This is a genomic window from Mycobacterium sp. ITM-2016-00316 (genome assembly GCF_002968335.2).
Classification (GTDB): Bacteria; Actinomycetota; Actinomycetes; order Mycobacteriales; family Mycobacteriaceae; genus Mycobacterium.
This window is the reverse complement of record NZ_CP134398.1, coordinates 3,705,358-3,763,028: the sequence shown is the minus strand read 5'-3', so window position 1 is coordinate 3,763,028 and position 57,671 is coordinate 3,705,358. Positions and strand designations below refer to the sequence as shown.

General features: G+C 67.6%; 49 protein-coding genes, 1 tRNA gene and 1 pseudogene (2 of these 51 only partly in view). 21 read left to right on the top strand and 30 right to left on the bottom strand.

The window, feature by feature from the left end:
* On the top strand, positions 1-949 hold the 3' portion of the coding sequence (locus C6A86_RS18110; protein ID WP_105365424.1) for a metallopeptidase TldD-related protein. It extends 422 nt beyond the left edge of the window; the window shows 949 of its 1,371 coding nt (coding positions 423-1,371); its start codon lies beyond the left edge, outside the window; the stop codon is at positions 947-949.
* Positions 950-966: 17 nt separating this feature from the next.
* On the opposite strand, the gene C6A86_RS18105 is transcribed toward C6A86_RS18110, so the two are convergent.
* Entirely contained in the window at positions 967-2,085 is a 1,119-nt protein-coding gene (locus C6A86_RS18105) for a N(5)-(carboxyethyl)ornithine synthase (protein WP_396833811.1), read from the bottom strand.
* Between the two features lie 240 nt (positions 2,086-2,325).
* Between C6A86_RS18105 and C6A86_RS18100 the strand changes: the two genes are divergently transcribed.
* Positions 2,326-3,138: a carboxymuconolactone decarboxylase family protein gene (locus C6A86_RS18100; RefSeq protein ID WP_105365426.1), complete on the top strand. Its 813-nt coding sequence runs from the start codon at positions 2,326-2,328 to the stop codon at positions 3,136-3,138.
* Between the two features lie 37 nt (positions 3,139-3,175).
* On the top strand, positions 3,176-4,063 hold the full coding sequence (locus C6A86_RS18095; protein WP_105365427.1) for an LLM class F420-dependent oxidoreductase: 888 nt from the start codon (positions 3,176-3,178) through the stop codon (positions 4,061-4,063).
* Positions 4,064-4,282: 219 nt separating this feature from the next.
* On the opposite strand, the gene C6A86_RS18090 is transcribed toward C6A86_RS18095, so the two are convergent.
* On the bottom strand, positions 4,283-4,663 hold the full coding sequence (locus tag C6A86_RS18090) for a phage holin family protein (protein WP_105365428.1): 381 nt from the start codon (positions 4,661-4,663) through the stop codon (positions 4,283-4,285).
* A gap of 69 nt (positions 4,664-4,732) precedes the next feature.
* Between C6A86_RS18090 and C6A86_RS18085 the strand changes: the two genes are divergently transcribed.
* Positions 4,733-4,806 (top strand) — tRNA-Ile (locus tag C6A86_RS18085).
* 44 nt (positions 4,807-4,850) lie between these two features.
* Here the strand turns inward: C6A86_RS18085 and C6A86_RS18080 are convergent.
* Together C6A86_RS18080 and C6A86_RS18075 are read right to left on the bottom strand one after the other, a co-directional pair.
* Positions 4,851-5,627: a nucleotidyl transferase AbiEii/AbiGii toxin family protein gene (locus C6A86_RS18080; protein ID WP_105365455.1), complete on the bottom strand. Its 777-nt coding sequence runs from the start codon at positions 5,625-5,627 to the stop codon at positions 4,851-4,853.
* A complete protein-coding gene (locus C6A86_RS18075) occupies positions 5,617-6,270 on the bottom strand; it encodes a type IV toxin-antitoxin system AbiEi family antitoxin (protein ID WP_105365456.1) in 654 nt (217 codons plus the stop codon). Before C6A86_RS18075 ends, C6A86_RS18080 begins: the two co-directional genes overlap by 11 nt.
* A gap of 263 nt (positions 6,271-6,533) precedes the next feature.
* Between C6A86_RS18075 and C6A86_RS18070 the strand changes: the two genes are divergently transcribed.
* The 3 genes from C6A86_RS18070 to C6A86_RS18060 all read left to right on the top strand — a co-directional run bounded on the left by C6A86_RS18070 (position 6,534) and on the right by C6A86_RS18060 (position 9,798).
* Positions 6,534-7,862, top strand: coding sequence for a PE-PPE domain-containing protein (locus C6A86_RS18070; RefSeq protein WP_142407065.1), 1,329 nt, complete (start codon positions 6,534-6,536; stop codon positions 7,860-7,862).
* Between the two features lie 419 nt (positions 7,863-8,281).
* Complete coding sequence (locus C6A86_RS18065; protein ID WP_105365430.1) at positions 8,282-9,070, top strand: maleylpyruvate isomerase family mycothiol-dependent enzyme; 789 nt, start codon at positions 8,282-8,284, stop codon at positions 9,068-9,070.
* Entirely contained in the window at positions 9,067-9,798 is a 732-nt protein-coding gene (locus C6A86_RS18060) for a DsbA family protein (protein ID WP_105365431.1), read from the top strand. Before C6A86_RS18065 ends, C6A86_RS18060 begins: the two co-directional genes overlap by 4 nt.
* On the opposite strand, the gene C6A86_RS18055 is transcribed toward C6A86_RS18060, so the two are convergent.
* From C6A86_RS18055 to C6A86_RS18045, 3 genes are all read right to left on the bottom strand, one after another.
* Positions 9,771-12,518 carry a cytochrome P450 gene (locus C6A86_RS18055; RefSeq protein WP_311100816.1) on the bottom strand — a complete coding sequence of 916 codons (2,748 nt, stop codon included), beginning with the start codon at positions 12,516-12,518 and terminating at the stop codon, positions 9,771-9,773. The genes C6A86_RS18060 and C6A86_RS18055 overlap by 28 nt on opposite strands.
* 495 nt (positions 12,519-13,013) lie before the next feature.
* Positions 13,014-14,147, bottom strand: a complete 1,134-nt coding sequence (locus C6A86_RS18050; protein ID WP_105365433.1) for a cellulase family glycosylhydrolase — start codon at positions 14,145-14,147, stop codon at positions 13,014-13,016.
* A gap of 81 nt (positions 14,148-14,228) precedes the next feature.
* Positions 14,229-15,077 carry an SDR family oxidoreductase gene (locus C6A86_RS18045; RefSeq protein WP_158263324.1) on the bottom strand — a complete coding sequence of 283 codons (849 nt, stop codon included), beginning with the start codon at positions 15,075-15,077 and terminating at the stop codon, positions 14,229-14,231.
* Positions 15,078-15,146: 69 nt separating this feature from the next.
* Here C6A86_RS18045 and C6A86_RS18040 point away from each other — a divergent pair, with 69 nt between their 5' ends.
* Positions 15,147-16,460 (top strand): HNH endonuclease signature motif containing protein, encoded by a 1,314-nt coding sequence (locus C6A86_RS18040; RefSeq protein WP_105365435.1) that lies wholly within the window; start codon positions 15,147-15,149, stop codon positions 16,458-16,460.
* Between the two features lie 32 nt (positions 16,461-16,492).
* On the opposite strand, the gene C6A86_RS18035 is transcribed toward C6A86_RS18040, so the two are convergent.
* Entirely contained in the window at positions 16,493-16,798 is a 306-nt protein-coding gene (locus tag C6A86_RS18035; protein ID WP_396833807.1) for an excalibur domain-containing protein, read from the bottom strand.
* Between the two features lie 13 nt (positions 16,799-16,811).
* On the opposite strand from C6A86_RS18035, the gene C6A86_RS18030 reads away from it, so the two are divergent.
* Positions 16,812-17,714: an alpha/beta fold hydrolase gene (locus C6A86_RS18030; RefSeq protein WP_105365436.1), complete on the top strand. Its 903-nt coding sequence runs from the start codon at positions 16,812-16,814 to the stop codon at positions 17,712-17,714.
* On the opposite strand, the gene C6A86_RS18025 is transcribed toward C6A86_RS18030, so the two are convergent.
* The 5 genes from C6A86_RS18025 to C6A86_RS18005 all read right to left on the bottom strand — a co-directional run bounded on the left by C6A86_RS18025 (position 17,711) and on the right by C6A86_RS18005 (position 26,156).
* A complete protein-coding gene (locus tag C6A86_RS18025) occupies positions 17,711-20,590 on the bottom strand; it encodes an RND family transporter (protein WP_105365437.1) in 2,880 nt (959 codons plus the stop codon). The two genes, C6A86_RS18030 and C6A86_RS18025, sit on opposite strands and share 4 nt — an antisense overlap.
* Before the next feature lie 93 nt (positions 20,591-20,683).
* The gene (locus C6A86_RS18020) at positions 20,684-21,487 is read right to left on the bottom strand and encodes a transglutaminase family protein (RefSeq protein ID WP_105365438.1); all 804 of its coding nucleotides are present in this window, start codon (positions 21,485-21,487) and stop codon (positions 20,684-20,686) included.
* A 55-nt stretch (positions 21,488-21,542) separates the two neighbouring features.
* Positions 21,543-22,238: a TVP38/TMEM64 family protein gene (locus C6A86_RS18015; RefSeq protein WP_105365439.1), complete on the bottom strand. Its 696-nt coding sequence runs from the start codon at positions 22,236-22,238 to the stop codon at positions 21,543-21,545.
* Complete coding sequence (locus tag C6A86_RS18010) at positions 22,235-23,647, bottom strand: NCS2 family permease (protein ID WP_105365440.1); 1,413 nt, start codon at positions 23,645-23,647, stop codon at positions 22,235-22,237. Before C6A86_RS18010 ends, C6A86_RS18015 begins: the two co-directional genes overlap by 4 nt.
* A 187-nt stretch (positions 23,648-23,834) precedes the next feature.
* Positions 23,835-26,156, bottom strand: a complete 2,322-nt coding sequence (locus C6A86_RS18005) for an AAA family ATPase (RefSeq protein WP_105365458.1) — start codon at positions 26,154-26,156, stop codon at positions 23,835-23,837.
* 239 nt (positions 26,157-26,395) lie between these two features.
* Here C6A86_RS18005 and C6A86_RS18000 point away from each other — a divergent pair, with 239 nt between their 5' ends.
* Positions 26,396-28,036, top strand: coding sequence for a hypothetical protein (locus tag C6A86_RS18000; protein WP_311100815.1), 1,641 nt, complete (start codon positions 26,396-26,398; stop codon positions 28,034-28,036).
* Positions 28,037-28,137: 101 nt separating this feature from the next.
* Here the strand turns inward: C6A86_RS18000 and C6A86_RS17995 are convergent, their stop codons facing one another.
* Positions 28,138-28,560, bottom strand: a complete 423-nt coding sequence (locus C6A86_RS17995) for a hypothetical protein (protein WP_105365442.1) — start codon at positions 28,558-28,560, stop codon at positions 28,138-28,140.
* Positions 28,560-29,300 carry an SDR family NAD(P)-dependent oxidoreductase gene (locus tag C6A86_RS17990; protein ID WP_105365443.1) on the bottom strand — a complete coding sequence of 247 codons (741 nt, stop codon included), beginning with the start codon at positions 29,298-29,300 and terminating at the stop codon, positions 28,560-28,562. Before C6A86_RS17990 ends, C6A86_RS17995 begins: the two co-directional genes overlap by 1 nt.
* A 64-nt stretch (positions 29,301-29,364) precedes the next feature.
* Here C6A86_RS17990 and C6A86_RS17985 point away from each other — a divergent pair, with 64 nt between their 5' ends.
* From C6A86_RS17985 to C6A86_RS17975, 3 genes are all read left to right on the top strand, one after another.
* Positions 29,365-29,901 carry a hypothetical protein gene (locus C6A86_RS17985; protein ID WP_105365444.1) on the top strand — a complete coding sequence of 179 codons (537 nt, stop codon included), beginning with the start codon at positions 29,365-29,367 and terminating at the stop codon, positions 29,899-29,901.
* A gap of 73 nt (positions 29,902-29,974) precedes the next feature.
* Positions 29,975-31,003, top strand: coding sequence for a dihydrodipicolinate reductase (locus C6A86_RS17980; protein WP_233213186.1), 1,029 nt, complete (start codon positions 29,975-29,977; stop codon positions 31,001-31,003).
* Entirely contained in the window at positions 31,003-32,544 is a 1,542-nt protein-coding gene (locus tag C6A86_RS17975) for an acetolactate synthase large subunit (protein WP_105365445.1), read from the top strand. Before C6A86_RS17980 ends, C6A86_RS17975 begins: the two co-directional genes overlap by 1 nt.
* Here C6A86_RS17975 and C6A86_RS17970 read toward each other — a convergent pair.
* Positions 32,541-33,620: an SAM-dependent methyltransferase gene (locus C6A86_RS17970; protein WP_105365446.1), complete on the bottom strand. Its 1,080-nt coding sequence runs from the start codon at positions 33,618-33,620 to the stop codon at positions 32,541-32,543. The two genes, C6A86_RS17975 and C6A86_RS17970, sit on opposite strands and share 4 nt — an antisense overlap.
* A 66-nt stretch (positions 33,621-33,686) precedes the next feature.
* Between C6A86_RS17970 and C6A86_RS17965 the strand changes: the two genes are divergently transcribed.
* On the top strand, positions 33,687-34,427 hold the full coding sequence (locus C6A86_RS17965) for an SHOCT domain-containing protein (RefSeq protein WP_105365447.1): 741 nt from the start codon (positions 33,687-33,689) through the stop codon (positions 34,425-34,427).
* Positions 34,428-34,440: 13 nt separating this feature from the next.
* Here the strand turns inward: C6A86_RS17965 and C6A86_RS17960 are convergent, their stop codons facing one another.
* The 4 genes and pseudogenes from C6A86_RS17960 to C6A86_RS17945 form a co-directional block, all read right to left on the bottom strand.
* Positions 34,441-35,571, bottom strand: a complete 1,131-nt coding sequence (locus C6A86_RS17960) for a beta-mannosidase (RefSeq protein ID WP_105365448.1) — start codon at positions 35,569-35,571, stop codon at positions 34,441-34,443.
* Positions 35,572-35,596: 25 nt separating this feature from the next.
* Entirely contained in the window at positions 35,597-36,460 is an 864-nt protein-coding gene (locus tag C6A86_RS17955; protein ID WP_105365449.1) for a hypothetical protein, read from the bottom strand.
* Positions 36,461-36,462: 2 nt separating this feature from the next.
* Positions 36,463-37,083: an MBL fold metallo-hydrolase gene (locus tag C6A86_RS17950; protein WP_105365450.1), complete on the bottom strand. Its 621-nt coding sequence runs from the start codon at positions 37,081-37,083 to the stop codon at positions 36,463-36,465.
* Positions 37,080-38,164, bottom strand: a pseudogene (locus tag C6A86_RS17945) (S-(hydroxymethyl)mycothiol dehydrogenase). Before C6A86_RS17945 ends, C6A86_RS17950 begins: the two are co-directional and overlap by 4 nt.
* A 113-nt stretch (positions 38,165-38,277) precedes the next feature.
* Between C6A86_RS17945 and C6A86_RS17940 the strand changes: the two are divergent.
* The 4 genes from C6A86_RS17940 (at position 38,278) to C6A86_RS17925 (ending at position 42,588) form a co-directional block, all read left to right on the top strand.
* On the top strand, positions 38,278-39,900 hold the full coding sequence (locus tag C6A86_RS17940) for a LuxR C-terminal-related transcriptional regulator (RefSeq protein ID WP_105365452.1): 1,623 nt from the start codon (positions 38,278-38,280) through the stop codon (positions 39,898-39,900).
* 87 nt (positions 39,901-39,987) lie between these two features.
* Entirely contained in the window at positions 39,988-41,070 is a 1,083-nt protein-coding gene (locus C6A86_RS17935) for a class I SAM-dependent methyltransferase (protein WP_311100814.1), read from the top strand.
* Between the two features lie 10 nt (positions 41,071-41,080).
* Positions 41,081-41,965, top strand: a complete 885-nt coding sequence (locus tag C6A86_RS17930; RefSeq protein ID WP_199196022.1) for a serine hydrolase — start codon at positions 41,081-41,083, stop codon at positions 41,963-41,965.
* 110 nt (positions 41,966-42,075) lie between these two features.
* On the top strand, positions 42,076-42,588 hold the full coding sequence (locus C6A86_RS17925) for a DUF3145 domain-containing protein (RefSeq protein WP_311100813.1): 513 nt from the start codon (positions 42,076-42,078) through the stop codon (positions 42,586-42,588).
* Here the strand turns inward: C6A86_RS17925 and C6A86_RS17920 are convergent.
* Genes C6A86_RS17920 through C6A86_RS17910 form a run of 3 tightly spaced genes read right to left on the bottom strand, consistent with a single transcriptional unit; the run spans position 42,531 to position 45,340 of the window.
* The gene (locus C6A86_RS17920; protein ID WP_105364320.1) at positions 42,531-42,872 is read right to left on the bottom strand and encodes a DUF1905 domain-containing protein; all 342 of its coding nucleotides are present in this window, start codon (positions 42,870-42,872) and stop codon (positions 42,531-42,533) included. The genes C6A86_RS17925 and C6A86_RS17920 overlap by 58 nt on opposite strands.
* Positions 42,873-42,881: 9 nt before the next feature.
* On the bottom strand, positions 42,882-43,772 hold the full coding sequence (locus tag C6A86_RS17915; RefSeq protein WP_105364345.1) for a diacylglycerol kinase: 891 nt from the start codon (positions 43,770-43,772) through the stop codon (positions 42,882-42,884).
* Positions 43,772-45,340, bottom strand: a complete 1,569-nt coding sequence (locus C6A86_RS17910; RefSeq protein WP_105364346.1) for an FAD-binding oxidoreductase — start codon at positions 45,338-45,340, stop codon at positions 43,772-43,774. Before C6A86_RS17910 ends, C6A86_RS17915 begins: the two co-directional genes overlap by 1 nt.
* Before the next feature lie 50 nt (positions 45,341-45,390).
* On the opposite strand from C6A86_RS17910, the gene C6A86_RS17905 reads away from it, so the two are divergent.
* Positions 45,391-45,975 carry a TetR/AcrR family transcriptional regulator gene (locus C6A86_RS17905; RefSeq protein WP_105364321.1) on the top strand — a complete coding sequence of 195 codons (585 nt, stop codon included), beginning with the start codon at positions 45,391-45,393 and terminating at the stop codon, positions 45,973-45,975.
* A complete protein-coding gene (locus C6A86_RS17900; RefSeq protein WP_105364322.1) occupies positions 45,972-47,507 on the top strand; it encodes a glycerol-3-phosphate dehydrogenase/oxidase in 1,536 nt (511 codons plus the stop codon). The genes C6A86_RS17905 and C6A86_RS17900 overlap by 4 nt, the downstream gene beginning before the upstream one ends.
* A gap of 86 nt (positions 47,508-47,593) precedes the next feature.
* On the opposite strand, the gene C6A86_RS17895 is transcribed toward C6A86_RS17900, so the two are convergent.
* From C6A86_RS17895 to aceE, 7 genes are all read right to left on the bottom strand, one after another.
* Positions 47,594-49,015 carry an acyl-CoA carboxylase subunit beta gene (locus C6A86_RS17895; protein ID WP_105364323.1) on the bottom strand — a complete coding sequence of 474 codons (1,422 nt, stop codon included), beginning with the start codon at positions 49,013-49,015 and terminating at the stop codon, positions 47,594-47,596.
* 53 nt (positions 49,016-49,068) lie between these two features.
* On the bottom strand, positions 49,069-50,322 hold the full coding sequence (gene kasB / locus C6A86_RS17890; protein ID WP_105364324.1) for a 3-oxoacyl-ACP synthase KasB: 1,254 nt from the start codon (positions 50,320-50,322) through the stop codon (positions 49,069-49,071).
* A gap of 54 nt (positions 50,323-50,376) precedes the next feature.
* Positions 50,377-51,627 (bottom strand): 3-oxoacyl-ACP synthase KasA, encoded by a 1,251-nt coding sequence (gene kasA / locus C6A86_RS17885; protein ID WP_105364325.1) that lies wholly within the window; start codon positions 51,625-51,627, stop codon positions 50,377-50,379.
* Positions 51,624-51,917 (bottom strand): meromycolate extension acyl carrier protein AcpM, encoded by a 294-nt coding sequence (acpM, locus tag C6A86_RS17880; protein ID WP_057169783.1) that lies wholly within the window; start codon positions 51,915-51,917, stop codon positions 51,624-51,626. Before acpM ends, kasA begins: the two co-directional genes overlap by 4 nt.
* A gap of 70 nt (positions 51,918-51,987) precedes the next feature.
* Entirely contained in the window at positions 51,988-52,896 is a 909-nt protein-coding gene (locus tag C6A86_RS17875) for an ACP S-malonyltransferase (protein WP_105364326.1), read from the bottom strand.
* 145 nt (positions 52,897-53,041) lie between these two features.
* A complete protein-coding gene (locus C6A86_RS17870; RefSeq protein WP_105364327.1) occupies positions 53,042-54,328 on the bottom strand; it encodes a CdaR family transcriptional regulator in 1,287 nt (428 codons plus the stop codon).
* Positions 54,329-54,407: 79 nt separating this feature from the next.
* Positions 54,408-57,197 (bottom strand): pyruvate dehydrogenase (acetyl-transferring), homodimeric type, encoded by a 2,790-nt coding sequence (aceE, locus tag C6A86_RS17865; RefSeq protein ID WP_105364328.1) that lies wholly within the window; start codon positions 57,195-57,197, stop codon positions 54,408-54,410.
* Between the two features lie 152 nt (positions 57,198-57,349).
* Between aceE and C6A86_RS17860 the strand changes: the two genes are divergently transcribed.
* Positions 57,350-57,671: the 5' portion of a hypothetical protein gene (locus tag C6A86_RS17860; RefSeq protein ID WP_199196265.1), read on the top strand. Its footprint extends 260 nt past the window's final position; the window shows 322 of its 582 coding nt (coding positions 1-322); its start codon is at positions 57,350-57,352; its stop codon lies beyond the right edge, outside the window.

Here is a 57,671-nt window from a genome sequence, read left to right as displayed (position 1 = left end):
CCGGCTCTACGGGTACGCCCGGCACATCCTGGAGACCACGTTCGTGGCCACCTCGGGCGGGCTGCGCCGGCGTTTCACCCAGCCGACCGGCTCGGTGGAGATCAACGCCAAACGTGGCGGTGCCAGCGCGTGGGCCGGCGTCGGCACACCCGATTTCGTCAACGTGCCCACCGACGGTCTGCTCGACGAGTTGTCGACCCGGCTGGGCTGGGCGGCGCGCACGGTCGAGCTGCCCGCCGGTCGATACGAGACGCTGATGCCGCCGTCGACCGTCGCCGACATGCTCATCTACCTGGGCTGGAGCATGGATGGCCGCGGTGCGCAGGAGGGTCGCACCGCGCTGTCGGCACCCGGCGGCACCCGGGTGGGGGAGAAGCTCACCGATCTGGGCCTGACGCTGTATTCGGATCCGGCCGCGCCGGGGCAGGAGTGCACGCCGTTCGTGGTGGCGTCGCGTTCCTCGGAGCAGTCCTCGATCTTCGACAACGGCATGGACATCGGCCGGGTCGACTGGCTGCGCGATGGCACCATCAACGCGCTGGCCTACCCGCGGGCCGCGGCCGCGGAATTCGGTGCGCCGGTGACGGTTCCGGCCGACAACCTGCTGATGACGGGCGGGACCAGATCGCTGGCGGACATGATCGCCGGCACCGAACGCGGGCTGCTGCTGACCACGCTCTGGTACATCCGCACGGTGGACCCGGCGGTGTTGCTGCTGACCGGGCTGACCCGCGACGGGGTCTACCTGATCGAGGACGGGGCGGTGACCGCTGCGGTCAACAACTTCCGGTTCAACGAGAGCCCGCTGGATCTGCTGCGCCGCGCCACCGAGGCCGGCATCAGCGAGCCGACCCTGCCGCGGGAATGGGGCGACTGGGCGACCCGGGCGACCATGCCGTCCTTGCGGATTCCCGACTTTCACATGTCCTCGGTCAGTCAGGCGCAGTAGGCGCCTCTCCGAGGCCGCTAGGTCAGGTGGGGGTAGGCCTCTTCGCGGCGCTGGAATTTGAGGATCTCGGGATTGATGATCGTGCCGTCCCGAATCTCGATGGCGCGCGAAATCGTCGCGCTGGCATCCCACGCGGCAGGTCCGTTGAGGACCGTTTCGATATGCGGAAGCAGCGCCTCGCTGATTTCCCACGTGGCCGAGTTCCACAGGTAGGACGGGCTGTGATCCACCGCGTAATAGTGGATGCCATTGGCCTTCTCGATGACCGGGTCGGTGAACGAGGTGGGGCGCGCCCAGCTGAAACCCATTCCGGCATCACAGGACACGTCGATGAGCAGGCTGTCCGGTGTGAATGCCGCGAGATCGTCCTCGGTGACGAAGATCAGGGGAGCGTTGGGATCCTGGAGCACACAGTTGACGACGATGTCGTTCTCGGCCAGCAGGCGTGCCACCGGTACGGCGCCGTCGTCCGGTGTGTCGGCCAGTATCTGCTCGGGGTTGTCGTCATCGGGCCGCATCTGGATGATCTGAGTCGACGGGATCGGTGACCCGACCGCGGCCACGTCGCGGTTGGTGAGCACCCGGACGTCGTCGACACCGTGTGCGTTCAGGGCGGTGACCGCGCCGCGGGCCGTCGCGCCGAAGCCCAGGACAGCGGCCCGCAGTCGGCGACCGTAACTGCCGGTCACGCCGGCGAGCTGCATGGCGTGCAGCACGGAGCAGTAGCCCGCGAGTTCGTTGTTCTTGTGGAAGACGTGCAAGCCGAAGCCCCCGTCCGCCTGCCAGTGGTTCATCGCCTCAAACGCGATCAGCGTCTGCCGCCGGTCGATGGCGACCTGGGTCTGGGTGAAATCCTGCACGCAGTGCGGCCACCCCCAGACGACCTGCCCCACTCTCAGCGCCGCGAGGTCCTCGGCCTGCACCTTGGGCAACACGATGACGTCACACTCGGCGATCAGCTCCGCCCGGGACCTCATTCCGCCGACGAGTTCCGCCAGCCCCTCGTCGGTGGCGCCGAAGTCCTCGCCGTAGCCGTGCTCCAGGAAGATCCGCTGCCGAAGTTCGGGTTCGATCCTGCTGAAGTGCGCCGGGTGAATCGGCAGCCGCTGCTCGTTCGGTTTCCGCGAGCGGGCCATGACGCCGAGTGAAAGTAGTTCCGCCTCAGTGGTTGTCATGCGCAGCCAGCCGAACGCGATGGGACGGAGCGTCGGGTCATAGTTTTTCGATCAGATTTATCAGACATAGCGAGCCCTTTACTATGAGGCCTGAGCGGCCCCTATGCCCGCAACATTACCTCGCCCACCACATCGCACTTTCACACCTGAAGTTTCGAGGTTTCCGCCGACTCAGGTGCGTTGTGGGGGAGGATCAAGGCCGTGCTGGACCTACTGACCGATCTGGTGGCGCTCTCCCCGGACGGGCTCACCCGCGAAAACATGCTGATGCGCACGGTGTGCGCCCAGGCGGTGGGGCTGGCGCCGCTGCCGTTTGAGGCGGTGACGGCATCCCCGGAGGCGGATCCGGTGCTGGCCGAGTTCGCCGAGCAGTTCAGCGTCGACGTCGCCGGGGTGTCTGCCGAGCAGCGGGCCGCTCTGATGGCCGCGTACGGGGCCGAGGTGCTCGGGGTGGCGGCGCTGATGTACGTCGCCGATTTCGTGCCCCGGGTGCGCGCCGGGCTGAGCGCGCTGGGCCTGACGTTTCCGGACCCGGACGGCTGGGATCACGCCACCCATCCGGCGGATGCGCTGTTGAACCGCTTCACCTCCGCGGTCGGCGCGATGCGCGGGCTGGACCCGTTGACCACCGAGATCATCCGGCTGCGCGGGGCCACCCAGCACAACTGCAGGCTCTGTAAGTCGCTGCGCGAGACGACCGCCCTGGATGCGGGCGGCACCGAGTCGCTGTATGACGACATCGGGGCCTATGGAGAGTCCGAGCAGCTGACGCCGGCGCACAAGGCGGCGCTGCGCTATGTCGATGCGCTGATCTGGACACCGTCATCGGTCGACGAGGCGGCCGCCGTTGTGCTCGAACACTTCTCGGCCGAGCAGGCCCTGGAGATCACGCTGGATGTGATGCGCAACGGCACCAACAAGATCGCGGTCGCGCTCGGTGGCGATACGCCACGGGTGGCCGACGGGGTGGAGCACTACCTGCTGGGTGTCGACGGGCAGCCCGTGTTCAGCTGACGGCACACCCGGGATCGCCACGTGAGACGATCATCCGATGCGGATCGGCCTGCACGCACTGGGCATCGGCAACGGGGCCAATCGTCTGATTCTTGACGCCGTCGCGGTCGCCGCTGAGCGCTGCGGTTTCGCCACCCTGTGGTCGGGTGAACACGTCGTGATGGTGGACAGTTCGCAGTCCCGCTACCCGTATTCCGACGACGGGCAGATCGCCGTGCCGTCGACCGCCGACTGGATCGACCCGCTGATCGGTTTGAGCTTCGCCGCCGCGGCGACCTCGACGATCGGTATCGCGACCGGCGTGTTGTTGCTGCCCGAACACAATCCGGTGGTGATGGCCAAGCAGGCGGCGACCCTGGACACGCTGTCCGGGGGGCGCTTCACCCTCGGGGTCGGTGTCGGCTGGTCTCGTGAGGAGTTCGACGCGCTGGGTGTCCCGTTCGAACGGCGTACTGCGCGCACGGCGGAGTATGCCGCGGCGATGCGGATGCTGTGGCGCGAGGACGTGGCTTCGTTCGACGGCGATTTCGTCCGTTTCGATTCGATCCGGGTCAATCCGAAACCCGTCGCAGGAAGCATCCCGATCGTGCTGGGCGGCAACAGTGATGCTGCCCTGGGCCGGGTGGCCGCGTGGGGTGATGGCTGGTACGGCTTCAACCTGGCCGACGTGCCGACGGTGGCCGAGCGCATCGCGTTTCTGCGCCGCAGGTGTGCGGAGAGCGGTCGCGATCCACGTGAACTGCGGCTGGCCGTGGCCCTTCGTGAACCGCGCATCGCAGATGTCGGTCCGCTGGCCGATCTCGGCGTGGACGAGTTGGTGCTGGTCGAGGGTCCGCCTGCCGACCCTCATACAGTGCACGACTGGGTGTCGGCGCTGGCCGACCGCTGGTCCATCAGCCCGACAGGAACTCTCTCCCTCGGGTGACCGGTCGTCCCATCGCGCCGGCGTCTGCGGGCTCGCTGCGGCGGAACAGATAGTCGTTGGTCTGCGGCTCGGTCTTTTTCTCTAGGCGCTCGACATGGTCGGTCAAACGCCAGATCTCTTACACCTTCGACGATTTGAAGAGCTCGACGGTGCGCAGGATCTTGACGACGGTCCACGCCGCGGGCGCGTCTGTGCACACGATTTTCGCAGCACTTGACTTCAGCTGGTGGCGGTCTTCTTCTTGATCACCAGCATCGGCAGCACCAACGTGGCCACCGCGGTGACCAGCCAGACGAGCACGGTGGCGGCGACCCAGGAACCGATGCCGCGGATGCTGATACCGCTGGAGAACAGCGAGGCCAGGATCAGTGCGGCCAGAGTGGAGACCAGGCCGATCCCGCCGAGGAAGGCCGAGGCGTAGCGGCTGGCCATCTTGAGGAAGAACGGCGACAGGATGCCCTGCGCGACGGTGAAAATGACCACCGCGGTGAGGAATCCGAGCGGGCGCAGTGTCACGCCGGGCACGATCAGCGAGGCGACCAGCAGCCCGATGGCCGAGGACCCCAGGAACACGGCGATGCGCAGCAGGAATCTGATCACCCGGTGAGCGTAACCGGGGTGCGGGCCGGTCGGGGGCGCTGTGCGAACATAGGTGCCGCTATACGCGTCGGGGCGGTAGCTCAGTTGGTCAGAGCCGGGGACTCATAATCCCTTGGTCGCGGGTTCGAGCCCCGCCCGCCCCACTTCAGAGGGTGTTTCTCAAGATCAACTCTTGGGAACTCATCGTTTATTCACCGTTCATGACCGTCTTCGCAGCTCGTAATGCCTGCCGCCACGCCTCGCGTACGGCGGCGAGCGCTTCGGCTGCCGTCACGGTCAGGCGGGTCTGTCCGGCCAGCTGCGCCTGCCACTCGGCGTCCGTCGGGGTTCGGTCGAACATGCGCAGCGTCGGCGCCTTGTTGGTTGGTCCGTACCGCCGAAACAGCGCCGCAGCGTCTGCGTCAATAGCGCCGACTCGGCTAAGTGCCCAAAGGTCCCAGAGATCGCGGGCTGCGTGCCGGTCCGTCCATGTCGCCGTCTTCGACGCCGCGAACGCGGGGAGAGTTGGCACAAGCAGTTCAGCAGCGGGTGCTTCCGCATAGCGCTGTAATAGATCGCGGCGTTCCGTCGGCCACACGACCCGGTCGCGTGCGGATAGCAATTGGAGGCGCACTGGGCGTCGGTCCGAAGGGCGCAGTAGCACCGGCAGGGTATCTGCTGTAACGCTTAGGGCGGGTTCGACGGTCAGCTTGCCGTGGGTGCGCGCGACGGCGCGGGGGAGTGTGGCGTCGAGCTCGTTGGCCACCGCTTTGCGGCTGCCGATGGCGATGAGGTCGATGTCCTCACTCAGCCGTCCGTCGGGAAGGTGGGTACGGGCCAGGGCGGTGCCGCCTATGAAGTGGAGGCGGTCACCGAACTCACGGCTGAGGAACGCGAGGATGTGGGAAATAAGGTGGTCGCGCTCGACTTGTTCGGTGGACACACCGAACTGCGTTGCGACCGAGTCGCGTTCGTCAGGGTCGATGATCAACTTCCGCCCAGTCTTCTGCCCGGCGCAGGGATGCCAGGCGGCGTTGTTCGGTGGCGAGGCGCTGGAGGCGTTTCTTGTCGCTGCGTGAGTACAGGGCGGCGACAGTGTCAGGAACGTCGGATTCGTTATCGCCGAGGGTTGGGCGGTGGGCGAGGTCGAGGACTGTCTGTTCAGGCGTGGTCACTAATGCCGGCCCCAGTTCGGTAGGGATGCGTTCGGCGTCGAGACTGCGGGTGTCGCGCTGTACGAACCGCACGACCGCGGGACGATCGGTCAGTGCGATGGGATGGTGTCGGCGTGGCACTGCCACGACTGCGGTTGCCACGGCGCGCGGAAGGACTCCGTGCAGACGTGCGGCACTGAGTCCCATGACGACGATGTCGTCATGGCCGTAGATCGTTGTGGCGATTCCCGCGGCGGCGGCCTCCAGGTCGGGGATCCACCGACGTCCCACCATGTCCTGGGGAACGACAACGTAGTAGCCGTCGGCGAGGCGGTGGAGCAGACCATGATCGGCCAGTCGGACCAGCTGGGTCCTGGGATGGGCATACACAGCGCCGGCATCGCGGGGCCGGATCGTCCGCAGCGGAGCCTGTGCCAGGGCGGCAGGAATCGGCGTGCTGCGGGTTGGCGCCACGTTCACTCCTCAAGTACGCATTTCGTACTCTTAAAGAGTACGAAATGCGTACTCACATGCGCAACCTCGATTTGTGCTGGTCTGACTCAACGCGGCTATGGAGAGCGTCTTCAGTTTTCTGCAAGCGTGGGCGTTGAGGTATTGAGGAAGTTGCTCCTGCACTCCCTCCTGGACCCTGTTTCCGCAAAGTTCCCAACAACTCAGCGCTGGGCGGGAGCCGTGTTATAGGTTGCGATTCATCCGCCCTCACCTGGTAGGTGACCATGCTAGGACCCGTCCGTGCGGCAGCCGCCCTCTTCTGCGCCGCCGCGCTGGTATCGGGTGTGGGGGCGCACACCGCCCCTGTGCAGACCGCCGCGCGCGAGGTGGGGCTCACAGCCAACACCTACGGAATCCAGCCGCTGCTCCTGGGCCGCGGCGACGCGGTCACGCCCGTGCTTTCGGGACGCCCGTGCGGACAGGGGCAGTGCACCGTCATCGAGCATCCCGCCGACCTGAGCGCGGGCTCTATTCCCACCGGTATCGCCAACCTGCATCAGACCCTGATCGAGGATCAGAGCACGGGCATCACCGTCTTCGGTCTCAGCCAGGGCGGGCAGGTCATCACCGGATGGCTGGACATCCACGGTGCCACGGCCGCTCGTCAGGGCGACGTCACCTTTGTGACGGTGGGAAGCCCAGAATCCCCAGGCGGGTTCCGTGACTTTTTCGGGTTCACCGACCCGTCCACCCCTGAGGACAGCGGGTATGCGGTCATCACCATCGTCCAGCAATACGACGGCTGGGGGAACTGGCCCACCAGACTAGGGCTGCTCTCCGCCCTCAACGCAACGATGGGCATGTTCACCATCCACAACGAGTACGACGAGGTGGACGACGCTCCCTACACCGAGGAGGGGATTCTCGAAGCCCTCGCCGCCGACCCAAACGGCGAGGTGAACCGCATTTGGAAGTCCGGCGGCACCTACTACGTGGTGAACCACACCGACCTGATTCCGCTCGCCGTCCCGCTGACGTGGATCGGTCTCAACGGCGTCGCGCGATGGGTCGACGACATCTTGCGTCCGATCATCGACGCGGACTACCGCCTTCCCGCCCACGGCAGCGGGATCACCGTTCCCGCTCCCACTGCCGAACCGGAAGCGCGTACCCAACGGGTCTCCCTGTCCACCGAAGACACCGCTGAGACGGTCGTCGAGTCCCTGCGGGCTGCGTTGCCATCGGGTGAGGTGGACACCGCATCGCCGATGGCCAGTACCGAACCTGTGAAGGTGGCCACCGCGTCGCCGATGGTCAGTACCGAATCCGTGAAGGTGGCCACCGCGTCTCCGACCGACATCGCCAGCGCATCGTTGGAGACACCTACCGAGAAGCGCGACGCCAAGAAGGCCGAGCGTGCCGCCGCGGAGGCGGAGAAGCAAGCGGAACGCGAAGCCAAGAAGGCCGAACGTGCGGCCGCGGAGGCGGAGAAGCAAGCGGAACGCGACGCCAAGAAGGCCGAACGTGCCGCCGCGAGGGCGGAGAAGGAAGCGGAACTCGACGCCAAGAAGGCGGACGCTCCGGCAGCCGATCCAGGTGACGCCGCCGAGTAATCTGTACGTATGTAGAGACGGTGTCGGTAAAGGGTCTGTTGCACGATCCGGTGAGAGATCCCCCTATTCACTTATGAATTCTCTTGTCAGCATGTATTTCTGTGTGAAGACGGAATTGGTTTCAATCGTGAAATGTGCAGCGGCTGTGGACACTCGGACTAGAGACATGCGTCGAGCGACTCCAGATCTGCTTGATCTTTCCGCACCTGACGCTGGCACCTTTCGTGCGCCGCCCGGATTCGATCTTCGGGCTTGACGATCCCACGCCCGAGCAGCCGGCACTGGCGCAGTACGGTCGTAGCAGTACTGGCAACACCATCAGCCCCGAACCTGATCTGAGGAGGTCAAAAGTCCATGACACGAACACGATTCGGCTCACGTGCAACAGACGCACCCAACCGGTGCGCGGAGGTCGCACAATGAGGAGCCTCGGCGAGATCCGTACCGCCACCGAACGGTCCTTTCAGGCCACGGAGACCATCTGCGCCGGACTCGACGACGCCGACTGGCAGGCGCAGTCGCTCTGCCCGGACTGGAATGTCCGAGCCGTCGTCAGCCATGTCACCAGCATTGAAGCGGTGCTGTCTGACTGGCTACCCGAGGACGCCGCGGCGCTTCCGCCGCTGGAGAAGATGACGGAGTGCGAACGCGACACCGCCGGTCTGGACAACGCGGCCTTCCTCGAAAAGGTCTGCGCCATCTACGATCACCGCCGGCGCAATCTCGCCTCCTTGACCGAGGTGGATCTGCAACGACCTTCCTGGACGCCGGTCGGCCCGAAAACCTACGGGCGATTCCTGGAGATCCGGGTCTTCGACTTCTGGGTCCATGAACGCGATATCGCGACCCCGCTGGGCATCGAGACCGACGACACCGGCGTCGACGCCGAGATCGCACTCGGCGAGGTGGAGGGTTCGCTGGGCTACATCGTCGGCAAGAAGATCGGACTGCCCGACGGCAAGAGCATCGCCTTCCACCTCACCGGGCCGATCGTTCGCGATCTCAACATCGCCGTCGACGGCAAGGCCACCATGGTCGACCACCTGCCGCATCCGGACGTCGAGATCATGGCCGAATCAACCACATTCATCCAGCTCGCCTGCGGACGCATCGATCCTCAACAGGCGATCGACTCCGGTGCGATCAGGTGGAACGGCGACGCGGAACTCGGCGAGCGGGCCGCCCGCAACCTCAGGTTCACGATGTGACGAACCCACCCGCATCCGTCGATTTCCACTTCGACATCATGTGCCCCTACGCATATCAGACCTCGCTGTGGATCCGCGAGGTGCGCGCGCAGACCGGCCTCACCGTGAATTGGCGCTTCTTCAGCCTCGAAGAGATCAACCGTCAGGAAGGCAAAAAGCACCCGTGGGAACGGGACTGGTCCTACGGCTGGTCGATGATGCGCATCGGCGCCCTGCTGCGCCGCAACTCGATGGAAGACCTGGACGCCTGGTACAGCCGAGCCGGAAAGGCCCTGCACGTCGACGGGCACAAGCCACATGAAAAGGCGGTCGCCGAACACCTCCTTGCGGAACTCGGCTTCGACTCCGGGCTCGTCGAGGCGGCGATCGCCGACCCCACCACCAACGACGAGGTGCTGGCCGAACACCGGCGGGTGGTCGATGCCGACGGTTACGGCGTACCGACGATGTTCTTCCCCGACGGGCAGTGCCTCTTCGGGCCGGTGCTCCTCGATCCGCCGACCGGGCAGGCCGCCGTCCGACTCTGGGATGCCGTCCTGGCCTGGACCGAGTTCCCACACCTCTACGAGCTTCAGCGGCCCAAGACCGGCGCCGACGAGCGGCTGATCGCCGAGACCTTCCGCCCCTATCTGGAGGCTCGTGACTGGGTCTCGATCAACCGCGGCGAGGTGATCAGCTTCGGTGGCCCCGGGGCTCCCGATCAGCCCGCCCAGACGTCCTCGACGTAGTGGTCGGACGCGACCAGGCCCTCCAGCCAGTCGCGGGCCGCGTCCTCGTCGGCGCCGGTACGCGCCCGGTAGATGTCCCGGAACGCCGTGCGCACCGCCGGGGCCATCCGGCCGCCGTCCCCGCAGATGAACACATGGGTGTCCTTGGCCGGATTCCCGATGAGCTCCCAGACAAGGTCGGCGTCGGCGGCGATCCGGTCCTGCACGTAGCGCACACCGTTCTGCGGCGCCCGGGAGAACGCGGGTCGCATCACGACGATGCCCTGGCGCTCAGCGTCCTCGAATTCTTCCCGGAAGATGTAGTCGACGTCGGGGTCGCGCACCCCGAAGAAGCACAGTGCCGGTGCGAACGGTGCCCCGGCTTGTTTGGCCGCCAGCCGATCACCGAGGAACCCGCAGAACGGCGCCACACCGGTGCCCGCGCTGACCAGGATCACGTTCTTCTCCGGTTCCGCGCCCGCGCGGAACGCCTGGCGGGCCGGGTCCACCCTGGCGCGGATGTGCGCCCCGGGGGCGATGTCCGCCAGATGGTTGGACGCGACTCCCTTGAACAGTCCCTTGCCCGACCGCGCCGTGGTGTCCAGCACGCTGACGATCAGCGCCACCTCCTTCGGTGAGAGCCGGGACGACGAGGCGATCGAATAGTGGCGCGGGGTCATGGGTTCGAGCAGCTCGAGGAGTTCGGCGCCGGTCAGTGCGCAGGCCGGGAATTCTTGCAGACACTCCAACGGGCTGAGCGCGCACTGCTCCTCGGACGCGGCGAGTTCTTCGAGGCGCTGCTTCTCGGGGACACAAGGGTTGGTGGCGGCAAGCCGGCGAAGCTGACTCTGGGTCGCGGGTTTGCGGAGCTCGACGAAGTGGGTGAGGAGTTCGCGGACGCTGACCTCGCGGTCGAGTGCGATGAGCCGCCGTGATGTGCGGCGTGGGTTGATCGACAGCCGCAGGTTCGCATCGATGCCCAGCAGTTCGAGCACCATGTCCACCACGTCGGGGGGATTGTCCGCGAGCACGGTGAGGTGATCGCCGGTGTGATAGTCCACGTCATCCGGAAGGGTCACGCGGACATAGCGTTTGGCCTGACCCAGCGAGTTGTCGGCGCTCACCAGTTCATCGTTGAGCACCACGATCATCGGCTCCACCGCAAACCTGGTGTCGATGGCCGCGGTGACCGGGCCGGTGATGAGCTTCAGATCGTAGAGCGGTTCGTTGTTGTCGGTCAGCGGTGCCGCGTCGGGGTCGCCGAACTGTTCGGACAGTGCTGCCCAGAACGCGGTGGTGAATTCCTCCAGTGCTCCGGTGAGGTCACCCGAGGTATCGGCGGCGGCGCGCGGGACCAGGGGTTGGGCCCCAAGTTCGTTCAGCCGCTGGTCGATTCGGATCGGCACGGCCTGGTAGGTGTCCGCCCAGTTGTGATCACCGACGCCGAGCACGGCGAAGCGCGGGCTGCCGCCGAGAATAGTGTCCTCGCTGAACAGCCAGTCCACGAAACCGCGGGCATCATCGGTCGGCTGCCCGTTGTAGGACGACGCGACGATCAGAACGGCATCGGCGTCGGGTAGCCCGCCGGCGGCGTCGTCGAGGGGCGCCACGGTTGTGGCACAACCGATATCGGCGGCCTCCTCGGCGAGTTGCTTTGCCAGCGCCCGGCAGGTGCCGAGGTTGGATCCGTGCAGGATCGCCAGCGTGGTGCCCGCTCTGACGGGCATCGAGGTTCCCACCACGGCCGGCGTCGACGGTTCCGCCACCGCGACGTGGCGGTCCGCGGGGGAGCGGCGGATGAGGTCGAGCTGGAACCCGACGGGCCGCCGGCTCAGACCTTCCCACTGCAGCACATAATGCTGCGAGTCCACCAGGCGGTAGCGGTGGACGAGGCGGGCGATCAACATGGCCGCCTCATGCAGCGCGAACTGCCGTCCGATACAGGATCGCTCACCGGTGCCGAACGGCTTGAACAACGAGGTCGAGCGGCCCTCGGCGGCGGCAGGGTCGAACCGGGACGGGTCGAACAGTTCGACGTTGTCGCCCCACTGGGGCTGGCGGTGCAGCGCTCCGGTGAGGATGGTCACGGCTTCGCCGGCCTTGATCGGATACTTGCCTCCGATGATGGTGTCCGCCAACGCCATCCGGTCGAAGTTCAGCACCGGAGGGGACAGCCTCAGGGTCTCGCTGATCACCTGACGCAGATAGGAGAGCTTGCCGATATCGTCGTAGGTCGGCAGGTAGTCGTCGTCGGATCCGAAGACCGCGTCCACTTCGCTCTGCACGCGCGCCAGCACCGCCGGGTGGCGCACCAGGTTGTAGACCGTGTTGGGCATGAGCTCGGAGGTCGTGAGCTGACCGGCGATCAAAAACGTCATGATCTGGTTGCGGATATTTGCGGTGTCGAGCAGCGGTTGACCGTCGCCGCTGCCGCCGAGCATGACGTAGAGCAGATCGTCACCCGTGCCGGCCGCGCGGTGCCCGGCGATCAACTCGTCGAAGTAGCTGTGCAGGGTGGCGCGGTCGGCCGCCAACGCGGTTGTCTCGCCGTTGGTTACGGACTCGACGAGCGCGGAGGTGAAGCACGCGGGAATGGGGGCCAATCCGTCATGGTCGAACGAGTCGAACCGTGCCCCGAACCCCGCCAGCCCCACGGTATCCATCGCCAACTTCTGCAGGTCGTCGGAGACGTTCACCGGCGTATGTCCGGCGGCCGCATCCCACCGATCGACCAGTTGCACGTTGATCTCGAAGCATCGCGTCGTGGTAGTTCCGCAGCCCCGCATAGCTGAAGCCCGGCAGGAGCACGTCGTGCGCCTTCTGCCAGTTCGGTTCGCCGTAGTACGCGGTGAACAGGCCATCCCCGGCCAGTGGGCGCACCCGGGCAAGCGTCGGGGTCATGTTCTTGGCGAATCTGCTTTCATCGCAGAGGTCGTCGACGAGTTCCATCGAGCACGCATAAAGCTTGCGGATGCCGTTCCAGTCCGCATAGAAGATCGGGCCGTGCCGCTCCGCCAGGATGTCGATGGGCAGGGCATAGGGCCGCCCGGCCAGGTCCGCCGCCGTGGGCAGCGGCTGCCCTTCGATAGACGGCACGTTGTCCAATGCCGGCGGCAGCGACGGCGAGAAGTCGGGCATCCACGCAGCGTATGCGCTTGTCGGGGTGTCTCTCAGCCGATCGCCCGCAATTTACGACTTCGACATTTAATCGTTGGGTGCAGGGTGACCGAGTGATGTCAGGCGGGCGGGGCCTTGGCCGTCAGCTTCTGAATGGTCGCGATCTCGCTGGGGCGATAGGCGCTACCGTCCGGCTGGATCAGATCGTGGAACCACGTCTTGGGGGCCTCCTTGTAGGGCTTGTCCCAGGAGTCCCACGGGAGGTAGGTCTGCGTGCGGCCTGCGATGAGTCCCCAGTTGTAGACGCCGACACCCCGCTTCTTCGCGATGGGGAGGATGCCCTCGACGGTGCTGCCCTCCTCGCGGGCCAGGTACTCAGTGCACATCATGGGACGGCCCAGTGGGGCGAGTTCGTCTATGCGAGCGTCGAATTCGTCTGGGTTGCCATAGCTGTGGAACGTGATGACGTCGGAGTTGTCCAGCTGAATCGAGGCGATGGCGCTGCGGCGGCCGGAGGCCCAGTTGCCCTGCCACACCCCGCTGGTCAGCGGTTGGACGGGATCAACCGACCGTGCCCACTCGAAGACCTGCGGCAGCAGTTTGGCGACCACCTGCTGCTTGTCGGCGCGTTCGACTTTGCGGTACTGCTTGGCGGGGTTGTCGGGTTCGTTCCAGAGGTCCCAGCCCAGGATGCGATTGTCATTGCGGAACGCACCGATGACCCCGGCGACGTAGTCGCGCAGCACGGGAAGGTAGGCGGGGTCGTCGATCAGGTCGGCGCCGGGTCCCTGCACCCAACCCGAGTTGTGCACCCCCGGAGTCGGCGCGCGTTGCGGACCGACTTTCGGATGCGGATCCCAGCAGGAGTCGAAGAGCACGAACAGCGGCTTGATGCCTCGGTTGGAGGCGATGTTGACGAACTGCTGCATGCGGCGTAGGAATCCGGCACGGTCCTGGGCCCACAGCTGATCGTGCAGGAACACCCGCATGGTGTTCATCCCGACCCGTCGAGCCAGCTGGAATTCACCGTCGATGCGCCGCGGGTCGTAGGTACCGGCCTGCCACATCTCGATCTGATTGCTTGCCGTCACGGGAACGTAGTTGGCGCCGACCAGCCAGCCTTGGGCCTCATACCAACTGTTCGCACGGGCCGCCGGCCAGCGGTTCGCCGCCGCGGAGGCGGTGGGCAGGTGGGTCAGCGCTGAGCCCGCTGCCAGGAAAAGGGGGAGCTTGAGGGCCGTCCGACGGTGCACCTACAGAATCTACGGTGCGGCGAACGTCGACTTCGACCCCGCGAACTGCTTCGCAATCACTCGGAGGTCAAACCGTGATGATCAGTCCGTCTTCCCGAGGCCTTTCGCCATGAATTCCCCGATCGACACCACTGCACGCCGGCGTGACATCAGCCGGGTCTGGGCGAGCAGGAACAGCCGGTTGGGCAGGCTCGGCACCAACATGTGCTTGCGGCCTACCGCCGCGAGCACCCGTCGCACCACCGCATGCGGTTCGGAGATCAGCCACTGGGGGTATCTGTCGAAGAGGTCGCCCTGGGTGTTCATCAGCCCACCCACCATCACCAGCACGTCGACCCCGCTGCCGAGCAGTTCGAACCAGAGCGCCTCGCCGAGGCCGATCTGGAACGCCTTGTTCGCGCCGTAGGCACCGGTGAAAGGACTTGAGGTGAGGCCGACGCCGGACGCGACGATGATGATCGAACCCGTTCCCCGAGAGCGCATCTGATTTCCGAAGCGGTGCACGAGGTCGGTGTAGCCACGGGAATTGATATCGATCATGCGGCGGTGCACATCGAGCGACATGTCCAAGATTCTCGGAGTATCCGCGGGCGTGAACATGTGGTTGCACACCAGCACATCGATATCGACGCCGGTCGCGGCACTCTCGATCAGCTCAATCGCGTTGGTATCGGCCATGTCACAGGGCACGGCCCGTACTTCGACGCCGAAATCACCACGCAGCTCGGCGGCGCGGGCGGTCAGCTCCTCGTCGAGGACGTCGACGAGAATCAGGTTCACGCCTTCGGCGGCCAACTGCCGTGCGAACGCGTAGCCGAGGCCGACCTCGCGGGCCGCGCCGGTCACGACCGCCCAGCCGCCCCGGTAGTCGCGGATGCGCGACCGACGCAGTGGCTTCAAGCGCCGGCGGTGCGAAGCCGTGCGATCCATCGACATCCTCCTTGCGGTAGCCCTGCGAAGGTAGCCGAACTTGTCGGACCGTCTCGTTAGAATCGTGGTATGCCGCCGCCGACAACACCTTTCGCCGCACACACACCTCGGGTGTCGCGTTTGGAGGTGTTGTTCGAGGAGATGGCGGAGTTGACCGGGCAGCGTAATGCGATTGATGGCCGGTTGGTGGAGATCGTCGCCGAGATCGACGGCAGAGGCACAAATGACGGGAACTCGCTGTGGGGTGCGACCGGCTGCCGGTCGATCGAAGCGCTGGTCGCCTGGAAGGCCGGTATCTCTCCTCGCAACGCCGAAACTATGGTCGCCGTCGCGCATCGCATTGATGAACTCGAACGCTGCGTCGCAGGGTTGCAGGAGGGTCGGGTGTCCTTGGATCAGATCGGGGTGATCGCTGAAGGCGGTGGCCAGGGCTGCGATGAGCATTACGCGGAGTTGGTGAAGGTCGCCACCGTGAGCCAGTTGCGCACCGCGGTCAAGCAGGAACCCCGCCCCGAGCCCGAGTCCAAGCCCGAACCCAAGCGCAAGATCACCAAGATCGAGAACGACGATTCCACGACGTGGCGGATCACCCTTCCCAAGGTGGAGGCCGCGAAGTTCGAAGCCGGCCTGCAATCACATCGGGACGCTTTGGTGGCGGACTGGAAACGTGACCACGATGCGCAGGACAGCATCGAGCCCGAGGACGGCAGCGCCCGCGTCTGGGACCAGGAATCCACGGTTTCTGAGCAGGCCCCGCCGTTCCCCGACGCGGTCGATGCGTTCATGAGCCTGATCGAGGCCGGCTGGGACAGCGACGTGGCGCGGCGCCCGCACGGCCAGCACACCACCGTGGTCATGCACCTCGACCTCGAGAAACGGGTCGCGGCCCTGCATCTGGGCCCGGCCCTCACCGCAGACGACCGCCGATATCTGCTCTGCGATGCCACCTGTGAGGTGTGGTTCGAACGCCACGGCCGCCCCATCGGCGTCGGGCGGGCCACCCGCACCATCAACCGCCGGCTCCGCCGCGCCCTGGAGCACCGCGACCAGACCTGCGTGGTGCCCGGCTGCGGGGCCACCCGAGGTTTGCACGCCCATCACCTGGTGCACTGGGAGAACGGCGGGCCGACCGAACTGTGGAATCTGGTGCTGGTCTGCCCGTTCCACCACCGCCTGCACCACAAAGGCGGTATCACCCTCACCGGGCCCGCCGACAAGCTCAAGGTCACCGACAGCGACGGCGAGCCAATGACCGACAGCTCACTGGCCAGACCACCCACCACACCAGCACCGCAAGTGCCGCCCTGCCCCGGACCGAAAGGCGAACGCGCCCAATGGTGGTGGTACACACCATTCGAACCACCACCACCGACAACGAATTAGGCGACCTCGGTGCGGGCCGGAATGGTCCAGTTCTACTCGCAGCCAACCCCGTTGCCGTCATTGTCGAGCCCGTAGATGTCGTCTCCGATCACCGTCACGGGGCCGGCCACGTATTCCGGTCCGTTGCCACTGCCACCCTCGCAGTCGACATCGCTGGCCTCCGGGACACAGGCGCCGGAGTAATTGGAATCGCACGACGACTGCTGCTCGGCGGTCACAACCGGTGCGCTCAGAAGGCCGAACGCCACCAGTATTGACGCGAGAGCCAATTTATCCACAGCTGCAGAGCGTAGCGGCACCTGCGCTACGGCAGCCGCGGACCAGCCGAACGGGATCACTACAGTCACCCCCATGGGGACCGAGATGACTGAGCCCGGGCACGAGCAGGCCGGCTCCGGCGTCGAGCCACCGATCGCAGCCCATGTGCGGGAACGGTTCGATCTGCTGGAGCGGTTCGCGCCCGGTGAGGGGGCCCGGTGGGCCACCGAATTATGGTGCACCCCGCCGGCGGTGGAGATGAGTCTGCGGATGCCGCCCGGTGTCCCACCGAGTCAGCCGATCGAAGCGGCCTGGGACGGCAACCGGATCATCGGCGAATCGTGGGGCGAGGGTGACCCGGTGTACCTGGTGCACGGATGGGGAGGCTGCCAGGCCCACATGGGCGTTTTCGTCAAACCTCTCGTCGAGGCCGGCTACCGCGTCATCGCCTTCGACCTGCCCAGCCACAACGGGTCCGATCCGGGTGCGATGGCCCCTGGCCGCACCACCATCGTGGAGTGCGCCCGGGCCGTGCACGCCGTCGTCGACGAGTTCGGTCCCGCGCACGCCGTCATCGGTCACTCGCTCGGCGCCAAGGCGACCTCCCTCGCGGTGTCATGGGGGACCGCCGCGCAACGTCTGGTGTTCCTCGCCCCGATGGGCGACTTCTCCTGGTATATGGACGTTTTCACGCAACGCCACGGTTTCGGGCCGCGCATCCGGGAAGGGCTGCACCGCCGGCTGGACCAGAAGCTCAGGATGCCGCTGTTCGACACCGATATCTCCGCCGTGGCCGACCGCCCCGAGAACCCGCCGCTGCTGGTGATCCACGATCCCGACGATCCCGACAGCCCGTACCGGTTCAGCGAAGAGATCGTCGCCGCGTGGCCGAACGCGAAGCTGCACACCACCAAGGGGCTGGGGCGCCTGGCGCACTACCGCTTGTTGCGGCACCGCCCGGCCCTGGACGCGGCCCTGGCGTTCATCACGGACTAAGGCTGGGCGGGCTCCAGCGGCCGCGGCGGCGTGGCGGGCTGCGCGGGCCGTTGCCGGACAATCTGCGGCCACCAGAACCATTTGCCCATCAGCGCGGCGATGGCCGGGGTCATGAACGACCGGATCACCAGCGTGTCGAACAGCAGGCCGAGGCCGATGGTCGTGCCGATCTGGGCCACCACCGTCATCTCGCTGACCACCATCGCCATCATGGTGAACGCGAAGACCAGCCCGGCGGCCGTCACCACCGAACCCGTGCCACCCATCGCGCGGATGATGCCGGTATTGAGACCCGCGGCGATCTCCTCCTTCATGCGCGCGACGAGGAGCAGGTTGTAATCCGCGCCGACGGCGAGCAGCACGATCACCGCCATGGCCATCACCATGAAGTGCAGCTCCACACCCATGATGTGCTGCCAGACCAGGACGGACAGCCCGAACGATGCACCCAGTGACAACACCACCGTGCCGACGATGACGGCCGCGGCCACCAGCGCTCGGGTGATGAGCAGCATGATGATGAAGATCAGGCTCAGCGCCGCGATCCCGGCGATGACCAGGTCCCAGTTGTTGCCTTCCTGCATGTCCTTGAAGGCCGCCGCGGTTCCGGCGAGGTAGATCTTCGACCCCTCCAGCGGGGTGCCCTTCACGGCTTCCTTTGCCGCGGTCTTGATCTCGTCGATCAGCTTGATGCCGTCGGGGGTCAGCGGGTCATCTTGGTGGGAGATGATGAACCGCACCGATTTACCGTCGGGGGAGATGAAGCTGTCCATACCGCGCTTGAAGTCTTCGTTGTTGAAGGTCTCCGGCGGCAGGTAGAAGGTGTCGTCATTCTTGGCGTCGTTGAACGCTTCGCCCATGGCGTGCTGATTCTCCGACATCGCCATGCCCTGGTCCTGCATACCCTTCTGGGTCTGATACATCCGCAGCATCATGTCGCGGGAGGACTCCATCGTCGCGATCTGTGCCGGCATCGTTTCCAGCATCTGCGGCATCAGCGCGTCGAGCTGCTGCAGGTCCGGAATGACCGATTCGAACTGAGTGGTCAGCCGGTCGGTGCCGTCGAGGGCGTCGAACACCGAGCGCATCGACCAGCACAGCGGGATGTTGTAGCAGTGCGGCTCCCAGTAGAAATAGTTGCGGATCGGCCGGAAGAAGTCGTCGAAGTTCGAGATGTTGTCGCGCAGTTCCGCGACGTCGACGGCCATGTCCTCGGTCTTGCCGACCATGCTGTGCGTGGTAGCGCTCATCTCCCGCATGAGGGCCACCATGCGGTTCATCGTGTCGATGGTGGACTGCATGTCGTCGGCCTGCACCAGCATGTTGGCGAACATGTCTTCCTGGTACTTCTGGTTCATCTCCTGACTCGCGCCACTCATGCTCATCTGAGCGGGAATGGTGCTGAACTCCAGAGGCTCGCCCGACGGGCGGGTGATGGCCTGCACGTTGCCGACGCCGGGCACCTTGAAGACGGCCTTGGCGATCTTGTCGATCACCAGGAAGTCCGCCGAGTTGCGCAGATCGCGGTCGGTCTCGATGAGCAGCAGTTCGGGGTTCATCCGGGCCACGCCGAAGTGCCGTTCGGCGGCCGCGAACCCCTGCTGGGCGGGCAGATCCTGCGGCAGATAATTGCGGTCGTTGTAGTTGGTCTGGTAGCCGGGCAGCGCCAGCAGGCCGATCAGCGACAGCGCGATGGTGGCCAGCAGCACCGCTCCGGGCCAGCGCACCACGACCGCGGCCACCCGTCGCCAGCTCCGGATGCGCATGGCGCGCTTGGGTTCCAGGACCTTCCCGAACCGGCTGGCCACGGTCACCACGGCCGGGCCCAGGGTGAGCGCGGCCAACACCACCACCACCATGCCGAAGGCCATCGGGATACCCAGGGTCTGGAAGTACGGCAGCCGGGTGAAGTGCAGGCACAGCATGGCGCCGGCGATGGTCAGGCCCGATCCGAGCACCACATGGGCGGTGCCGTGAAACATGCTGAAGTAGGCCGATTCCCGGTCCTCGCCGACCGATCGTGCCTCCTGATATCGGCCGATCAGGAAGATCGCGTAGTCGGTGGCCGACGCCACGGCCAGCGTCACCAGCAATTGGGTGGCGAACGTGGAGAGCCCGATCAGCTCGTGATAGCCCAGGAAGGCGACGACTCCGCGCGCCGCGGTCAACCCCAGCACCACCATGACCAGCACCAGGATCGTGGTGATGATCGAGCGATACACCAGCAGCAGCATCGTGATGATGACGACGAAGATGGCGCCCTCGATGATCTTGACGCTGCGATCACCGGAGATCTGCTGATCGGCGGCCAGCGCCGACATGCCGGTCACATAGACCTTCACCCCCGGCGGGGGTGGTTCGGCCTCGATGATCTTCTTCGCGGCCTCCACGGATTCGTTGGCCAGCGACTCGCCCATGTTGCCGGCCAGATACACCTGGACGTAGGCCGACAAACCATCCGAGCTCTGCGCCCCGGACTCGGTCAGCGGGTCGCCCCAGAAGTCCTGAACGTGCTCGACGTGTGCGGGGTCGGCGAGCAACCGGTCGACCATGTCGTTGTACCAGTAGTGCGCATCGGCGCCGAGGCGCTCCTCGCCCTCCAGCACGACCATCACCGAACTGTCCGACTTGTACTCGTCGAACACCTCGCCGACCCGCTTGCTGGCGATCACCGACGGGGCGTACTCCGGGGTCATCGACACCGAGCGCATCTGGCCGACGGTTTCCAGCGGCGGAATCGTCAGGCTGAGCACGGCGACGATGCCGATCCAGCCGATGATGATCAGGACGGCGAACTTGCGGATGAATCCGGCGATGCCGCCGCGTCGCTGCTGCTGATGGGGGGTGACGACCGTGGCCGCTGAAGAGTCGGGCACGTCCGGTCGCTCTCCTGATCATGTTTAGAGGTACTTAATTTTTACCAGATCCGCGATGCCGATGGCAGGACAGCCTGTCCTCACCTGAGTATGTCAGTGCAGCGTCGCCAGCTCGGCGGGCGAATCCGAGGGCAACATCCCGTCGGTGACGGCGCGGACGTTGAGCAGGCTGAGAAAGATCGACCCGTTGTGGTTGTCCAGGAACGCGGTGTCCGCGGCATCACGTCCGGTGGCGATGCGCACCAGGCTGTCCCGCGGGGCCAGCAGCGTCGCGTCGACCACGCGCCACTGTCCGTCGACGAACGCCTCGGCGACGGCGTGGAAATCCATCGGGTACAACCCCGGTGCATAGACCGAGACCAACCGGGCCGGCACCTTGACCGCACGCAGCAGCGCGACCACCAGGTGTGCGTAGTCCCGGCAGACCCCGGCGCCGGCCAGCATGGTGTCGACCGCGCCGTCGATCGGATCGCTGGAACCCGGCACGTACAGCAGGCGCTGACCCACCCAGGAGGAGACGCGTTCCAGCAGGGTCGCCGAGTCGTTGAGCTGACCGAATTCGGTTCCGGCAAAACCGAAGAGCTTGTCGGACTCGGCGTAGCGGCTGGGTCGCAGATACATCGACTGGTCGTAGTCGGTGACCGGCGGCGGATCGGCATAGCCGACGATGGTGGCCGAATAGTCGACCCGCAGATGACCGACCCCGGCATCGAACTTGTGGATGCGGTTGCCGTGGGTACCGCTGATCTCCAGGGGTGTGATCGGCTGCCCGTTCAGCACGAAGCTCAGCGACTCGGTCACCTCGGCGCCGGGGTGTGGTGCCACCGCGATCTGAAACTCCAGTGTCGTCGGCGCATTGATCTCGACCTCGAGCTCGGCCCCGACATCCCGTTGCATGCCCCGATCATGCGTGAGTCGCCGCGAACATGCGAACTGGCGTGCCTTCGGTGCGCTACTCGGCCGAGTCGGTGCGGCTGGCGCGCCAGCCCCGATAGCCGCGGTGCGCGGCGAACGCACCGATCACCGCCGTCGCGCACCACACGGCGATGGCCACGTACACCAGCGGTGAGGACAGATCACCCACCGAGGCTCCCAGCGCGGTGTAGGCGAACGCCCGTGGCGCCGATCCGATGAGCGCTCCGATCATCATCTGCCACAACGGAACTCCGAACGCCCCGAAGGCATAGGAGGCCGCCGCATCCGAGATGCCGGGAACGAACTTCTGGCCGACCACCGCCCAGAGCCCGCCGCGGGCGATGAGCGCGTCGATACGGTCGGCGCGATCCGCACCCAGCAGGGCGCGGGTGCTCTCGCGACCGGCCCGGCGCCCGGCCAGGCCGGCGATCGTGGCGGTACCGACCGTCGCACCCAGGGTGACGAAGGTGCCCAGCACCGGCCCGAACAGCAGACCGCTGCCTGCGGCCAGCAGGGGCCCCGGCACGAACAGGCTGCCCAGCACCGCGGACACCACCACATAGACCAGCGGGGCGGCCGGCCCGGTGGAGGCCACCGCATCGCGGATATCGGTGAGGTCGAGAATGCGCGCGACGCCGATCAGGTACCACAGCCCCAGCAGAAACGCGGCCAGCAGGGCGAGCCGGACGATATGGGCTCGCCGGTCGGGCTTGACGACGTCGACGACCCTCACGCCCCGATCAGGGAGTCGACCCAGCCGCGCGCGAAGTACAGCAGGAAGCCCGCCGCGACGACCCACAGCAGCGGGCTGACCTCACGGCCCTTACCCGCTGCCGTCCGCACGATGGCCCAGGAGATGAAGCCGACACCGATACCGTTGGCGATCGAATAGCTCAGCGGCATCACCGCGACCGTCAGCACCACCGGCAGGGCGATGGAGAAATCGGCGAGGTCGATCTCACGCAGATGCGAGGCCATCATGGCGCCGACGATGACCAGCGCGGCGGCCGCCACCTCGGTGGGAACGATGGCGGCCAGCGGCGTGAGAAACATTGCGGCCAGGAACAATCCGCCGGTCACCAGGCTGGCCAGTCCGGTCCGCGCGCCCTCGCCGATACCGGCGCCGGACTCGATGAACACCGTGTTCGACGACGCCGAGGCCGCGCCGCCGACCACCGCGCCGGCACCCTCGACCACCAATGCCGACTGCAGCCGCGGGAAGTTGCCGTGCTCGTCGGCGACACCGGCCTGGCGGGACAGGCCGGTGAAGGTGCCCATCGCATCGAAGAAGTTGGTGAACACCAGGGTGAACACCAGCATCACCGCGGCCAGGATGCCGATGCGCCCGAAGCTGTCCAGGCTGAACTCGCCGACCAGCGACAGATCGGGCACCGCGAACGGGGATCCGCTCAGCGTCGGCACCGACAGCCCCCAGCCGCCGGGCTTCTCGGTGGCCGAGCCCAGATGCCAGATGGCCTCGATGACGACCGCCACGACGGTGCCGGCGATCAGTCCGATCAGGATGCCGCCGCGCACCTTACGGGCGACCAGGATGGCGGTGATCAGCAGCGTGAAGACGAACACCACGGTGGGGATGCTGGTGACCGACCCCTCGCCCTGGCCGCCGAGGCCGACCGGTGGGGACGGGCTGCCGGTGGAGGCGACGAACCCGGCGTCGACGAGGCCGATGAACAGGATGAACAAACCGATACCGGCCGTGATGGCCAGTTTCAGCGGCATCGGCACCGCGTCGAAGATCATCCGGCGCAGGCCGGTGACCGCCAGCAGCACGATGATCAGCCCGTTGATGACCACCAGGCCCATGGCCTCGGGCCAGGTGAGCGAACCCACCACCGAGGACGCCAGGAACGAGTTGATGCCGAGGCCGGCCGCGAAGGCGAACGGCAGCCGGGCGACGACCCCGAACACGATGGTCATCACGCCGGCGGCCAGCGACGTGACCGCCGAGACCTGGGTGAAGCCCAGCTGATTGCCTGCGACGTCCGGCGACCCGGACAGGATGATCGGGTTGAGCACGATGATGTAGGCCATCGCGATGAAGGTGACGACACCGCCACGCATCTCGGAGGAGATCGTCGATCCGCGTGCGGTGATTTCGAAGAAGCGGTCCAGCCGGTTCACGGTACGACCTTAAAGGTGCCCCGCGGGGTGCGCGCGCGATGGCACCGGGATCCGGGGGATCGAGAGCACTACGCGTGCTGAACGCCAGGGGCGAGATCGAGCTGAGGGTTGTGTTTTGGGGGTGATGGGCCTTGTTTCACGACCCTCAGCTCGATCTCGCACCTAGGACGCCGAGGGCATGTTCCCCTCAGCGACGGTTCGCTCGGCTGCCGGAGCCGACCCAGGCCAGGAAGTCGTCGGCCGAGATCACCGGCTTGCCCAGTTCGTGGGCCTTGCGGGCCTTGCCCGACTGGGTGCCGACCTCGGCGGTGACGAGTACCTCGCAGCGGGTCTTGGTCACCGTCTTCACCGGCGCCAGCCCGGCCGCCGCGGCGAGCCGCGACATCTCCTCCCGGGAGACCTCGCGGCCGGCGGCGTCCTGCGCGGTGCCGGTGAAACAGACGCGGGCGCCCGGCACCAGGACCGATTCGATCGAGGTGCCGGTCAGCGCCGATTCGACGGTGTCGTCCACGATCTCGACACCGAGCAGCTGTTGCGCGGCCCGCAGCCGCGCCACCGCATCCTCGGTGAGGCGGACCCTGGTGGCCGCCGCACGCAGCTGGCCGGCCACCGAATGCCGTGCCCCGGCGATCCACGGGGTGGCCGGCAGGTCCTCGACGGGACGCTGCACACCGAGCAGCGCGGGACCGATCTGCCTGCTGACGGCCAGCAGCGCCGAGAGCGCGGGCAGCGCCGTCAGCGTCGGCGTCGCCAGCGTGTGGCTGCGGGTGACCAGATGCCCGGACCACGATTCTGGGGGATCGCCGAACGGGGTCGCACCCGAGGGGCCGGCACCCGATGCGGTGAACGCGGCCAGCGTGGCCGTCGCCTGCTCCAGCGCGGAGCCCGACGATGCGACCGCGCGGCGCCCCAGTTCCACACCGAGCGGCATCGCCGTCACCTGGCCGAGGCGTTTGAGCTCGAAGTCGATCAGGCCCAGCGTCTCGTCGATGCCCGCGCCCACCGGTGTGCAGCCGGTCAGCATCGGGGCGATCACCCCCCATGCCTCGGCGAGGGTCGGTGCGAGCAGGATGTCGGACACGCCGATCCCGTACGCCGTGCGCGCGTCGGCCAGATCGCGTTGCGGGTTGACCAGGGTGCTCACCGCCGTGCCGTCCTCGAAGGCGACGGCGAGCTCCACCGGACGGGGCCGCGACATCCGGCCCTCGTCGCCGACGGTCGATATCGCGATGGCGCAGAACCGGTGCGCGCCGCCGTCCTCGCCCGTGCCCTGCAGGAACCGCGCGATCCGGCGGTCGGTCTTCAGATCCTTGGGGAGCACCGGACGTTTGAGCACCAGCCCGCTCATCGAGGTGCACCGGCTGAGCGCCACGTAGAGCTGGCCGTAGGAGAACATGCCGCCGGTCAGATCGACGACGAGGCGGTCCAGCGTCTGGCCCTGGCTCTTGTGGATGGTGATCGCCCAGGCGAGCTTGAACGGCAGTTGGGTGAAGGTGCCGCAGACCTCGTGGCGCAGCGAGCCGCCGTCCACGACCGGCTGGGTGGCCTCCCAGGTGTTGAGCCCCACCTCGGCGCGGCTGCCGTCGGTGAACTCGACAACGACGGCGGCCTCCGGGCCGGCGACCCGGGCGACCACCTTGCCCAGCGTCCCGTTGACCCAGCGATCGGACTGGTCGTTGGTGAGCATCATGATCTGGGCGCCGACCTTGAACCGCAGGATGTCGTCGGCGGGTGGGTCGAACAGGCTCAGATCACCGGTCTGGCGGGCGTGCTGCACGATCTCCTCGCCGGCGAGGCGCTCCAGCTGCTGCCGGTTGCGGGCGGTCACCAGCCGGTTCGTCGGCGCGAGCGTCAACCAGAACTCGTCATCGGGTGGCACGAAATCGGGATCGGTGCGCGCATTGAGCTGCTCCTGGGCGTGCCCGAGCAGCAGGCCCTCGCGGATCTCGTTGAGGATCGCGGTCATCCGGTCGTCGCCGAGCTGGCGGAACACCGTCGTCAACGCCACCATCGGGAACTCGTCGCGGTGGAACGTGTCGGCGGAGAAGAAGTACGGGGTGGCGTACCGGTCGGTGAAGAACGCGGCCTCGGCCTCGGTGACGACCGGGGGCAGTTGGTACAGGTCGCCGACCAGGACGATCTGCACGCCCCCGAACGCGCTGCCCGGGTCGGGGCCGAAACGGTGCAACGCGGCGGCGATCTTGTCGAACAGGTCGGCGCGGACCATCGACGCCTCGTCGATGATGAGAGTGTCCAGCGCCTTGAGCGTCCTGGCGAACCGGCCGGGGTAGTAGCGGCCGGTGCTGATGTCGGTGAGGCTGGTGGTGCTGGTGAAGCCGAACAGCCGGTGGATGGTGTACCCCTCGACATTGAGGGCCGCGATACCGGTGGGCGCGACGACGACGCAATTGCGATCCGTCTGGGACATGAACCGGCGGATCAGTGTCGACTTTCCGGTGCCGGCCTTGCCGGTGAGGAAGACGTGTCTGCCCTGCGCCAACAGGGCCATGGCGTCGCGGAACTCGTCGGTCAGTACGAACTCGCGGGCGGGCACGCGACGATGGTGTCAGATCGCCCTGAGCGAACACGCGGCGTTCTCCCGCTCCGGGTTGTAACGCCGTGGCGCTCACGGCGATGAACTATTCGAGACAGCTGCTGGGCCAGAGGGCCGGTGTCGGGGGAGATGACTGCGAATCGCAGTAGTGGCTGAGAATTGCCCTGCTCCGGAAATCGAGGAGTCGAAGCACGATGGGTGCAGCGCGTGAGGAATTCCTGAGGCGAAGCATGGTGGCCGGATTGGCCTCCACCGTGGTGATATCGCTGACCGCACTCACCGCCGGCGTGGCGCCGGCGGCCGCCGAACCCGAGATCGTGGCGACGACGACGGCGGAGGCTCCGCAGGAGTCCGGCGGATCGGGCGGCCAGGGACGCGGCAGCCAGGAGGAGTCGCCGTACGTCGAACCGGCCGTGACCGCTGAGGCGCCGGCGCAGACCCAGGCACCCGCGGCCACCCAGGCACCGGCCCAGACCGAGGCACCCGTCGTGACGCAGGCGCCGGTGCAGACCGTGGCGCCGGTCGAGACGCCGCGGGCGACCGTCGCCCCCGAGACCGTGGCCCCGCAGCCCGAGCCCGCACCGGCGCCGGCACCCAAGCCGCAGCCCGCGGTCGAGCAGCCGACGACCACCAGCACCAAGCGGCCCAGCACGCAGGTCACCACGTCCCCGTCGGCGCCGACCGCCGAACCAGAGGACACACCGTCATCGCGGCCGGCGCCGTCCAGCTCGGCTGCCCCGAGCCCGGCACCCTCGTCCGCGTCCGCCGGGCCCGCACCGTCCAGCGAGGCGCCGTCCAGGACGGACGTGCCCCGGACCGCGGACGAGGCACCGGAATCCAGCGCGACCCCCACCGAGACGTCCGCTGAAACCTCCGCCGAGACATCCGCTGAAACCTCTGCCGAGGAAGGGGTTTCCGAGACATCGGCGGTCGAGCAGCAGGCCGCGCGCGTCACCAAGACGCTCAAGCCCGAGGTTCTGGACGCCCCGGTCGCCGACGTCCAGCTCGCCGCCAGCGCCAAGCCGGTGGAGGTCAACCCGGAGCCGGCCAAGCTTGAGGAGCTCGCGCAGCTGTCGTCGTTGGTCGGCGTGTCGAATGAGCGGGACCGCCTCGACGAGGAGCGCCGTCAACTGCGGGAAGACCAGCGCGAGTTGCGGGACGACCAGCGCGAACTGCGCGCCGAGCAGCGCGACTGGGATAACCGGGTGCGCCAGTGGAGCCCGGATTGGGTGCAGTACGACGAGTTCTACCGGCCCATGATCGTCAACCCCTACCGGGATCCGGTGCGGATCGTCTACGAGTACGAGAACCGGCCGCGGGTCGTGACGATCCCGCCGTTGCAGCGGATGGTCATGTACGTGGCCGACCTTGCGGCCTACAGCTTCACCGCGGTGGTGCTCAACACCGTCAACACGGTGGTCAGCACCGCGGTGGGCGTGGCGGTGGGCAGCTTCTTCGGCGGCGGCTTCATCCCGAACATCGCGAACATCGGGAACTTTGCGCCGCCGCCCCCGCCGCCGCTGTTCCGCTATGACGACGTGCCGGTGCAGGTGCGCTACTCGGACGCGGTGTACGAGCCCTTCCGGGTGCAGCGCATCGTCGACGTCGGTGACGACGCACGCTACGGCGAGCGCCGGGTGCTGCTCGACGGCGTGACCCCGGCCTGGGGCGTGTGGAAGCAGAACGCCGCTGGCGAACGGCAATTCGAGATCCACCGCACCCAGCAGTACCCGGGCCTGGACACCCCGCGTGAGGGTCCGCTGCCCGGCGACTACCGGTTGCGGCTGGCGTCGGAGGAGGCTCCCTCGACTCCGGCGGCGGCCAGACCGCACTGATCATTGCGGCCGTCGCCTGCGCGGTGCTCAGCCTCGGAGCCGTCGGTGCGGCCGGTCTGATGGGCCGGCGCCGGCAGGTGTAGCCGCGCCAGTCGGCGCGCTCAGGCGTGCACATTGCGCAGGCCGACGGCCCCGCGCAGGCCCGAGCAGTTGACGCATCCGACGCAACCCACACAGTCGGTGCAGGCCACGCAGCCGATGCAGGCCCGGCACTGCTGGCAGGCCACGCATCCGATGCAGGCCACGCACCCGACGAGCGCCGCGCACAGCAGCAGGAACGCGCTGCCCACCACGGCGAAACCACCGGCGACCCCGGCGCTGCCGCCGGTGCCGATCGAGCCGGCGACACCGGCGCTTTGCACGGTGGCGATCGACCCGGCGACCGCGGCGCTGCCCACGGTGCCGATCGAACCGGCCACCGCCGCACTGCCGACGGTGGCGATGGAACCCTGCACCGCGATGCTGCCCACGGTCGCGACAGAGTCGGTGCCGACCGAGCCTGTCTCGGAGCGGATCTCGTTCATCAGTCGGCGCCCTTCCCGTTGTCGACGCGGTACACCGCGCCGTGGATCGCGGCCGCGTCATCGCTGGCCAGGAACGCGATGGTCTTCGCGACATCGACCGGATCCATCATTCCGCGCGGGGCGGCGATCCGCATGATCAGCTCCCAGTCGGCGTCCTCCGGTGCGGAGAACTCGGTGACCTGCGCGGTCAGCATCCCGCCCGGGCACACCGCGTTGACCCGGAGCGTCTCCTTGGTGAACTCGACGGCCATCGCGCGGGTCAACCCGATCAGTCCGTGCTTGGCCGCGCAGTAGCCCGCCGAATACACCTCGCCCTCGACGCCGGCCACCGAGGAGACGTTGACGATGTTGCCGCCGGATTCCAGCAGATGCGGCAGCGCGGCCCGGCTCAGATAGAACGGCCCGTTGAGGTTGACCGCCAGATCGAGATCCCAGTCCGCGTCGGTCACCGACGCGGTGCGCCGCATCTGGTGGAAGCCCGCCACATTGGCCAGCACATCGATGCGCCCGAACGCCGCGACGCAGTCTTCGACGGCCTGCTTGCACGCGTCGGCGGTGCCGATGTCATAGGACCCGAACCGGCCGCCGGGCACCTCGGCGAACACGTCGGCCATCCGGTCACCGTCACGGGCCACCCCGTACACCGTCGCGCCGCGTTCGGCGAACAGCTTTGCCGTCGCCGCGCCGAGCCCGGCCGACGCGCCCGTCACCAATGCCACTTTTCCGTCCAATGAGGTCATGTTCGTGACTCTCTCACGGGGCAAACCGCGGACGTGCCAGAGGCGTGCTGCAATACTGCGAGGTGTGAACATACTTCGCGGGTTGTTCAGTGTCGTGCTGCTCACCCTGGGCATGGTCGGCTTTGCCGCACCGGCCCAGGCGAACCCGCAGCAGCAGGTGCTGGAGGGCAACTACACCTATAAGCAGGAGGGGTTGCCGGACGCGAACTGGACGATCTTCCCGGTCTGCGTGCCGGTGGTGGGTGACCTGCGGGCCGAGATCCGGGATCCGGTCGCCTGCATCCTGCACGTCGCTTCGACCCCGTCGGCGGTGGCCCGGGGTGGCGACGCGAAGCTCACCGGCGGCGTGTGGGCCTACAGCGTGAGAACAGTGGACGGGCTCACCTGCCCCGACGGTGGTACGGCGCCGATCGACGAGACCTTCAAGTTCGACACCAGGACCATGACCGGCACCCGCACCATGTCGCACAGCCAGGTGTGCGGGCTGCCGGCAACGCTGGACACCAAGCCGTTCTCCATCAGCTTCCGCGATCCGCTGCCGATCCCGGTCAACGAGTACCCCCTGGTCTGCGAGCCCGGCGGCCTGAAGCGCTGCTGGTAGCTCCGCCGTTTTCTCCGAGAGGAAGTTCGTGACCAAACGCGTCGTGGTCTGGGGTACCGGTTTCGTCGGGACAATGGTGATCGCCGAGATCGTGAAACACCCGCACTTCGAGCTCGTCGGGGTGGGGGTGAGCAACCCCGACAAGGTGGGCCGCGATGTCGGCGAGATCTGTTCTCTGGGTGCACCCTTGGGGCTGACGGCGACCGACGACATCGACGCGCTGATCGCCCTGAAACCCGATGCCCTGGTGCACTACGGACCGACGGCCGCGCAGGCCGACGCCAACATCGAACTGATCGGCCGGTTCCTGCGGGCCGGTATCGATGTCAGCTCGACGGCGATGACACCGTGGGTGTGGCCGAAGATGCACCTCAACCCGCCGAACTGGATCCAGCCGATCACCGACGCCTGCGAGGCCGGGGGAGCGTCGTGCTTCACCACCGGTATCGACCCGGGGTTCGCCAACGATCTGTTCCCGCTGACGCTGATGGGCCTGTGCTCGGAAGTGCAGACGGTGCGGGCCTCGGAGTTGCTCGACTACACGAACTACACGGGCGATTATGAGTTCGAGATGGGCATCGGTCGGCCACCGGAGTACCGGCCGCTGCTGGAAAGCCCGGAGATCCTGATCATGGCCTGGGGCGCCACGGTTCCGATGATTGCGCACGCGGCAGGCATCACGCTCGATGACATCACCACCAGCTGGGAGAAATGGGTGACCCCGGAGGACCGTAAGTCCGCCAAGGGAGTCATCGAGGCGGGCAAGGTGGCCGCGGTCCGGTTCACCATCAACGGCCGGTTCCACGGTGAGACCCGCATCCAGCTCGAGCATGTCAACCGGATCGGGCTCGACGCCGCCCCGGACTGGCCGACCGGCAACGACAACGATGTGTACCGCGTCGATATCGAAGGCACGCCCAGCATCTCGCAGGAGACCGCCTTCCGGTTCACCGACGGTTCCGGGCGTGACGCCGCCGCCGCGGGCTGTCTGGCCACCGGGCTGCGCGCGCTCAACGCGGTACCCGCCGTCAACGATCTGCCGCCGGGCTGGGTGACCGCGCTGGATCTGCCGCTCATCCCGGGTGCCGGCACGATTCGCTGATGACCACCGGAGCAAGCACCGTCCTGCAGCGGCTCCTGGCGGGCGGGGTGTCGGTGTGCTTCGCCAACCCCGGCACCTCGGAAATGCATTTCGTTGCCGCACTGGATGACAGCCCGCAGATGCGCGCGGTGCTGTGCCTGTTCGAAGGGGTCGCCACCGGCGCGGCCGACGGCTACGCCCGCATCGCCGGCGGGCCCGCGGCCACCCTGCTTCACCTGGGCCCGGGACTGGCCAACGGGTTGGCGAACCTGCACAACGCCCGGCGGGCGCACACCCCGGTGGTGAACGTGGTCGGTGATCACGCCACCCACCACGTGGAGTTCGATGCCCCGCTGGAATCGGATATCGAGGCCCTGGCCACCTGGCCGGAAGGCCTGGTCTTCCGGCCGCATTCGGCATCCGGGCTCGCCGCATCCGTCGACGCGGCGATCGCCGGTGCCCTCGGCCCGCCGGGCCGGGTCGCGACGGTGATCCTGCCCGCCGACTACTCATGGGGTCCGGCGGAGCCGGGCGCACCGCTGTCCGAACCCGCACCGCCGGATGCCGGCCACGGAGGGATCGGGGTACCGGCGGTGGCCGAGATGCTGCGCGAGTACGCAGCGAACACCGTTGTGCTGCTGGGTGGCTCGGCCACCACCGCCGAAGGCCTGCGGGCCGCGGCCCGGATAGCCGCTGCGACGGGGGCGCGGCTCCTGGTGGAGACATTCCCGGCCCGGCTCGCACGCGGCCGCGGGATTCCGGCCACCGAGCGGCTGGCCTACCTGGCCGAGCAGGCCGAAACACAGCTCGCCGGTGCGACCCAACTGATCCTGGTCGGTACCCGCGCCCCGGTGGCGTTCTTCGCCTACCCGGGCCGGGCCAGCGGCCTGGTGCCCAGCGGTGCGCAGGTGCACACGCTGGACCCCGCCGACCTCGACGCGCTCGCCGAGCATCTCGGTGCACCCCCGGTGCCGACCGCGGAGGCGGCGCCGCCCGCGCTGCCGAAAGGCGCACTCACCGTGGCGAATTGGGCCGAGGTCATCGGTGCGCTGCTACCGGAGAACGCCATCATCTCCGATGAAGCCAATACCAGCGGTGTGCTGCTGCCCGCGGCGACCGCCGCGTCGCCCGCCCATGATGTGTTGACGCTGACCGGCGGTGCGATCGGTCAAGGTCTGCCGGTGGCCGTCGGTGCCGCGGTGGCCGCCCCGGACCGGCCGGTCATCGCGCTGCAGGCCGACGGCAGCGCGCTGTACACGATCTCGGCGCTGTGGACGATGGCGCGCGAACACCTCGATATCACCGTGGTCATCCTCAACAACCATGCCTATGCGATTCTGCAGCTGGAATTGGCCCGCGTCGGCGCGACGGGCGATGGCGACCGTGCCAGGTCGCTGCTCGACATCGGTCGGCCGGATATCGACTTCGTGGCCATTGCCCACGGTTTCGGCGTGCCGGCGACGCGGGCCACCACAGCCGAGGAGCTCGCCGAGCAGTTCGGTGCGGCACTGGCCGAACCGGGCCCGCATCTGATCGACGCCGCCGTTCCCGCCTGGGGTTAGCGTGGCGGCCGGGGCCGCTTGTGCAACACCACCTGGGCCATCGGGATCTGCATCTGTTCCGGGGCGTCTGCCAACCGGGCCGCCACCCCGGCTTCGAGCGCATCACAGAACGGCGCACGCCGATCGGCGGCGAGGGCGCCGGCCAGCGTCTGGAACACCGCGGCTCGCAGGAACGAGGCCCACTGGTCTCCGAAAGCCGTTGCATCCCGGTCCTTCTGGTACTGCCTCCAGAACCGGTCCTCGGCGTCGAACACCTCCAGGTGCTCAATGGTGAGCTGCTCGAGGCGCCCGGACGGGGCGAACGGGGTGGTGAAGTCGACCGCCCGGCGCCCGCTGATCGGGATGCACATCCCGGTCAGTTCGTCGGCGGAGATGACCTCGCGCTGCACCAGTTCGGCCAGTTCGGCCATCAGCGCCGCGAACAACGGTCGATAGCCGAACTCGCCGTTCTCGGCGACGGCCATCGTCATCACCACCGCCCGTCCGCCCGGACACAGCTCGCGCCCCCGGTAGGCGACGAACTCATGCCAGTCGCGGGCGGCAAGCCGTTGGTGGGCCGCACGCGTTTCCGCGTCGGCGCTGAACGAGGCGTGGACATGATCGGTGACCGGCGCGGGTAGCCTGCTCAGCCACAGCACCGACCACGAGGACCAGCCCAGGCTGACGGTGTTGGATGGCAGGATCTGGCTGTAGAACGACCGGCCGACCGCCGAGGAGAACGCCGCCTGGTCGTGGCGCAGATAGCTGTCGGGATCCTCGCGCAAGGTGCTGAACAGGGCGCTGAAGTCGTTCTCCGGCACATCGGTGTGCGTGACCAGCACGGACTGATCGGGACGGGTCCGTTTCCGCAGCGCCGAGATCGCCGCGTTGATCGGCAGCAGCGAATTGTGACCGTTGGCGGCGCCGTAGTCCGCGATCACGATCGGCAACGGCGCAGCCGGGATCGGTATCGCCCGGGCGGCCTCCTCGAACAACGCGATGGCCTGCGTCAGCCCGGCGGCCTGCAGCCGTGCACTCGCGCTGTAGTCACCGCTGCCGACCGGCACCGGACGCACCACCACGCTTGATTCGGGCATGCCGTGAGGGTAGTCCCGTCCCGCGGTACGCGCCGTCAAAGCCGGCGTCGTGCCAGACTTCCAGCCATGAGTCCGGCAACGGTTCCGCGTGTGCTCACCCTCCTGGCCGGGATGGGCATGGTGGTGGCCGGCATCGGGTTCATCGTGGCACTGATTCTCAACGCGTTCGTCTTCGACAGGTACAACGCGTACGGCGAGGTGCCCATCCCCGGTGCGGCGACATTGCAGCTCCCCGCCGGCGAGGTCACCATCAGCTTTCACACCCAGATCATCGGCAGCACCAGCGGTGGTGGCCTGCCGATACCCGACCTGCAGCTGGGCATCGACCCACCCGCCGGGGCACCCGAACCCGTGATCACCGAGAGCATCGGCGGCACCACCACGGTGAACAACGACGCCCGGGTCCGGGTGTGGGTGGCCCGGATCGCCGAGGACGGCGCCTACCGGATCCGCACCGACGGCAATGTCGGGGCATACCTGAGCCCGCGGCTGGCCTTCGGTCACGGCAGTCAATGGGGCGCGCTGCCGTGGTGGTGCGCGGCGGCGTTCGGGCTCGCCCTCGTGGGGCTGGTCATCGCGCGGATCTGGGCCGCCAGGGTGCGCCGCGCCCCGCGCCCGGTACCCACCGGCCCACCGCCGCCGACCTTCACGATCGGCGACACACCCGCGGCGCCGCACTCCTACATCCCCACCGAGGACGGTATCCGCATCGAGCAGCTGAAAAACCTGGCCGCCCTGCGTGATTGCGGCGCGCTGACCGACGCGGAGTTCGAATCCGAGAAGCGCAGGCTGCTCGGCGGCCGGTGATGCGCCGGACGCGTCAGCCGGGGGCGGTTCCGACCAGTCTCATCAGCGGGTCGGCGGGCCCGATGTCGAGGGTGCATTCCCGGGGACGCGGGTCCGGGACGAAGGCCCAGAACATCGCCCCCGCGGTGCCCTGTCTGCGCATCTCGGTGAAGGCGTCACGGAGCACCCGTTCCCGCTCGTCCAACGAACCGCAGGACCCGGCCGCCATCCCGATCTCGGTGATCAGCAGCGGCTTGTTCAACGCCCGGGCCTGCTGGGCGCGCCGCGCGAGCCCGTCGAACGCGTTCCCCGGCAGGTAGTCGATGCCGTGGTAGAAGTGATATTCCAGCACGTCGACCCCGGGGGACGAATTCACGTACCCGAACGCCGCACCGGCCGAACCGCACTGACCGCCACCGGCGTGCCCGCTGAAAATCGTTGTGCCGGGATCGAGTTCGCGGATTCGGGCGCCGGTGGCGTCGAAGAAGGCGCGCAGCACCTCCGCCGAGTCCGGGTGACAGTAGCGCCGGGTCCAGTCGCACTGCGGATCCCGGCAATCCGACGGTTCGGGTTCGCCCACGGCCGTCCAGCCGGCCAGCGCCGGTGAATCGGCCCAGCGTCGCACCACGGCGTCCATCCACGCCCGGAAGGTCATCGGCAGGCCGGGCGCGTTCTCGGTGTGCCAGCCCCCTGCGTACCAGCCGTAGTCCTTGAAGGAGTCGCCTTCGCAGCTGCCCTCGCTGCTGGAGAGCACCGCGATGAGCAGCTGGCCGTGGCGTTCGGCGGCGCGGACCACCGCATCGAGCGCGCTGAAGTCGAGGAGCCCGGTGTGCCTGTTCACCGCGAGGCTGGCGAACGCATTGAACCTGGTCAGCGAATGTGGTTGCAGCTGACCGAAATACGTGTCGAGATCCACCTGGGCGCCGCATCCGGCATTTACCGACCAGTCGGTGGCCAGCTGGTAGGCGTTGATGCCGATCGGCCACCAGGGTTGGCCGTCCAACGTCAGGGACGTCCCCGACACCCCGAGTTCAGGGATCTCCGGCGCCGCCGTCGTCCTCGCCGGTGCCCGTTGCGGGTTGTCCGGCAGCGGGGACGCGCACGCGATGGCGGCGATCATCATCGCCACCCCCAGGACCATGGTGAGCAATTGCCGCCCCGACATGGGCAGAGCCTAATGCCCGGCAGGCTCAGTGCACACCCAACAGGCGGGCGTCGACCGACACGACGTCGGAGCCTTCGCCCGGTAGCCGGACCGCGAGGTTGCCGTCCGCATCGACGCGGTTGCCGACGATCCGGACGAACGCGATGCCCACCGGTAGCCCGGGGGCCGCGGCACCCGAGGCGTCGACGGGGTGATCGGTCAGCAGGATCGCCCGTTTTCGCGCCAGATGCTTGCGCTCGGGGGAGGGCGGAATGGCCGCCGGCGCCCCGGGCGGTGGCAGCCAACGATCCTCGTGCCGCCCGGCGCGGCACTGCTCGGCGAAGGCGAGCGCCGCGCCACGGTCATCGGAGAACAAGTCGTACATCGCGATGTCGATGCCGAAGAACTCGCGGTACTCACCGTCCCGTTGCGGCATCGGGGTTCTCAGGTACCGCCGACCGCTGGAGCGTTCGATGCCGAGTTCGATCACGAGAGCGCCGTCGCGCAACTCGTGCACCGTGTCGAAGGCGTAGACCGCGGGTGCGGTCACCACCTCCGAGCCTTTGTCGGTGTCGGCATCGGTGCCGTGCAGCCGGAGCCCCAGCCGCACCAACCCGAAGGCGACGGCGGCCACCAGTGCGGCTAGCAACGTTCCTGCGGCAAGCGCCACCAGGGGATAGAAGAAGGTGTAACCGTCTGCCTGCCAGGCATATACGATCGCCGCCACATAGACGGCGATCACCGACGCCGGTATCCCGATGACGGCGAGCAGCACGCCGACCACCGCCACGCCGGGCGCACCGCTGTCACTGAGCGTGACGCTCATGGCGCCGGCGTACACCGACAGGCCCACCCAGCCGAGCAGGGCGACGAACAGCAGGATCGTCGCGACGGCGTCAACGGCGTGCATGGCTAGTGGCCGCGTGCCACCCATTCGTCGTAGTGCACGATCTCGCCGCCGATCGTCGTCGTATCGCCGTGGCCGGTGTAGACGACGGTCTCACCGGGCAGGGTGCCCAGCTTCTTGGAGATGGAGTCCAGGATGGTGGGGAAGTCGGAGTAGGACCGCCCGGTGGCGCCCGGTCCACCCTGGAACAGGGTGTCGCCGGACACGACGGCATTCAGTTCGGGAGCCGACCAGCAGACCGAACCCGGCGAGTGCCCCGGGGTGTGCAGGGCGTGCAGTTCGATACCGCCGGCGGTGAGCACCAGGCCGTCTTCGACGCGGTGGAAGTCCTTGTCCGGGTGGATCTCACGCCAGAGCATCTCGTCGGCCGGGTGCAGGAAGACCGGGGCGTCGAGGGTCTCGGCGAGTTCGGGGGCGACGGTGATGTGGTCGTTGTGCCCGTGGGTGCAGATCACCGCGACGACGTTGCGCCCCGCCACGGCGTCGATGATCGGGGCCGCGGTGTGGGCGGCGTCGAAGACGATGACGTCGTTGTCGTCGCCGACGAGCCAGATGTTGTTGTCGACGTCCCAGCTGCCGCCGTCGAGTTCGAACTTCCCGCTGGTGACGACGCGTTGGACGCTCACAGCACGACCACCGATCGCAGGACCTCGCCGGCGTGCATCTTGTGGAAGGCATCCTCGACGGCGTCCAGCGTGATGCGTTCGGAGACGAACTTCTCCAGCGGCAGCCGGCCCTGCAGGTAGAGGCTGATCAGGGTGGGGAAGTCGCGTTCGGGCAGGCAGTCGCCGTACCAGGAGGACTTCAGCGAGCCGCCGCGGGAGAAGAAGTCGACCAGCGGCATCTCCAGCTTCATGTCCGGGGTCGGCACCCCGACCAGGACCACGGTGCCGGCCAGGTCGCGGGCGTAGAACGCCTGCTTCCAGGTTTCGGGACGTCCGACGGCGTCGATGACGACGTCGGCGCCGAAACCGTCGGTGAGGTCCTGAATCGTCTGCACCGCGTCGAGGTCCTTGGCGTTGATGGTGTGGGTGGCGCCGAATTCACGGGCCACGTGCAGCTTGCGGTCATCCACGTCGACGGCGATGATGCGGCGCGCGCCGACCAGGGCGGCACCGGCGATGGCGGCATCTCCGACACCACCGCAGCCGATGACCGCGACGGTGTCATCGCGGCTTATCGCACCGGTGTTGACCGCCGCACCGAGGCCGGCCATCACACCGCAGCCCAGCAGACCGGCGACGGCCGGGTCGGCGGCCGGATCGACCTTGGTGCACTGGCCCTCGTGCACCAGGGTCTTGTCGGCGAAGGCGCCGATGCCCAGTGCGGGGAGAGCTCGGTGCCGTCGGTCAGGGTCATCTTCTGGGTGGCGTTGAAGGTGTCGAAGCACAGGTGCGGGCGGCCGCGTTTGCAGGCCCGGCACTCGCCGCAGACCGCGCGCCAGTTCAGGATGACGAAGTCGCCGACCTCGACGTGGGTGACTCCGGCGCCGATGGTCTCCACGATGCCGGCGGCCTCGTGGCCGAGCAGGAACGGGTACTCGTCGTTGATGCCGCCCTCGCGGTAGGTCAGATCGGTATGGCAGACACCGCAGGCCTGGATCGCCACCACGACCTCGCCGGGACCGGGATCGGGGATGACGATGTCGACCAATTCGACGGGCTGACCTTTGGACCGGGAGATGACACCTCGCACTGTCTGACTCATGCCTATAACCTAATACCCGCCCGCCGGGTGCGCCGGACAGGTGTCCAGTTTGGCGCAGGTGTCCCGCTCGGGATCTGTTTTCACGCGCCGCGCCGTAATACCGTTGAGGACAAATGACGGCCTTCCGCAGTGTCGAGGATCTGCTGCACGATGCGCGCGACGCGTACGGGCGTCGCGACTGGCGCGCGGCCTACGACGCATTCGTGAGCGCCGATGGCCTGGGGCCGATGGCGATGGGCGACCTCGACGCCTACTCCGGATGTGCCTGGCGGCTGGGTCACATCAAAGAGGCTGTCCGCCTCGCAGAGCGGGTGTACGTCCAGTTGGTGCGCAGCGATCCGGCGGCTGCGTCGATGAAGGCCGTCGACATCGGACTGGAATGGTTGACCCGCGGCGATGTCAACATCGCCAACGGGTGGATGAATCGCGCACGTCGCCTGCTCGCCGGCAGCCCACCCGGTGCCACGCACGGATATCTCGCCTACCTTGAGGCCCTTGCGGCATCGGCGGTCCAGGACACCGCCGAACTGAACCGTCTCGTGCAGGAAATGCGCATCATCTGCGACCCGCTCGATGACCCGTCGTTGACCTCGCTGTGTTTGATCGCCCAGGCGATGGCCGCGTTTCACGAGGCCCGGGTGACCGACGGGTACGCGCTTGTCGACGAGGCGATCCTGACACTGTTGACCGGCGAAGTCCGCGCCGAGTGGGCAGGCGACATCTACTGCGTGGTGCTCAACCTGTGCCACAAGCTCGCCGACCAGCCGCGCATGCGTTCGTGGACCGAGGCCATGCATCGCTGGTGTGGGGTTGAGGGCACCACCACCTACTACCGGGTGTGCGATGTGCACCGCCTGCAACTTGCCGCGGCCGACGACGACTACCGTCGGCTCGAGGACGAATTGCTGCTCGCCAGTGTGGCTTTGGAAGGTGTCAACGCCTGGGTCGGGGCCCAGGGCTACTACCAGCTGGGCGAGGTGCGCCGGCTGCGCGGTGACAGCGACGGTGCGCTCGTGGCGTTCGCCAAGGCGCGCAGTCTCGGTGCCGACCCGCAGCCGGGTGAGGCGTTGGTGCGGTGCCGACTGGGCCAGACCGAGGCGGCGTGGGCCGACCTGCGGGTCGCGATGGCCGGTGTCGGGGGACTGGACAGGATTCGAATGCTTCGGGCTGCGGTCGAGATCGCCTTGGCGCGGGCGGCATTCGATGAAGCCGAACAGCACTGCCGCGAGCTGGAAACGAGCGCCGAGGCCTACGGCACACCCGGCTACCGCGCCTGGGCGGCGCACGCCCGCGGCGCGGTACTGGTCCGACGCGGTGAGCACGCCGCAGCTCTGAAGTCTCTGGAGTCGGCGCTGCGTGAATATCGAACTCAGCGGTCCCGTTACGAGACCGCCGAAGTGTACGAGTGGATGGCTCTGGCGCACCGTGGTCTCGGTGAGGAGCAGGCCGCCCGCGCCGACCTCGCGACCGCGGACAGCATCTACGAGCAACTCGCGGTGCAGCCTGCCGGGATGTGCGGGCGTGAGGTTCCCGGTGGGCTCACCCGGCGGGAGGTCGAAGTGCTCCGCGCCATCGCCGGCGGTGCCACCAATCGTCAGGTGGCCCAACAACTCCACCTCTCGGACAAGACCGTGGGCAGGCACCTGGCGAACATCTACGCCAAGGTCGGGGTCTCGACCCGTACAGCGGCGGCGAGCTGGGCATTCCAACAGGGAGTGCTCGCCGAAGGAAGCTGATCTACATCATGTGCACCACAGTGCACCCGGTGAAACACATGGTCTGCCCGATGGGCAATACCGTTGAGGCGGCCTAGCGTTGCGTCCATGACCACATTGAACGAGGATCCGACCATCACGTCGGAGGCCACCGAAGAATTCGCCGGACGCATCGTCGGCACCATCGACGCGGCGAGTACCGCGCTTCTGCTGTCCATCGGGCACCAGACGAAGTTGTTCGACACGCTGGCGAGCCTGCCGCCGGCCACCAGCACCCAGATCGCCGACGCGGCCGGACTCCACGAACGGTATGTGCGCGAGTGGCTCGGTGGCGTGGCGGCCGGCCAGATCGTCGACTATGACGCGGCCACCCAGACCTATTCGCTCCCGCAGCACCGTGCGGCCGCCCTCACCCGCGCCGCGGGTCCGGACAACCTGGCCCGGGTGGCGCAGTTCATCCCACTGCTCGCCGAGGTCGAGCAACAGGTGATCGGCTGCTTCCACCACGGCGGCGGACTGTCCTACGCCGAATATCCCCGCTTCCACCGGTTGATGGCCGAGGAGAGCGGGGAGGTCTTCGACGCCGCGTTGGTCGACGGCATCCTGCCGATGGTCGAGGGGCTGCCACAACGGCTGCGCGACGGAGCCGATGTCGCCGACTTCGGTTGCGGCAGTGGCCACGCCGTGAACGTGATGGCCGCTGCTTTCCCGGGCAGCCGGTTCGTCGGCATCGATTTCTCCGAGGAGGGGCTGTCGGTGGGCACCCGCGAGGCGCAACAGCGCGGGCTGGGCAACGTGCGTTTCCAGGCATCCGATGTCGCCGGATACGACGTCGCGGAGGCCTTCGATGTCATCACGGCGTTCGACGCCATTCACGACCAGGCTCATCCGGGCCGCGTCCTGCAGAACATCCATCGCGCCCTGCGGCCCGGCGGCACCTTCCTGATGGTCGACATCAAGTCGTCCAGCCGGGTGGAGGACAACATCGGGGTGCCGTTCGCGCCCTACCTGTACACCGTGTCGACGATGCACTGCATGAGCGTGTCGCTGGGGCTGGACGGCGACGGACTCGGCACCTGCTGGGGGCGCGAGCTCGCCACCGCGATGCTCGCCGACGCCGGATTCGACGATGTGCAGGTGCGCGAGATCGAGTCCGATCCGATCAACTACTACTACGTCGCGCATAAGTAGCATCTGCTCGGTGGGCGCACTCGAGCTTCTCGACGACTGGCCGGTCTCTACAGTTGCCGCCGCGGTGGTGGGGCCGGCCGGTCGGGGCGAGCGAAGCGACGGGAGAGTTGCCGTGCTCGCCGCCCACGGTGACACCACCCACCGGTTCCGGCTCGCCTCGGTCACCAAGCCGCTGGTCGCTCGCGCCGCACAGGTCGCGGTGGAGGAGGGCGCCTTCGAACTGGACACGCCGGCCGGCCCGCCGGGTTCGACGGTGCGCCATCTGCTGGCACATGCGTCAGGGGTGGCCATGCAATCCGGTGTCCGGGGCGAGCGAAGCGACGGGAGATTTGACGTGCTCGCCGCTCCCGGGACTCGGCGCATCTACTCCAATCACGGGTTCACCCTGCTCGCCGAGGCGCTGGAAGCGGCGACCGACATCTCGGTGCAGACCTACCTGTCCGAGGCCGTGTTCGAACCGCTCGGCATGACGTCCTCGACGCTGGCCGGGGGAGCGCCGGCCGCCGGGTACGGCGGCGAGTCCTCGGTGGACGATCTGGTGCGTTTCGCCGCCGATCTGCTGCGGCCGGCGCTGGTGACGCCCGAGTTGCACGCCGAGGCGACGACGGTGCAGTTCGCCGGCCTGAACGGGGTACTGCCCGGGTTCGGATCGCAACGCCCGAACGACTGGGGGCTCGGGTTCGAGATCCGGGCGGAGAAAAAGCCGCACTGGACCGGCACATCCAACTCGGCCCGGACCTACGGGCATTTCGGCCAGTCCGGGACGTTCCTGTGGGTGGATCCTGCTGTTGACCTGGCCTTTGTGGTGCTGACCGACCGGGACTTCGGGGAGTGGACGTATCCGCTGTGGCCGGCCATCTCTGATGGAGTCCTGAGAGAATTCGGCGCACACTAGCGCAACACGCGTCCCACGAGGCACAATAGACACGCACGAAACAGCTGCACAGTTCGGTAACACCAGGTCGTTGGGGAAGACGTCCCTAGTGGAGCCGAAGGAGCAGAAGTATGCGTGCGTCGAACCAGTTCGCCGAGGCGACAACTGGCGTGGTCTACGTTCACGCCTCGCCCGCGGCGGTATGCCCACATGTCGAGTGGGCCCTTTCGTCGACCCTGTCGGCGCGGGCGAACCTCAAGTGGACGCCCCAACCAGCCATGCCCGGACAACTGCGTGCCGTCACCAACTGGGTGGGTCCGGTGGGTACCGGTGCGCAGTTGGCCAACGCCCTGCGGTCCTGGTCGGTGCTCCGCTTCGAGGTGACCGAGGACCCCAGTGAGGGCGTCGACGGACACCGTTGGTGCCACACCCCGCAACTCGGTCTGTGGAGCGGGGCAATGAGCGCCAACGGGGACGTGATGGTCGGTGAGCAGCGGCTGCGCACCCTGATGGCCTCCGGCGCCGACGCGCTGGCCGCCGATCTGGACTCGGTGCTCGGCACCGCATGGGACGAATCGCTGGAGCCCTACCGCGGCGGTGGCGACACCGGCGAGGTCAGCTGGCTCAACCGGGGCGTCGGCTGACCACCGACGCTGAGGCGCACCCGCACGACATCGCCGTCGTCGATACCCTCGGGCCGGCGTAGCGCCAGCTTCAGCGGCACCAGGTACACGTCGTCCTTCGGGATCAGCGATGTGCTCACCGTGGTGGCGCCGATACCCACCCGTGCCGGGATGACACCCCAGCCGTAGGTCAGCTCGCCCAGATGCGCGTGCAGGAAGTCGTCGACCTCGGCGGGGGTGGCGACGAAGAAGTACGGCGCCGGGCCGCGCCACTGAAACACCGCACCGTCGAACTCCCAGTCCACGGCTCGATGTTAGGGCGTGAGGATCTTCAGCGCGTTCGGTACCGCGGTGACGGTGACGGGCAGCGGGCACACGTATTCACCGTCGGCGTAGGCGTTGATACCCGGGGAATCGACGGTGATCGTCTTCGCGCGTGCGGTGCGCACCTCGTCGAGATCGACATGGGTGCCCTTGAACACGGTGGGGAACAGGCGGATCAGCTTCATCCGGGATGCCGAGGCCACCATCGTCGCGTCGAGCAGACCGTCCCGTGGGTCCGCGCCCGGGCAGATCTTCATCCCGCCGCCGTAGCTGCGGGTGTTACCGAACGCGGCGAGGGTCAGCTCGGTGGTCAGTTCCTCGCCGCCGTCGAAGGACAACCGGAACGGCAGCAGTCGCAGCTTGGAGATCTCGGCCACCATGGCGAGGTTGTAGCGCATCCGGCCGTGTGGCCAGGTCATCCGGTTGGTGCGGTCGGTGACGAGTGAGTCGAACCCGGCGGCCATCACGGTGCCGAACCAACGATCGGTGCCGTCGGCGCCCGAGATCCGGCCGAGATCGATCTCGCTGATGTTGCCCTCTGCGATGACATCGGCCGCGGCCTCGGGATCCTTTGCCGGGATACCGAACTCGCGGGCGTGATCGTTGCCGGTGCCCGCCGGCACGATGCCCAGCGGGATATCGGTCTGGGCGAGCACCTGCAGCGCCAGTGAGATGATGCCGTCACCGCCGACGACCACGAGCGCGTCCATGCCGCGTTCCAGCGCGCCTTCGACGAGCTGGCGGGCATGCGCGGAGTCGCGCCCGGCAATGGCCACGACATCCACACCGCGCCGGTGCAACTGGGTGATGGCGCGCTCCGCGGCATGGGAGGCGCCACCGTGTCCCGACGCTGGGTTGGTCAGAACGGTGACCCGGTTGATCACGGAATCAGCTTGCCGGGGTTGAGGATTCCGGCCGGGTCCAGGGTCGCCTTGACCGCGCGCAGGATGTCCACGCCGAGATCGCCGATCTCGGCGCGCATCCATGGCCGGTGGTCGGTGCCGACCGCGTGATGGTGGGTGATGGTCGCGCCGGTGCGCACCATGGCATCGGAGGCCGCGGTCTTGGCCCGGCGCCACTGCTCGATCGGGTCGCCCTGCTGGGCGGCGACGACGGTGAAATACAGCGACGCTCCGGTGGGGTACACATGCGAAATATGGCACATCACCAGGGCCTGTCCCAGCGATTCGGACAGCGCCGCGGTGACGGCGGCCTTGAGGGCGGGCACATGAGACCAGTTGGTCGCGGTCTCCAGGGTTTCGCACAGCGCGCCGGCCGCCAGCAGCGAATCCCGCAGGTACGGAGCGCCGAACCGGCCGTGCTCCCAGCCCTTGGCCGGCGCTTCCCCCAGCGAGGTGGCGCCGTGGGCCCGCAGCAGCGCGGCGGTCTCGGCGTGGCGGCTCTCGGCATGGGCCGGTGTCCCCTCGAACGCGGTGATCGCCAGACAACCGCCGGTGATGGTCTGCTCGCCGATGTTCTCGGTGGTGGCTAGGTTGACGCCGGTCTCGGCCTCATCGGACAGCCGGATCACCGTGGGGCCGGTGCCGGTCTGGATGACGGCACGCAATGCGTCTGCGCCGGTGGCGAAATCGGGGAAGGACCAGGCCTCGTAGCGGGTGGACTCCGAGACCGGGTGCACCCGGACCCGCACGCTGGTGATGATGCCGAACAGGCCCTCGGATCCCACGATCAGCTGGCGCAGGTCGGGGCCGGCCGCCGAGGCCGGGGCGCGGCCCAGGTCGAGCACGCCGGCCGGTGTCACCACCCGCAGTCCGCGGACCATATCGTCGAATCGGCCGTAGCCGGCGGAATCTTGCCCCGAGGATCGGGTGGCGGCGAACCCGCCGATGGTGGCGAACTGGAAGCTCTGCGGGAAATGCCCGAGTGAGAACCCGTGTGCGCCCAACAGTTCCTCCGCCCGGGGGCCGGTGACTCCGGCGCCGAGTTCGGCCTCCCCGGAGACCGCGTCGAGGCTGTGCAGGGCGTCCAGGCGTCGCAGGTCCAGTGAGATGACCGAGGCGAATCCGCCGCGCTCGGGATCCACACCGCCCACCACGGTGGTACCGCCGCCGAACGGGACGACCGCGATCCGGCGCTGCGAACAGATGCGCAGCAGCTCGACGATGCCATCCTCGCTGCCGGGAAGCAGCACCGCGTCCGGGGCATCCTGCACACCGGTGTCCTTGCGACGCAACAGGTCCAGGGTCGACTTGCCGCCGGCACGCAGCAGCCGGCTGGCGTCGTCGGTGCGGCAGAACTGCGCCCCGACAACGGCTTCCAGGGCCGCGCGGTCGCTGTCGGTCAGCGCCGACGGCCGCACCTGCACCTCGGTGATCGCCAGTTCGGGGGTGGCCGGGCCCTCGATGCCCAGCGCCTGCTTGAGGAGTGCCTTGATGCCGTCGGAGAGCGGCTTGGCGGCGTGCGGGTCGCCCCAGGCATTCCACTTCATCGGGGGCTGCAGGGCTGCATCAGCGTGCGTCATGCGTTACAGTATTACACATCATGTCAATCAGTAACGATGACGCCGAAGCGTCGGTGGCAGACCGGATCCTCGACGCCGCCGCCGCCTGCGTGCTCGCCTACGGCATCGACCGCGTCACGCTCGCCGAAATCGCCCGCCGCGCCGGCGTCAGCCGCCCGACCGTGTACCGGCGCTGGCCGGACACCCCGTCCATCCTGGCCGCGCTGCTCACGTCCCGGGTCACCCGCGTGCTCGACGAGGCCGGTGACCGCGAGATCGGCCGGGAGGCGCTGGTGGCCCGGATCGTCGCGGTCGCCGCACGGCTGCAGCACGACGAGATCGTGATGTCGGTGCTGCACAGTGCCCCCGAACTGGCCATGGTCTACATCGCCGAACGGCTGGGCACCAGCCAGCAGATCCTCATCGATGCGACCGCCGCCCAGATCGAACTGGCGCAGCAGCACGGCAGCGTGCGCGCCGGCGATCCGCGCCGGCTGGCGGCCATGTGCCTGCTCATCACCCAGTCGACCGTGCAGTCCGCGCAGATGGTCGAGCCCATCCTCAGCTCCGCCGACCTGGCCGCCGAACTGGCCCACGCCCTGAACGGATACCTGCAGCCATGAACCCCGCGCCCCTCAAGGACAGCGCCCTCAACCGCGAGCGCCGCAGCGCCGAACTCGAGTCCCTGGCCGACGGCACACCCGTCGACGTGCTGGTGATCGGCGGCGGGATCACCGGCACCGGTATCGCGCTGGACGCGGCCACCCGCGGGCTGCGTGTCGTGCTTGTCGAGAAACACGATCTGGCGTTCGGCACCAGCCGCTGGAGTTCCAAACTCGTGCACGGCGGGCTGCGCTACCTGGCGACCGGCAATGTCGGCATCGCCCGCCGCAGCGCCATCGAGCGCGGAATCCTGATGACCCGCAACGCACCTCACCTGGTGTCGGCCATGCCGCAGCTGGTGCCACTGCTGCCCGGGATGAACCGCGCTTCCCGCGCCCTGGTCCGGGTCGGCTTCGTGGCCGGCGACGGGCTGCGCAGGCTGGCGGGGACCTCGGTGGCGACGCTGCCGCGATCGCGCCGGATCGATGCCGCCCGCGCGGTGCAGCTGGCGCCGACGGTTCGCCGCGACGGACTCGACGGCGCCTTCCTGGCCTACGACGGTCAGCTGATCGACGATGCCCGGCTGGTCACCGCCGTGGCCCGCACCGCAGCCCAGCACGGAGCCACCGTGCTGACCCGAGTGTCCGCACAGGCCGCACAGGGGGATTCGGTGCGCCTCGTCGATCAGCTCACCGGTGAATCGGTGGACGTGCGCGCCCGCGCGGTGATCAATGCCTCCGGCGTGTGGGCGGGGGAGGTGGACCCGTCGATCAGGTTGCGGCCCAGCCGCGGCACCCACCTGGTTTTCGACGCCGCCGCGTTCGGTAATCCCACTGCGGCGCTGACCATCCCGATACCGGGGGAGCTCAACCGGTTCGTCTTCGCGATGCCCGAGCAGCTGGGTCGGGTCTATCTCGGACTCACCGACGAGGATGCGCCCGGGCCCATTCCCGATGTGCCGCAACCCACCCAGGCCGAGGTGTCGTTCCTGCTCGACACCGTCAACACCGCCCTGGACACCGCGCTGACCAAGGCCGATGTGCGCGGGTCCTACGCCGGGCTGCGCCCGCTCATCGAATCCGGCGGGCACACCGCCGATGTGTCCCGGGAACACGCGGTGACCGAGTCACCCAACGGCGTGATCAGCGTGATCGGCGGCAAGCTCACCGAATACCGCTACATGGCCGAGGACGTGCTGGACCGGGCGGTGGCGCTGCGTGGGCTGGCCGCCGGGCAGTGCCGCACCCGCAACCTGCCGCTGGTCGGGGCACCGGCCAACCCGGTCGCCACGCTGCGCGAGTCGGTGGAGATGCCGTCCTCACTGGTGGCCCGCTACGGTGCGGAGGCGCCGAATGTGATCGCCCGGGCCACCTGCGACCGGCCGGCGGAGCGGGTCGCCGAGGGAATCGACGTCCTGCGTGCCGAATTCGAGTACGCCGTGAGCCACGAGGGCGCGCTGACCGCCGAGGACATCCTGGACCGGCGCACCCGGATCGGACTGGTGGCCGCCGATCGTGGGCGGGCCGAGGCAGTGGCCCGCGAGTTCGTCTAGAAACGCCGAAACTGTATTCCAGAAGGCAAATGTCGAGTGACGGCCGTCTGGAATACAGTTTCGCGGGAGGTGCGGGAGGTGCGGGCTTACAGCGGGATGTTCTTGTGGCGACCGCGCCGTGCGGGCGCCTCGGCCAGCGCCTGGGTGATCACGCTGCGAGTGTGGGCGGGATCGATCTTCGCGTCCACCACGCCGATGTCGATGGCGCTGTCCACGCCGCCGGCGATCCGCTCGTGCTCGGCGGCCAGTTCCTCGTGCAGGGCGTCGCGCTCGTGATCGGCGGCGGCGGCCAGCTTGCGCTTGTGCAGGATGCCCACCGCGGCCTTGGCGCCCATCACGGCGACCTCGGCGTCCGGCCAGGCGAAGACCTTGGTAGCGCCCAGTGAGCGCGAGTTCATCGCGATGTAGGCGCCGCCGTAGATCTTGCGGGTGACCAGCGTGACGCGCGGGACGGTGGCCTCACCGAACGCGTGCAGCAGCTTGGCGCCGCGGCGCACGACGCCGCCCCATTCCTGGTCCACACCGGGCAGGTAACCCGGGACGTCCACGACGACGACGAGCGGGATGCCGAAGGCGTCACACAGGCGCACGAAACGCGCCGACTTCTCCGCACTTTCGGAGTTCAGGCAGCCGCCCAGGCGCAGCGGGTTGTTGGCGATGACGCCGACGGTGCGACCGGCCAGCCGGCCCAGGCCCACCACGATGGACGGGGCCCAGCGGGACTGGAATTCCTCGAAGTGCGAATCCTTGTCCAGCAGCGCTTCGACGATCGGGTGCACGTCGTAGGCGCGCCGCGCGGAGGCGGGCATCAGGGCCTTGAGGTCGGTATCGCCGGCCTCGGCCTTGGCGCGGTCGAAATGGCCCTGCTGGCAGAAGAATCCGACCAGGCGGCGACCGCGCTCGTAGGCATCGAGCTCATCGTCGGCCACGATGTGGCACACACCGGACTTCTTGTGATGGGCCTCCGGGCCGCCGAGGGACACCATGTCGACGTCCTCGCCGGTCACGCTGCGCACCACATCGGGTCCGGTGACGAAGATCTTGCTCTCCGGCGCCATCACGATGACGTCGGTCAGCGCGGGACCGTAGGCGGCTCCACCGGCGGCGAAGCCGACGACCACCGAGATCTGCGGGACGTACCCGGAGGCACGGATCATCGCCTCGAAGACCAGGCCCACCGCGTGCAGGGCCTTGACGCCCTCGGCCAGGCGTGCGCCCCCGGAATGCCAGATGCCGACGATCGGGCTCTGCTCCTCGATGGCGAGGTCGTAGGCGTTGACGATGTGCGCGCAACCCTCGACGCCCATCGCGCCACCCATGACGGTGCCGTCGGTGCAGAACGCCACGGTCTTCACACCGTTGACGGTGCCCGAGGCGGCGAGCACACCGGACTTGTCACGCTCGTGCAGCACCGACACGCTGCCGTCGTCGAAGAACGTCTTGAGCCGGAGCAGTGGGTCGCGCGGGTCGAGCGACTCAGCTGCTGCTTCGGGAGCCATCGTGGTCATCCAGTCCTCCTGGTTACGCGTCGGAATGGTGACCGGCGCCTTCGGTACTTCTGTCAGTACTTTCCGAAGGTGAGCGCCACATTGTGCCCACCGAATCCGAACGAGTTGTTGATCGCGTACTTGTAGTCACCGGTACGGGGCTCGCCAGCCACCACGTCCAGGTCGATGTCGGGGTCCAGATTCTTAAGGTTAAGGGTTGGGGGGACGATCCCGTCACGCAAGGCAAACACTGTGAGAATGGACTCCACTGCGCCGACGGCTCCCACGGAGTGGCCCAGCGCCGATTTCGGTGCGTACACCGCGGGCTTGTGGCCCTTCATCGCATTGTTGATCGCCACACCCTCGGCGACGTCGCCGACGCTGGTGCCCGTCGCGTGCGCGTTGATGTGGTCGATATCGCTCGGTTGCAGGCCCGCGAGCTGGATGGACCGCGACATCGCGTGCCCGGCCTGCTCGCCGTTGGGATCGGGCGCCACGATGTGGAAGCCGTCCGAGGTGACGCTGGCACCCATGATGCGGGCCAGGATGTTGGCGCCGCGGGCCTTGGCGTGCTCCTCGGTCTCGATGACCATCATGGCGCCGCCCTCGCCGAACACGAAACCGTTGCGGTCCCGGTCGAACGGCCGGCAGGCACCGGCCGGGTCGTCGTTGGTGTTGGAGAGCACGATGCGCATCTGGGCGAAGCCCGCGATCGGCACGGCTTCGATCTTCGTCTCGACGCCGCCGCAGATGGCGATATCCGCCTCACCGAACACGATGTTGCGCCAGGCGTTGGCGATACCTTCCGAACCCGACGCGCACGCCGAGATCACGGTGGTGACACCGGCTTTGGCCTTACGCTCCAGGCCGACGGCAGCGGCCGCGCCGTTGGGCATGTACATCTGCACCACCAGCGGCGAGACCGCGCGCAGGCCCTTGGCCCGCATGCCGTCGTAGGCGAAGACGAGCTCCTCGGCCGATCCCAGGCCGGTGCCGATGGAGACCATCAGCCGCTTGGGGTCGACCTCGGGGGAGCCTGCGTTCTCCCATACCCGACGGCCGATGACCGTCGACATCTTCTGCAGGTATGACAGGCGACGCAGTTCGACCCTGGTCAGCTCGCTGTCGAAGTCCTCGAGCAGATGGCCGCCGATACGCACCGGCAGGTCGTACATCTCGATGAAATCGTCTTCGAGTGTCCGGATGCCGCTTTCACCCGCCAGCAGCTTCTTCCACGTCGTATCGGCGTCGGTCGCCAACGCGGTCGTCATGGCTACGCCAGTGACGACCACGTTGGGAAGACCGTTCCCCGTCGAGAGCCCAGTCACGCTGTTCCCCACCTCTTTACTGCCGCATTGCTTGGAGGACTCTCCCCTGAATCCTCAGTAACGTCCGAACGCCAATGCCACATTGTGGCCACCGAAACCGAACGAGTTGTTGATGGCGTACTGGTAGTCGCCATAACGAGGCTCGCCCGCAACAACATCGAGATCGATCTCAGGATCGGGGGTCTCGTAGTTGAGGGTCGGCGGGATGACACCGTCACGCAGTGCCAGCACGGTCAGGATCGACTCGAGGGCGCCGACGGCACCGATCGAGTGGCCCAGCGCCGACTTGGGCGCGTACACCGCGGCATGACCGACTCCGGCGACGCGCAGCGCATTGGCCTCTGCGGTGTCACCGATGGGGGTTGCCGTGGCGTGTGCGTTGACGTGGCTGATGTCCGAGGGGGACAACCCCGCCGTCTCCATGGCGCGCTTCATCGCGTGGCCGGCCCGAAGACCGTCCGGCGCCGGCGCCACCATGTGGAAGGCGTCCGACGAGATGCCGGCACCCATGAGACGGGCCAGCGGCTTGGCGCCGCGAGCCTTGGCGTGCTCCTCGGTCTCGATGATCATCATCGCCCCGGCCTCGCCGAACACGAAGCCGTCACGGTTCTTGTCGAACGGCCGCGACGCCCCCTCCGGGTCGTCGTTCTTGGTCGACATGGCCCGCATCATCGAGAACGCCGCGATGGGCAGTGCCTCGATCATGCCCTCCACGCCACCACAGACCGCGATATCGGCATCGCCCATGACGATCTGACGCCACGCGTGGGCGATGGCCTCCGAACCCGACGAACACGCCGACACCGGGGTGATGACCCCGGCGCGGGCGCCGAGCTCGAGACCGACGACCGCGGCGGCACCGTTGGGCATGACCATCTGAACGGCCAGCGGGGACACCTTGCGGGGTCCGCCCTCGTTCATCGCGTCATACATCTCGACGATCTTCTCGCCGCCACCGAGGCCGGTGCCGATCACGACCGAGAAACGGTCGGGATCGACCTCGGGCTTACCGGCGGATTCCCACAGTTGATTGCCGACGTACTTGGACATGCGCTGGACGTACGACATGCGTCGCAGTTCCAGGCGGGACATCAGCGGATCGAGGGGCTCCGCGAGGTGCCCGCCGATCTTGACGCTCAGATCCCACTTGCCCACGAAGTCGTCTTCGAGGACTCGGATGCCACTCTCGCCCGCCAGCAGACCCTTCCACGTGCTCTCGATGTCCGGCGCGAGCGCAGTGGTCGCCGTGACGGCGGTCACGACGACGTTGGGGAAACCGCCATTAGCAGTGGAAGGACGTGTCACTGTGCGAACTTCTCGCGCAGTGCGGCGGCGGCCTCGGGGTTCTCTTCTTCGAGCTTCTGGATGTAGGAGACGACGTCACCGACGGTGCGCAGGCCGGCCAGATCCTCATCGGGGATCTTCACGCCGTACTTGTCCTCGGTCTGCACGGCGATCTCCACCATCGACAGCGAGTCGATGTCCAGGTCGTCGACGAAGGACTTCTCCATCGTGACCTCGGACGGCTCGATGCCGGTGACCTCTTCGATGATCTCGGCGAGGCCGGCGATGATTTCTTCTTGGTTGGCCACAATGGCTCCTTCTTGTTACGGCACTCCGGCTGTCGGAGTGAGGTTGAACGTCTTTTATCGGTGCTACCCGGACTCAGAGCTCGGCGAGTCCGTCCAGGTCTGACGGGGCCTTCACCGCATGTGTCGGTGTGCCCTTCAGTTCTCGTTTGGCGATGCCGACCAGGGTTCCCGCGGGCGGGAACTCCACGATGGCCGTCACCTCCAGGCCGCGCAGCGTCTCGTTGCACAGATCCCAGCGCACCGGCCGGGTCATCTGGGCGACGAGCTTGGTCATCGCGTCCGCCGCCGACTCGACCGGCTTGCCGTCGGCGTTGGACAGCAGTGTCGCGGTGGGCTCGTTGGTGGCCACGGTGGCGGCCGCCGCGGCATAACCCTCGGCGGCGGGCGCCATGTAATGGGTGTGGAACGCCCCGGCGGTGGCCAGCACGCGGACCCGGGCCTTGGCCGGCGGATCCTCGGCGAGCTTCTCCAGCGCCGCGACCGCTCCGGCGGCGACGATCTGGCCGGCGGCATTGCGGTTGGCCGGGATGAGATCGAGGGACTCCAGGCGGGCCAGCACCTCGGCCTCGTCACCACCGAGCACGGCGGCCATGCCGGTCGGCTCCAGTGCGCAGGCCTTGGCCATTTCCGCACCGCGGGTGGCGGCCAGTTTCACCGCGTCATCGGCGGAGATGACGCCGGCGATGGCGTACGCCGCGATCTCGCCGACCGAATGTCCGGCGACGGCGGCGGACTTATCGGCGATGAGGCCGCGCTTGGTCAGTTCTTCGTGTGCCAGCAGCGTCGCGGCCACCACGAGCGGCTGGGTCACCGCGGTATCGGTGATCTCCTCCGCGGTCGCGGTGGTACCCAGGCGGGCCAGATCCAGTCCGCTGATCTCCGACCACACGTTCAGTCGGTCGGCCGCCCCGGGCAGCTCCAACCACGAGGTGAGCATGCCGGGGGTCTGCGAGCCCTGTCCGGGCGCAAGCAGCGCAAGCACATTCTTTTGGGGCACGGATTAAGAAAACACTGTGAGAGGCCCATAGTGCGGTGTAAGAGATTATGAACCTTGTCTTATTCTTTTGTGGAGTTTCCACAAAAGCGCACGTGAAGCGACCGCGCCGAGACCTGGCCGCAACCTGGGCTCACGGGTTATATCCGCCCCACCGGGTGAGCTGTTGTCCACCTGACGCGCCGGAATAGCCATTTGGCGAGCTGAAGTGGCTTGCGTCACCTTTGAGCCGTCCCACCGTGGTGGCGACCCGCAGCACGTACGCATCTCGGGGGACCGTCGGATCCCGGCCCGTGAAATCGGTGATTCGCTTGAGGCGATATCGCACGGTGTTTGGATGAACCGTCAATTTCCGCGCGCACGCCTCGATGGCGCCGCCGGAGTCGAGGTAGGCGTCGAGCGTCTTGGTGAGCGCGGGGTCGGCATCGGCGAGAGGTCGCATCACCTCGGTCGCCAGCACGGCCACAGCGCTGGGGTCGCCCAGCAGGGCGCGCTCGGGGAGCAGCTCGCGTGACGACACGGGACGCGGTGCGCCGCTCCAGCCTGCGACGGCGTTCATACCGGCAATGGCCTCGGCGGCGCTGCGATGGGCCGCCCCCAACGTCGGCACCGTCGGTCCGATGACCACCGGCCCGTCGCCGAACACGTTCATCAGCTCCGACAGGAACCGTTCGGTCGGCGACAGTCCACCGGTGACGATGGTGACCAACCAGGTGCCGTGTACATCCGACAGGGCTGAACGGCCGCACTTGCGGGCGGCGGCGTGCACGTCGTCACCGGTCTGCTCGAGGCGATCGGGGCGCGGCAGCCCGACGATGACGGTGGCCGGCGCCGTCGCGTCCCAGTTCAATGCGGCCGCCTGGGACTGCAGTTCGGGTCCCAGGTCCCCGCGCACCACGGCGTCGACCAGGTTGGCTTCCATCCGGGTGTCCCAGGCGCCGCGGGCCTCGGCCTGATCGGCGTAGGCGGTGGCGGCGGCGAACGCCAGGTCGCGGCTGTAGCGCAGGATGCCCGCGGTCAGTGCCGTGAGCTGTTCCTCGTTGCGGGCCAGCAGGGGTACGACTTCCTCGAAGTACTCCATGGTGACCCGCACCATCTCCACCGACTGGCGCAACGCGACGCGGCGGCGCAGGTCCTGGGGCACCACCTCGAAGGCCTGGGCGGTATAGCCGACATCGCTGTTGGGATCCCGCATCCACTCGACGAAGTTGATCACCGCGGTCTGTACGACCAGCTGCACGCTGGCGCGCTGGGAGGCCTCCAGGTCGGCGAAGAACGGCAGCCGGGTCTCCAGGGCGTGCACCGCCTCGGTTGCCAGGCGGCCGGAATACTGCTTGAGGCGGCGCAGCGCCGACTCGGGGACGCTCTGCAGCACTTCCAGCGTCGACGCCGGAGGCGGGGCAAACCGATTGTCGGGCATCCCCAAAAGATACGCCTGATTTTTGTAGAGGTTTGTGGAGCGTCAGCCGTCACCGGGGCGGCTGACGCTCCACAACTCGCTAGGCGCTGCCGGTGTCGGCGTAGGAGACGCCGGCGGCCTTGACGTCGTCGATCTGGTACTCCTTGGCCGCGGCGATGGACACCGACGGATCGATCTCGCCGTCGCGGGCGAGTGCCTCCAGCACGGCCACCACCACCGACTCGGCGTCGGTGTTGAAATAGCGGCGCGCAGCCGGACGGGTGTCGGAGAAGCCGAATCCGTCTGTCCCCAGCGTCACATAGGTGCCCGGCACCCACGGACGGATCTGCTCGGGCACCGCACGCATCCAATCCGAGAACGCGACCACCGGTCCGGTGGCATCGGCGAGCACCTGGGTGACGTACGCCGTCGGTGCCGGCTGGTCGGGATGGCGCAGCCGTTGCTTCTCCACCGCGACACCATCGCGGTTGAGCTCGCCCCAACTGGTCACCGACCAGACATCGGCGGCCACGTCCCACTTCTCGGCCAACATGTCGGCGGCCTTGATGGCTTCGGGCATCGATACCCCCGAGGCCAGGATCTGCGCGGTGCTGCTGCGCTTCTCCGGGGCCTTGCGGAACCGGTACATCCCGCGCAACACACCCTCGGGATCGAAGTTCTCCGGTTCGGCGGGCTGCACGTAGGGCTCGTTGTAGATGGTGATGTAGAAGAACACGTTCTCGGGGTTCTCCCCGTACATCCGCGTGAGGCCGCTCTCGACGATGTGCGCGATCTCGTAAGCGAACGCCGGGTCATAGGTGACCGCCGCCGGGTTGGTCGAGGCGAGCAGCAGCGAGTGCCCGTCGGCGTGCTGCAGTCCCTCGCCGGTCAATGTGGTGCGGCCCGCGGTCGCACCGAGGACGAACCCGCGGGCCATCTGATCGGCAGCCGCCCAGAACCCGTCACCGGTGCGCTGGAACCCGAACATCGAATAGAAGATGTAGATCGGGATCATCGGCTCGTTGTGCGTGGCGTACGAGGTGGCCACCGCGGTGAACGACGCGGTCGAGCCGGCCTCGTTGATGCCCTCGTGCAGGATCTGGCCGATCTCGGATTCCTTGTAGGCCAGCATCAGCTCGGAGTCCACCGCGGTGTAGAGCTGCCCGTTGCGGTTGTAGATCTTCAGGCTCGGGAACCACGAGTCCATCCCGAACGTGCGTGCCTCGTCCGGGATGATCGGCACGATGCGCGGCCCGATGTTCTTGTCGCGCAACAGTTCCTTGAAGGTGCGCACGGTCGCCATGGTGGTGGCCACCGGTTGCTTGCCCGAACCCTTCTTCAAGGCCTTGTAGGTGTCGCTGGGCGGAAGCTTGAGCGCCTTGGACTTGGTGCGGCGCTCGGGCAGGAATCCACCCAGGGTGCGCCGCCGGTCCAGCAGGTAGCGGATCTCGGGGGCGTTGGGCCCGGGGTGGTAGTACGGCGGCAGATAGGGATCCTTCTCCAGATCGGCATCGCTGATCGGTACCCGGGTGACATCGCGGAACGCCTTGAGGTCTTCCAGGGCAAGCTTTTTCATCTGGTGCGTGGCGTTGCGGCCCTCGAAGTGCTGGCCCAGCGTGTAGCCCTTGATGGTCTTGGCCAGGATGATCGTGGGCTGGCCCTTGTGCTCCATCGCCGCCCGGTAGGCCGCGTACACCTTGCGGTAGTCGTGGCCGCCGCGCTTGAGGTTCCAGATTTCCTTGTCGGTCATCGGATCCACCAGTGCCTTGGTGCGCGGGTCGCGACCGAAGAAGTGATCGCGGACGTAGGCGCCGTCGTTGGCCTTGTAGGTCTGGTAGTCGCCGTCGGGCGTGGTGTTCATCAGGTTCACCAGCGCGCCGTCACGGTCGGCATGCAGCAGCGCATCCCATTCGCGGCCCCACACCACCTTGATGACATTCCAGCCCGCACCGCGGAAGAACGATTCCAGTTCCTGGATGATCTTGCCGTTGCCGCGGACCGGGCCGTCCAGGCGCTGCAGGTTGCAGTTGACCACGAAGGTCAGGTTGTCCAGCGCCTCGTTGGCGGCCACCTGGATCAGGCCGCGGCTTTCGGGTTCGTCCATCTCACCGTCGCCGAGGAACGCCCACACGTGCTGATCGGAGGTGTCCTTGATGCCGCGGTCGTTGAGGTAATGGTTGTAGCGCGCCTGATAGATCGCGTTCATCGGGCCCAGGCCCATCGACACCGTGGGGAACTCCCAGAAGTCGGGCATCAGCCGCGGGTGCGGATAGGACGGAAGTCCGCCGCCGGCATGGGAGTGCTCCTGGCGGAAACCGTCCAGTTGGTCGGTGGACAGCCGGCCCTCCAGGAAGGCGCGTGCGTAGACGCCGGGGGAGGCGTGGCCCTGGATGAAGATCTGGTCGCCACCACCGGGGTGGGACTTGCCGCGGAAGAAGTGGTTGAACCCCACTTCGTACAGCGACGCCGACGATGCGTACGTCGAAATATGGCCGCCCACACCGACTCCCGGACGCTGCGCGCGGTGCACCATGATGGCGGCGTTCCAGCGGATCCAGGCCCGGTAGCGTCGTTCGACGTCCTCGTCACCGGGGAACCAGGGCTCCAGTTCGGTGGGGATGCTGTTGACGTAATCGGTGGAGGTCAAGGCCGGAATGGCAACACGCTGCTCGCCGGCGCGTTCCAGCAGGCGCAACATCAGGTAGCGCGCCCGAGCGGGACCGGACCGTTCAACCAACTGGTCGAACGATTCCATCCACTCCGCGGTCTCCTCGGAATCGATATCGGGCAGATAGGAGGCAACGCCCTCCCTGATCACGCGAACCCGGTCGGGTTCGCCTGTGGTGCCAGAGTTTTGGGCCAGGTCTTGGCGCGCGAACTCGGTGGTCAACTACGGCTCCTCGGTTGAAAGGTGCTTGGTGTCGGATGACGGATGCTTGTGGCACCCTCTATCGTCCCCCTATCCTGCCGCAGATCACCGGGCGGGGTTGCCTACTGCAATGATCTGCCCATCGCGGCGGCGAACCGGTAAGTTTGGCGACGATGCTGAACAGTTGGCGGAGGTCCGCAGCACCGGGGCGGACGCGCACCGCCGCGCTGGCACTCGGCGTGCCCGCCGGCCTGGCCATGATCGTGGTGGGATGCGCAAGTGTCACCAGCGGTACCGCCACGGTGAACACGGCCGACGCGCCGATCTATCAGGCGTCGGTGTCAGCGTCGGCCGCCGAGTCGGCGGCAAGTTCCAGCGCCAGGGAGTCCGAGCGCCAGGTGTCGATCACCAAGAGCGCGGTGCACTCCTCATGCGAGGCGATCAGCAACAGCAGCGCGGACGCCATCAGTTCGGTCAACGCTTACGTCGACGCGT

What these genes read in the sequence shown, in the direction of transcription:
- C6A86_RS17940 (WP_105365452.1), top strand. Translation starts at nt 38,278, where the DNA reads ATGACGGCCTTCCGCAGTGTCGAGGATCTGCTGCACGATGCGCGCGAC.
- C6A86_RS17980 (WP_233213186.1), top strand. Translation starts at nt 29,975, where the DNA reads ATGGTGATCGCCGAGATCGTGAAACACCCGCACTTCGAGCTCGTCGGG.
- C6A86_RS17995 (WP_105365442.1), bottom strand. Translation starts at nt 28,560, where the DNA reads ATGAACGAGATCCGCTCCGAGACAGGCTCGGTCGGCACCGACTCTGTC.
- C6A86_RS17910 (WP_105364346.1), bottom strand. Translation starts at nt 45,340, where the DNA reads ATGAAGTGGAATGCCTGGGGCGACCCGCACGCCGCCAAGCCGCTCTCC.
- C6A86_RS18005 (WP_105365458.1), bottom strand. Translation starts at nt 26,156, where the DNA reads ATGGCCCTGTTGGCGCAGGGCAGACACGTCTTCCTCACCGGCAAGGCC.
- C6A86_RS18040 (WP_105365435.1), top strand. Translation starts at nt 15,147, where the DNA reads ATGCCGCCGCCGACAACACCTTTCGCCGCACACACACCTCGGGTGTCG.
- C6A86_RS18095 (WP_105365427.1), top strand. Translation starts at nt 3,176, where the DNA reads ATGCGGATCGGCCTGCACGCACTGGGCATCGGCAACGGGGCCAATCGT.
- C6A86_RS18065 (WP_105365430.1), top strand. Translation starts at nt 8,282, where the DNA reads ATGAGGAGCCTCGGCGAGATCCGTACCGCCACCGAACGGTCCTTTCAG.
- C6A86_RS18030 (WP_105365436.1), top strand. Translation starts at nt 16,812, where the DNA reads ATGGGGACCGAGATGACTGAGCCCGGGCACGAGCAGGCCGGCTCCGGC.
- C6A86_RS17955 (WP_105365449.1), bottom strand. Translation starts at nt 36,460, where the DNA reads ATGCACGCCGTTGACGCCGTCGCGACGATCCTGCTGTTCGTCGCCCTG.
- C6A86_RS17960 (WP_105365448.1), bottom strand. Translation starts at nt 35,571, where the DNA reads ATGTCGGGGCGGCAATTGCTCACCATGGTCCTGGGGGTGGCGATGATG.
- C6A86_RS18020 (WP_105365438.1), bottom strand. Translation starts at nt 21,487, where the DNA reads ATGCAACGGGATGTCGGGGCCGAGCTCGAGGTCGAGATCAATGCGCCG.
- C6A86_RS17870 (WP_105364327.1), bottom strand. Translation starts at nt 54,328, where the DNA reads ATGCCCGACAATCGGTTTGCCCCGCCTCCGGCGTCGACGCTGGAAGTG.
- C6A86_RS17975 (WP_105365445.1), top strand. Translation starts at nt 31,003, where the DNA reads ATGACCACCGGAGCAAGCACCGTCCTGCAGCGGCTCCTGGCGGGCGGG.
- C6A86_RS17895 (WP_105364323.1), bottom strand. Translation starts at nt 49,015, where the DNA reads ATGACCACGATGGCTCCCGAAGCAGCAGCTGAGTCGCTCGACCCGCGC.
- C6A86_RS17900 (WP_105364322.1), top strand. Translation starts at nt 45,972, where the DNA reads ATGAACCCCGCGCCCCTCAAGGACAGCGCCCTCAACCGCGAGCGCCGC.
- C6A86_RS17925 (WP_311100813.1), top strand. Translation starts at nt 42,076, where the DNA reads ATGCGTGCGTCGAACCAGTTCGCCGAGGCGACAACTGGCGTGGTCTAC.
- C6A86_RS17935 (WP_311100814.1), top strand. Translation starts at nt 39,988, where the DNA reads ATGACCACATTGAACGAGGATCCGACCATCACGTCGGAGGCCACCGAA.
- C6A86_RS18045 (WP_158263324.1), bottom strand. Translation starts at nt 15,077, where the DNA reads ATGGATCGCACGGCTTCGCACCGCCGGCGCTTGAAGCCACTGCGTCGG.
- C6A86_RS17970 (WP_105365446.1), bottom strand. Translation starts at nt 33,620, where the DNA reads ATGCCCGAATCAAGCGTGGTGGTGCGTCCGGTGCCGGTCGGCAGCGGT.
- C6A86_RS17965 (WP_105365447.1), top strand. Translation starts at nt 33,687, where the DNA reads ATGAGTCCGGCAACGGTTCCGCGTGTGCTCACCCTCCTGGCCGGGATG.
- C6A86_RS18070 (WP_142407065.1), top strand. Translation starts at nt 6,534, where the DNA reads ATGCTAGGACCCGTCCGTGCGGCAGCCGCCCTCTTCTGCGCCGCCGCG.
- C6A86_RS18105 (WP_396833811.1), bottom strand. Translation starts at nt 2,085, where the DNA reads ATGGCCCGCTCGCGGAAACCGAACGAGCAGCGGCTGCCGATTCACCCG.
- C6A86_RS17990 (WP_105365443.1), bottom strand. Translation starts at nt 29,300, where the DNA reads ATGACCTCATTGGACGGAAAAGTGGCATTGGTGACGGGCGCGTCGGCC.
- C6A86_RS18000 (WP_311100815.1), top strand. Translation starts at nt 26,396, where the DNA reads ATGGGTGCAGCGCGTGAGGAATTCCTGAGGCGAAGCATGGTGGCCGGA.